Here is a 54,154-nt window from a genome sequence, read left to right on the forward strand (position 1 = left end):
ACTAGGTTCTGTCTCCCAATGAGGTGAATCGATCGGCCCCATGGTTGGGGTCGATCGTGCATCATGTCGTGCGTGGCGACCGCGATCGGTGATCGATACCAGGTTCTGACCGACAAGCAGTTGGAACTGCTGGAGTTGCTGCTACCGAAGTCCGAGGGCCACGTGGGCCGTAACTTCGCCAACAATCGCCTGGTGGGGGGGCACATCAGCAGGCCGCCGGCGCGGCCGCCGACTCGGTGACCGGCTGAACCGGCCAACCATGCCATCGGGCGCTCCCGTGGTGGGCTGAGCACCAAGATCCATCTCGCCGCTGACGGCGCCGGTCGCGGCCTGGCCGTGCTGCTCACGCCCGGTCAAACCACCGCCGCTGCTGCCGCGACTGGCCGGTGGGGCGCCGCGGCGCAATCCGGAGGTGGTGATCGCCGACCGCGCCTACTCGGCGGCGTCGAACCGATCCTTGTTGCGCCGCAGACGCATCCAGATCGTGATTCCCGAACGCCGGGACCAGGTCGCCAACCGCAAACGCAAGGGCCGCGCAGGTGGGCGGGCACCGAGCTTCGATGCCGAGATCTACAAACGCCGCAATGTCATCGAACGTGCCTTCAACAGTGCCAAGCACTGGCGGGCGGTGGCCACTCGCTACGACAAGCTCGCGATCACCTACCGGGCCGGATTCGTCCTGGCCCTCACCGTTGAATGGCTCAAATCAGTGGGAGACACGACCCAGTGCCGCATCAGGTGCCGATCATCGACGCGATCTTCACCGCTCGCCCGCCGACGGTGGTGCGCTCGAGTCATTGTTTGTTCCAACATGATTCGGTAGGCTGTGAAACAAGGGGGGTTCGAATGACGCAACCTCTGTGGAATCCATTGAAGCGAAAGAGGTTTCGTGATGGCAGTACGATTGTTCTCTGGTGCGTTGGTCGGCGTGGCCGCGATCTTTGCCGCGACGATGCTTGCCCCGCAAGCTGAGGCTGCGCCAGCTGAACCTTGCAATGCGTATACCGTTGGCAACGTTCGCTATGAGGGCACGACGAAGTGGATCTGTTACTCGTACGGCGGGGGCTCGTACGGATGGATCGTTGCCGGATAGCGATACCGGCTCCTGTTGTAATCAACGCCGTCGACACTGGCAAGCCGTCGGCGCATGACCTAACGGTCCAACGATCGGCCCCGCCCCACGGTCGGGGCCGATTTCGCCGTTATCGGTGGCTACGGTCCGAACGTGGAGAAGGTTCGCGGCCGGATCGAGATCATTGAGTATTTCGATTCCGCGCACCCCGTGCCGATTTGGGGTTGCTGATGGAACGGGCGAGAAGAGTCGTGGCCGCTGATTTCGCGGTGGTTTCGCGTCCGCGGATACCGCATACGTGAAACGAAGGCCCTGGGTGCTGCCCAGGGCCTCGTATATTCGGCCAGGTAGCTCGTCGGCTATTCGTCGGGCGGGGTCTCGAAGAGCGGAGTCGGCGTGGCCTGCACTCGGCGCGTGTGTTCCGAATCCGATTCCCGGTTCGCTGCCGACATTCCTCCGAGCAGACCGGTGCTTGCCGGAGTGGTTGACGGGGAACTGGACGTGGGCGCGGGAGCAGCGCTCGGACTGCCGGGGCCGGTATCGGTGTAGCTCGCCTGGCGAACGGGCGCCGGTTGCTCCTGCTTGGTTTCCGCGTGTTGCGGCGAATTCGGTTTATCGGTCTTGTTGTTGTCGGTGCCCGCCGGGTTTTCGGTCTTCGAATCGGTGGATTTCACGTTCGGATCGTCGGTTTTCGCATTCGGATCGGTGGCCGCCGGGTCTTGCTTCGGCGTCCCGGTCCCGGCAGGGTCACCCGTGGACTGCGAATCCGCAGGCGTGCCGTCGGTAGGGTGATTCCCGGCGATCGTGTCAGCGGCGTTCGCGAACTTCTCCGCGGTGGTACCGGCGGCCTCGATCAGACCCTTTCCTGCCTCCCCGCCCGCCTTGATGATGTCGGCGAGATTGTCGTCGAGCTTGCTGACGGAATCGATCAGCGTGGGCACATTTCCGGTGATCTGGCCGACTGCGGAGATCAAACTCGTCACGTCCGACGGCTTCCACGAATTCGGGTCGCTGGCCGCACCGGTGGACGCGGGTGTCTGCGCTGGTTGGTCGGTTTTGGAATCGTCTTTACTCTTATTGCTCGCGCCGGTCTTGTCGTCCTGTTTTCCGGACTGATCAGCTCCATCTTGCTTTCCGGACTGATCTTGTTTCCCGGTCTGATCGGCGCCGTCCTGCTTCCCGGCCTGATCGGATTTGTCTTGGTTGGCGGGCTGCTGGTCCGCGATCGCGCTAGCTTGCGGCGTGCCCGCGGGCGCGGTGGCAGCGGGCTCGTCCTTGTTCTGCTCGGATTGGTTCGCACCGGACGGGTTGCTGTACAGCGCGAGGGCCGGGTCGTCCGCGTCGGCGGACTTGCCGCTGTCGAGCGGGTCGCCGTCGCCGAGCTGATCGGATCGAGTACGGACGTCGCCGCTCGCCTGCTCGATCTTCGCCGCGACGTCTGTTTGGGTGCCGAGCAGTTCATTCAAGGCGGTGGTGATGGCGGTCTGGTAGGTGTACTGCGATTCGCCGTCCTCGTCCGAGATGCCCGGCCCAGGAGCGACGTGCCAGTCCTCCGAGACGGTGAATCCGGCCGCGACGGCCTCGTCGACCTTGTCCAGCAATGCTTGGCGGAATCCGGCGAGGCTGGTGCCGCTATCGATCAGGGTCTGCGCGAGCGCATCGGTATCCAATGCCACCTTGTTCGCGGTGTCGCGGTCGCCGGCGATCCGGTCGTACGCGGCGTAATAGGCATCACCGCTCCAATGCGCGCCCGCGGCTCGGATCTGCGTCACCGTCTGATCGATCAGCGCGACGAACTCTCCATTGCGCGTGCGTATTTCCGTGCCGGCTTCGCTCAATTTCCACGGCTGCCATTCCGACCGCATCTGGCTCAGGGTCGGCGTCGTGCTCGTAGTTCTCACAGCTGTGCGCCCATCGCGTCGAGGCCCGCGCGAAACTCTTGATCGGACACCTCGTAATTCGCGGCGCCGCCTTTCGCGATATTCGAGACTCGCTTGCAGCGCATGGCCATTCGCCGCCATGCGTCTTCGATATCGGAACCCGCCGCCGAACACACTTCGCTCAGCGCCGACCCGGGCAGGACGCCACCGAGCGCATCGGTGGTGGCACGCACGGTCAAAGCGCCGATATCGCCGCCGATTCGGTCCATCGACGCGGCCAACGCGCGCAGCTCCGCTGGATCGACGTTCATAACGCCCCCCTCCATACCGGATCCCCTCCGGCGTAACGCTATACCAGAGCACTCCCGCCCCTGCGGCTCAATCTATCATTCGCCGCCTGCGAAACGTCAAGCGCAGCAAGCTCTTCGCTTACCTCTCCGCGTCGGGGTCCGGCGGGAGCACGCCGGTGACCAAGAAGATGACGCGGCGGCCGATCTCCACCGCGTGATCGGCGAAGCGCTCGTAGTAGCGACCGAGCAGCGTGACATCGACGGCAGCCGCGACGCCGTATTTCCACTCCCGGTCCATGAGCAAGGTGAAGAGGTGACGGTGCAGATCGTCCATCGCCTCGTCGTCCTCGTTCAGCTGCGCTGCGCGCTCCGGGTCACGGGTTTCCAGCACCTCACGCGCACCGGCACCCATGTTCACCGCGATGCGGCCCATCTCGGCGAAGTAGCCGTTGACCGCCTCGGGTAGGGCGTGGTTCGGATGACGCCTGCGCGCGACCTTGGCCACGTGCAGCGCGAGCGCCCCCATCCGGTTCACATCGGCGACGATCTGGATCGTGCTCACCACTTGCCGCAAATCACCGGCGACCGGCGCCTGCAGCGCGAGCAGAGCGAAGGCCTTCTCCTCGGCGTCCTGGATCAGTTCGGCGATCCGGTCGGACTCGCTGATCACCTGCTCCGCCAGCGCGAGGTCCGCCTGGAGCAGAGCTTGGGTAGCCCGCTCCATGGCCGAGCCGGCCAACCCGGCCATCTCACCCAGCAGGTGGGCGAGCTCGGCCATTTGCTCGTTGTAGATGACACGCATGGAACCTGACACTAGTTCGCCGCGCTGACCAAGTCACGAACAGGGAGTGAATGACCGGTGTGCATCATTAGCGCGCGGGTTGCCGTTGACCATTCAACGACCGCTGTCCACACCCTCGCCGACCTCGAAACGACGACATCACAACGATTTGTGACCTGCGTCGCACCCGTCCTGCCGAGTGCTACTTGCAGATCTCGTCGGCCGCGTTGACGTGTTCCAGGTCCGACGGCAGGACGGCGGGCGGCGAATCCTTCGCGGTGCTCGTCGCGACGTTGGTGATCTCGTCACCGACCGGTGTCGGCGCCTTCACCGTGACGCCGGTCTTCGAGTCACCTCCGATGACGACCTCGACGATGCCGCCGAGATCGTCGGCGGACTCGATGGTCGCGCCGGGGATGGAGGTCGCTACGGTCGCGGCCTCGGCCTCCAGGCCGGGGGCGTAACGAACCTTCGTCGTGGTGGAGGTGCCGTTGGCGTAGTTTCCGGTGTTGTAGATCGTGAAGCCCTGGTTGCCGAGCTTGGTGGCCGCCGTGCGCGCCAGCCCTTCGACTCCAGAACCGTTGGACACCAGCAGCGAGACGGTGGAGGGATCCACCGCCTTGTACTTGGTGGGGGTCGGCGCGGCCTGGGTAGGAGCGGGTGCGTTCGCCTGAACGGTCGGCTTCTCGCCCGGCAGCGGCTGATCGTCGCGGATCGCCTTGAAAATCGCCTTGATATCGGATTCGCGGGGGATCTCGTTGCCGTAAGAGGTAGTGCCCGAGGTCGGGACGGTGATGAAGGTGACCGCGCCTGCATCGATCTTCTGGAGTGAACGTCCCAGCATCAGTAGGTCGTTGGGTTCGACCTTCTGGACCCAGGTGTGCTGGCTGAACGCGCTGATGAAGCCGTTCAGCTTGCTCGGATTGAACAGCACCTTGCTGGACAGCGTGCCGCGCAGCAGGGAAGCGAGGAAGCGTTGCTGCCGGTTGATGCGGTCGTAGTCGCTGCGCTCCTCGCCGTATACATGCCTGGCGCGTACGTAGTTCAGCGCGGTTTGGCCGTCGATGACCTGCTTGCCAGGATGCTCGAGGATGGTGCCGAGCACCTCGTCGACGAGCGGCTTGCTGGCGCACACCTCGACGCCGTTGATCTGGTTGACCATGCTTTCGAAACCGGCGAAGTCGATGCCGATGAAGTGATTGATCGACGCGCCGGTGAGGCGCTGGATCGTGGCGACGAGACACTGCGGGCCGCCGAGGTTGTAGACGGCGTTGAGCTTGTCGCCTATGGCAGACGGGAACTTCTCGTCGGTGTTTTTGTTCTTCTCGTTGTCCCACCCGTAGCACTGCGGCCTGGTCACGTCCAGGTCGCGAGGGAAGGAGACTACGACGACACGACTGCGGTTCTTCGGAATATGGACGAGCATGGTGGTGTCCGCGCGGGCGCCTTCGGCATCGTCCAAAGTGCCCGCGCCGAGTTGACCGTTGGCCCCTGCACGGGTGTCGGTACCGACCAGCAGGTAGTTCTCGTCGCCGAGCTGGGCGTTGGAATCGACGATGTCCTGTGAATTCTCGTCGAGGGCATTGACCTGGGTGAAGCTGTCCGTGGTCGACCGCATATAGCTCCAGCCGCCGCCGGTGACCAGCAGAGCGAGCACGGCGCACACCGCACCCCCTGCCCTTCCCGCGGTCCGCAGCCGCTTGTTGCGGCGCTCCCGGGACGCCTGTAGGCGGGTCTGGGCGGTGCCGACGGCCTTCGGCTCAGTGCCCTTGCGGTCCTTGGTGGGCCAGCCCATACCCTTGCGTAGGGCGCGCGTCGGCTCGTCGACCGGGGGGATTACGTCGGTGACCTCTTCGGCGTGCTCCGGCTCCGGACGCGGGAGCGGAGCGTCGGGCGCTTCGGGGGTCGAGCGATCGGCAGGGCGGCGGCTCGCTGCGCGGGCGGCCGGTGTGGCGCCCGTGATGTCCTGGACAACCGGTGAGCTGCCGGTCTGGCGTGGGGGTGGCGAGTCGGGGGCACGCCGGGGACCGGCTGCGGCGCCGCGGCCGTTGGCGGCAGCCGGGTCGGCGGGTCGGCGTGGCGCTTCCTGACGCGACTCGGCGCGGTTGATTCGGCCGGATGGCGGGCCTGCCTGCGGTGGTACCGGCTCCGAGCGGCGGCCTCGGTTCGTTGGGGGGCCCGAAACCGGTGGCGGCTCGGCGCGGCCTCGGCTGGGCACGGCGGCCTGCCCCGGGGGGCCGGGTTCCGCACGGCGGCCTCGGCTCGGCGCGGCGGCCGGGTCCGCTGGGGTGGCTTCCGCACGGCGGCCGCGACGGCCGGTGCGTTCGTTGTCGACCCGCTGGACGAGATCCTGGACCGTCAGCGGCGCGGAACTCTGATCCGGAGTGGCGTCGGCATGGCGGGAACGGCGAGACGGATGTGCGGCGTCCCGGTCGGGAGAGTCCGCCGCGGGATACCGCTCCCACGGGGCACGACCTCCGGGCCGTGGCGAACGCCCGTGCCGATCGTCACCCACCAACGAACCTCGCTTTTCGTCCTGCTTTTCCGCTCAGGTCACACTCGACCGGCGGCACCGATTCCGCAATGATAACGATTCCGCCACGGCGGGCCACCCCGGAGCGAAATCGAAGAGGTCACAGTGGTGTTGCTCTTGCGATTCGCTGTGTGGTTGCCCGATCACCCTCCGCTGTGCATCACATCCGCCGCGCGCGGTACCGCGGGATCGTCCGGATCGTCGAGCCAGCCGTGCGGCAGCGCGACCTTGCCCGGCGAACCCTGTCTGCCGCGCGGACCCTCCGCGTCCTTCGGGAAGGGAGCCGTCGGGTCGAGTTGGCCGACGAGGTCCTCCAGCTGTGCGAGGCTGCCCACGGTGGCGAACGAGCGACGCAGGTCGGAGCCGACCGGGAAGCCCATCAGATACCAGGCCATGTGCTTGCGCAGATCACGCATGGCTTTCTCCTCGCCGAGATGCTCGGACAGCAGCGCGCCGTGCCGGTACAGCACCGCGCCGACCCGGCCGAGATCGGGAGCCTCGGGCAGCGGCTCACCGCGCAGCGCCGCTTGCAGCTCGGCGAACAGCCACGGCCTGCCCAGGCAGCCGCGGCCGACGACCACGCCGTCGCACCCGGTCTCGTCCATCATGCGGACGGCGTCGGCGGCGGAGAAGATGTCACCGTTGCCGAGCACCGGGATCGAGGTGACCGCCTCCTTGAGCCGGGCGATCGCGGTCCAATCGGCCTGGCCGGAGTAGCGTTGCGCGGCCGTGCGGGCGTGCAGGGCCACCGCCTGCGCTCCTTCGGCTTCGGCGATCCGGCCCGCGTCCAGATAGGTGAGGTGGTCGTCATCGATGCCGATGCGGAACTTCACCGTGACCGGGACCCCCGCCGGTTCCGCCGCGCTCACCATGGCGCGCACGATGCTCCGGAACAGTGTGCGCTTGTACGGCAGGGCGGCGCCGCCGCCCAGCCGGGTGACCTTGGGCACGGGGCAGCCAAGGTTGAGGTCGATGTGGTCGGCCCAGCCCTCGCCGACGATGATCCGCACCGCTTCGCCGAGTGTGGCCGGGTCGACGCCGTAGAGCTGCATCGAACGGGGATGCTCGTCGGCGTCGAAGGACATCATGTGCAGCGTCTTCTCGTTACGCTCGACCACCGCGCGCGCGGTGATCATCTCGCACACGTAGATCGAGGTCGGGCTGCCGAATTCCCGGCACAGCTTGCGGAACGCCAGATTCGTGATGCCCGCCATCGGCGCGAGCACGACCGGCGGATCGACCGGATACGGCCCGATCCGCAGCTTGGTCATCGCCTCGGTAGTCATCGTCACGCCGACCAGTGTCTCATTTGCCCACGTAAGTCGGCCGGAGCGGGCCGTCTGCGCGGGTGCGCATGTCGTCGCGCGGACACCGGCCGTGCACACCGACGCCGCCCTCGGTCTTCCAGGAGGGCGGCGCCGGTCGTTGTGCGAAGGGTCCTACGCGTTGCTGCCGACCATCGCGCGGTCGCGCTTGGCGGCCTCGCGGGCGAGCATCCGGTCGCGCTGCTCCTCGAACTTGATGACGTCCTTACCCAGCTTCTCCAGGAACAGGCCGAGGCGCTCGCGGACGGCCTCGCCGCGGGCGGTGAAGTCGGTGCGGTCGAAGATGTTCCACTTCTTCAGCACCGGCTGGACCACGTCCTCCAGGTGCTGGCGCAGATCGTAGATGCCGTGCTTGGCCATCAACACGCCGTTGCGGCGGAAGTTGGGCATGCCCGCACCGGGCATCTGGAAGTTCTCCAGGATCAGGGTGATCGCCTCGATGGCCTGGTCGGGGGCCAGATCGAGGGCGGCGCCGCACATGTTGCGGTAGAAGATCATGTGCAGGTTCTCGTCGGCGGCGACCCGCTGCAGCATACGGTCGGCGATCGGGTCGTCACAGACCTTGCCGGTGTTGCGGTGGCTGACCCGGGTGGCCAGCTCTTGGAAGGTGACGTACGCGACGGAATGCAGGAAGCCCGCGTCGGCTTCGGCAGGGGAGGCGAAGCCGTTGGTCATGTGGACCATCCTGGCTTCCTCGAGCGCGACCGGATCGACACCGCGGGTCACGACCAGGTAGTCCCGCATCACGATGCCGTGGCGGTTCTCTTCGGCGGTCCAACGACCGACCCAGGTTCCCCACGCGCCGTCCTGAGAGAAGTTCTCGGCGATCTCGCGGTGGTAGGAGGGCAGGTTGTCCTCGGTGAGCAGGTTCGTGATCATGGCCGCCTTCGCGACCTCATTGAGGCGGGACTGCTCCGGATCCCAGTCCACGCCGCCGAGTGCCGCGAAATTGCGGCCGTCGTCCCACGGGACGTAGTCGTGCGGATGCCATTCCTTTGCCAGGGAGAGGTGCCGGTTGACGTTTTCTTCGGCAACCGGCTCCAACTCCGTCAGCAGCTCGAGTTGAGTCAGATCCCTTGCCATGTATGAACCCTTCAGTGTGTGCTTCCGGTCGTGCAGGTCAATCCCAAGGTAGACCGATACCGATGCGGCCATACCTTACGGCACCGTAGGTGTGATGCGAAACGCATCCGTTAGACGATCGATGCCCTGGTGATCCACTTCATACGACGCCTTCGCCGTCCGGTGATCTACATGAGTGTATGGGCTCGACGCTCCGCAAGGTGTCTATCGACGCGGCGCCGGGAGCGTTATCCGTACGTGGGCGATCGCACAACCGCCCCCACCGGGCCGGTATGGGAATGAAACGGCCTGGTTCTGCGCGTGTCGGCGGCCCGCGGCGAGCCTAGCTGCGATGTTCCTGTGAAATCGGGCCGACGACGCCCTCTGAAATGCACGGTCGGGAGGCCCTGGCCGCGCTAGGGAACAGAAGGTAGCGAGTGGGCGTGGCGGCGGGATCCGGCATGTGTCTCTCTGGCGCCACACGCCCGAGTTCCATCCCGTTCGGGTCATCGATACTGATGAACCGCGGTGGAATGAGCGTCTCCGATCGCCCTCGCTCAGCTGCGCCGGCTGTGCGCACTGTGAGCGGTATGAAAGGCAACCGCGGAATGGGTTCGGCTGCGACACCGCGCTCCGGGAAGCATCGCGGGCGGGCAGTAGAGCCTCGATGTGGCCCACCGGGCCGGTATGGCCGGCGCCGCACGGCGGAGAACTCCGCAAACAGATCGGGCGCCCGGAGCGACCCGGGCGCCCGGTCTCTGTGCCCCCAGTAGGGCTCGAACCTACGACCTGCGGATTAAAAGTCCGTAGCTCTACCAACTGAGCTATAGGGGCGCGGAGCAACAGTGTAGTGCGGTCGGGGGCGGATGCCCCAATCGGGGGAGTTCGTGTCGGCGGGCCGGATGGATGGATGGGGCGGCGTGGCGGATCCGGTGGGTCGGGCGGTGGCGGGAAGATGGGTAACGCGCGGTGTTCGGCGGGCGATGCAGGCGGTAAACAGTTGGCACCCAGCTTTGTTCATCTTAGCCGGATCTGGATATCATTCAATCATGTTGGCTGGCAATGTCTTTGGATTTGCAGGGGGTGAACGGCTGTGGCCGGGGAAGGCGCGTGGGACGGGTTGGCGGGCGAAACGTGGGCGACGGCCGGTCGTCCGGGTTGCCGGTCGGCGCGCGTGAACAATCCTGCGCCGCTGGCGAATTCGCCCACCCTCCAGACGAGCGGTTCTGGTTGCCGAACATTTGCCGTAACAGAAAACGGAATCGGATGGCTACCTGACTCTTCAGTTTGCCGCGTGTCGGATCGGGATTCCGGGTACGGTGACGCCTTGGTGAATTCCGAAAGAATCGCCGACTCGGTCGGCGTCGCGGAATTCGGATTGTCGTTGCTGTGTCCGAAGTTGCCGTGGTCGGTCCGGCCGGCCACGGCTCGACGGAACTCGATGCCGCAGGAGGAGGCACGTTCGAGACGAAGAAATGCCCGGATGCGCACCCCCTGCGGCGCACCCGGGCAGGCAAACTATACCAGCTGGTGTGTTCCAGGTTTTTAAGGAGTTTTCGTACCGAAGGTTTGCAATCGGTCGAAAACCGGGTTCCACGTATTGATAAAACTCATGAATTCGCGCCGAGGGTCCGTTCCTTCGGGGGTGGCTGATTGGCGGCGAGTAAGGCTTCGGAGGCGTTTCGAGCATGGCACGGCAGCAAGAGCGGGCGCGCCGGACACGGGCGGCGATTATCAGGTCCGCCGCCGTTGAGTTCGGGAAGAGCGGCTATGCCGCTGCATCGCTCAACCGCATATTGGAAGGATCGCGTGCCACCAAGGGCGCCATGTACTTCCATTTCGATTCGAAGGAAGATCTGGCACGCGCGGTGCTGGAGACCGCGGTGGAACGCTACCGCGCCTCCGCCGAGCGCTGGCTGGCGCGAACGGATCTCAGTCCGCTGGACATCCTGCACGGGGTGGTCGACGAGATCGCGTTGCGGCTGGAGCACGACATCATCGTGCAGGCCGAGTACCGCCTGATCATCGAACCCGACTTCTACCGTGACGTGCAGGCCGGCGGCGGCCGCATCCTGGGCCGCACCACCCGGGTGCTCACCGTCCGCGCCATCGACCACGGGCAGCTGCGCGCGGACGCCGATCCCGACCGGTTCACCCGCACGCTCGCCGCCGCGCTGGCCGGGCAGCGGTACATGGTGGCCCTGATCGGCGGGCAGGTCGATCTGCGGGCGCGGTTCGAGGAGGCGCTCGAGGTCGTGATGGAGGCCATGGCCACTCCGGAATGGCTGGAGAAGTTCCGCAGCGACGGCTGGCGTGCCCAGGCGCGCTTGGAGGAGCTCGGTTTGAGCCTCTGACCAGCCGGTTTGGGATTCGAGTCCGGTCTGTCATAAGCTATCCCAGCTCCCAACGGACAGCCGTTGAAAGCCGGTCCGGAGAAATCCGGGACGAGCCCCCTTCGTCTAGCGGCCTAGGACGCCGCCCTTTCAAGGCGGTAGCGCGGGTTCGAATCCCGTAGGGGGTACGATCCACGGATCGTTGGTAGCAGAGCATGGCCCTGTGGCGCAGTTGGTTAGCGCGCCGCCCTGTCACGGCGGAGGTCGCGGGTTCGAGTCCCGTCAGGGTCGCAAGCAAGCGCCGGAGATATCCGGCGTTTCGCGTATGGCATTCACTTCGGGTGCCTGCGGCCAGGTAGCTCAGTTGGTACGAGCGTCCGCCTGAAAAGCGGAAGGTCGCCGGTTCGATCCCGGCCCTGGCCACTTCTTCACTCGTAGGCGAGCCCTGTTCACGGAGAACGTGAGCGGGGCTCTTTTCGTCTCTCCGCTACCACTCCGCCTGATGTGGCGAATCGCACAGTGGGGCATGGCGGTTCGGGATCGGGTTGTGGCTCGCATGGCGCGGGTAGGCTGGCGCGGCCATGTGGACCCTTCTCCTCGCGCTCGCGGGGTTCGCCTTCCTCGACTCGCTCGACCTGCTGCTGATCGGCATCACCACGGCGGTGGTCTACGACAGCAGGTTGAGCCGTCGCTCGCCGCTGGTGAGCGGTCTGAGCCTGCTCGCGGGCGTCTTCGCCGTCACCACCGCCTTCGGGATCTGCACGATTCTGGGGATCGGCTTCCTGACCGATTTGTTCGACTTCGAGGTCACGCCGACGGTGCGGTATTGGGGAGAACTCGTCGCGGGCGTGGTGCTGATCGCTCTCGCGAGCATTCGGATGGCCGGCGGTACGGCGGCGCCGGAACGGGCGACCGCGCTGCGACGGCGACCATGGGTGCTCGCAGGCCTCGGCGTGGCGATCGGCATCGCACAGGCGCCGACCGCGGTTCCCTATCTGGCCGGACTCGCGATGATCTCCGCACGGAATCCGCTTCCGGCGTTGTGGCCGCTGATCGTCGTCGCATATTGCGCGCTCGCCCTGCTGCCGCCGCTGGTGATACTCGCCCTCGCGATGCGGCGCACGATCGGAGCGCGGCGGATGTATCGAAGAATCGTTCGCATTATCAGCTCGTACGGGCCTGCTTCGGTGCGCGTGCTCTTCGCGATCTTCGGTGTGGTTCTCCTGTGTGACGCGCTCGTCCATTACCGGAACCTTTGGCCGTGAATTGCGGAGTCCGGGCAGCGGATGGGGCACGGGAAAAGCGATTGAGCGGTGTGGTTCGGTGGGATGCTGGAGGTATGGCTGAGCGCTGGTATTACTGCTTGAAGCACAATCGGGCCGAGCAAGGGCGGCAGTGCTGGTTCCGCGACCGGATGGGGCCGTACCCGGACAAAGCGACGGCCGAGCGCGCGCTCGAGATCGCGCACGCTCGCAACGCGCGGGAAGACGCCAGGGACCGCGCCTGGCGTGAGGGGGACTGAAGCGACCCGGTCTTCCCCCGGCCGGTGAAGTTGATCTTGAGCCGCAGGTCGAAGGCTCGGATGGCGTCACGCCGGGTGCGGCCGCTCAGTTCCCGATCAGGTCTATCGAGTACGGTTCTCCAGAACTCGACGAATGCTCGGAGGTCCTGGCGTGGGCTGCGAGCGGAAACCAGGATCAGCAGGGAGGGCGACCCTTGAGGGTTACCGTTGTTGTGCCGACCTACAACGAGCGGGAGAATCTGCCGGTTGCGGTGGAGCGGCTGACCGCGCTGCCGGTGCCCGACCTGCACGTACTCGTGGTGGACGACAGCTCGCCGGACGGCACCGGCGAGGTGGCCGACAAACTCGCCGCCGAACTGCCGAACGTGGTCGGCGTGCTGCACCGGACCGAGAAGGACGGGCTCGGCCGGGCGTACGTCGCGGGCATCACGCGTGCGCTGGACGAGGGCGCGGACGTGGTGATCCAGATGGACGCCGACCTGTCGCATCCCGCCGAAGTCATCCCGGCCATGCTGGAGAAGCTGTCCGGCACCGACGCGGGCGTCGTGCTCGGTTCGCGTTACGTTCCGGGCGGCTCGACCGCCGCCGAATGGAAGTGGTACCGCAAGGCGCTCTCGGCTTGGGCGAACTTCTACGTGAATCTGATCCTGCGCTTGGGCGTCAAGGACGCCACCGCGGGCTTCAAGGCGTGGAAGGCCGACACCCTGCGCGCCATCGACGTGGGCTCGATCCGTAGCAACGGGTACTCGTTCCAGGTCGAGATGAACTACCGGACCATCAAGAAGGGAATCGCGATCGCCGAGGTGCCGATCCGGTTCGAGGAGCGGACGCTCGGCGCGTCCAAGATGAGCCTGAAGGTGCAGCTCGAGTCGGCGCTCATGCCGTGGAAGCTGCTGTTCGGCCGCGCGGTTTAGCCCCGGGCCCGTTACCAGAGGGAGCGGGGCCGGTGCTCGACGGCCGCCGCCCGCGGCGTCGCACCGACCGCCCGCCCCCTCGCAGCACGTCGGTCTCCAGCTACTCGCACACGTCGGTCTCCAAGTAGGGGCAGCCGGCGCGGCCACACGATCGGCGGCCGTGGTGACGCGCGCCGATCAGTGCGGCCAATTCAGCAGCGTGTCGATGAACAATTGGCGGACCTGCGCCACGTTGTCGTCCAAATCGCCGGGATCCCACGCGCTGACGTCGATCGGGTCGAGTATCGCCACGTCGACCGTTCCCGGCCGGGCGACCATCGCGTTGCGCCAGCAGATCTCGCCCGCGTTCCGGATGACGACCGGGATCACCGGCACCCCCGCCTGTATCGCGATGTGGAATGCGCCCTTCTTGAACGGCCCTACTTCGGGCGTATAGGAGCGAGTGCCTTCCGGAGCCACCGCGACCGACAAGCCGCCGCGCAGGGTCTCCACCACCGGTCGTAGCGCCGCCTTCGCCTGTGCGGTGTTCGCGCGGTCGATGAACGTCACGCCGACGAAGCGCATCAGCGGTCCGAAGACCGGATTCTTGGTGAGCTCCTTCTTGCCGATCGCAGTCACCCCGCCGCCGAGTACTTCGGGCACGATGATGATGTCGAACTGGCTCTGGTGGTTGAACAGGAAGACCGCGGGCCGCGGGGATCTCGCGTGCTCGCCGCCGGTGACTCGGACGCGCACGCCCGCGATGCGCAGAGTGTTGCGCGCGGCGTGCGCCATCAGCGCGTCGGCCATCCGTTGCCGGTCCTGTGTGGGCGCTTGCGACGCGACGCCGAACAGTGCGCCCCCGAGCAGCCCGGCGAATCCCGCGGCCGTGCGTACGTAATCGCTCGCCCGCGGCGCAACGCGTGGCCGGAACGTCAGCTCGGCCCAGTGCCGCCGGTCGGCGACGTCGGTCAGCGCGTCGTCGGCGTTGACCGCCACCGGATGACCCACCAGCGACAGCATGGGCAGGTCGGCGATCGCGTCGGCGTAGGCGTAGCTGCGCTCGAGCTCCACCTGGTGCGTGGCGGCGAACGCCGCGACCGCATCGGCTTTGCCGTTGCGCCACAGCGTCTTGCCGTCGGGATGCCCGGTGAGCACGCCGTCGTCGGCGGCCATGGGCGTGTACAGCACGTGCTCGATCCCCAACTGCGCCGCGGCGGGCAGGACCTGGAATCGGGTCAGTGAGCTGACCAGCACGATGGTGTGCCCGGCCGCCCGGTGGGTGCGGATCAGCTCCCACGCTTCGGGATACAGGTACCCGTAGACGGTGCGCTGGAACAGTCGCCTGCCCACTTCGTCCAGCTCCTGTTCGGAGCGTCCGGCCAGCGCCTCGGACAACTCGCGCAGGAAGCGGCGGTATTCGCCGTCGGTCATGCGGCCGCGGATGCCGCCGAGCAGAACGTCGGCGGGTTTGCGGCGCAGCCGGCGCCGGGGCCTGGGGGCGTCGATGACCGTGCCGCCGAAATCGAAGACCGCGGCGACCGCTCGGCCCTGCGGGCCGGAGCGGATGGCGGCGAGCGCGGCGTCGAGGTCGGCGCGCGCGTCGGTCACCGCGCCTCCCGATTGGACGGGTCCAGCGCGGCGGCCTGCGCGATGCGGGCGCCGATGGTGCGCAGGCGCTCGGCGAAGTCGTTCCTTTGCCTGGTCAACTCGGCGCGGCGCTGCTCGGGCTCGTCATCGGACACCGTCTCGAGCAGGCAGTAGTTGTCGGCGAGCTTGAGCGCGCTGGTGAACAACTCGGTGGAGACCGACTCGGGGCTGTGCAACCGCTTCTGCAGCATCATCTGCTTGCCGACCGCCACGCATTCGGTGATGAACTCTTTGCGGTCGATCTCGTCGCCCGCGTCCCGGGCGGCCAGCCGTTCGGCCACCACCAACTGCGCGTCGACGAACGAGCGCAGCACGCGGTGGGCCATGGTGAAGCCGGAGGCGGTGAGCTTCGCCAGGATGTCCGAGCCGAGGGTGTCGCGACGGGTGTGGTTGTACCAATCCGGATCGACCAGCAGCATCTCCGCGACCATCTGATCGGCGAACTCGCCGCGCTCGGGGAAGAAGAACTCGAACTTCAGCAGGTCGCGCAACCGGAAAGCCTCGTCCCACCCGGTTTTCAGGGCGTCCTCGTCGCCGTTGTCGACCGCGGCCAGGATGGCCAGCTCGAGGATCGCGCGGTTGACGAACCAGTGCACCGCGCTGTTGCGGTAGAAGGCGGCCTCCAGATGCGCGCCGGACTCGATCGAGTACACCGGCTCGACCCCGCCGCGATACACCGTGACCACCTTGGCCAGCGAAAGCTGTTCCAGCACCACGGCCAAGCCCTGCTCGTCGCGCAGCGCGTCGAGTTCGCCGCCCGGCAGCTCGCGCTTGTCGATGTAGCCGAGCACCGGGTTGAGCACGGTGCGCACCTCGCCGAGGGTGAGGGCGCGCCCGTCCACCCCCAGCAGCGCCAGGGTGACCAGCGCGTTGACCGTGATCGGAGTGACCGCGTTGATGCCGACCGCGACTTCGAACGCCAGCCGCTGTACCGCCTTTCGTTCCAGCTCGGCGATCTCCGGTGGTTCGCTGTCGACGACCCCGGCTTCGGTGCGCGGCGCCGGAATCGGCTCCGTATGGTGCAGCGGGATGGTCAGCGGCGGCGTGGTGAGCGGGTCGCCGTGCGCGGCAAGCCGGTCGCGCGCCGACAGCGGCTCACCGAAGCGGACGTACACGTGCCCGGCGGAGTGCTGCTGGCTGCGGATGTAGCGCGCCAGCCAGGTCAGGCCCTCCGGCTTCTTCTTGCCGCCCTCCTGCTCGGTGGCGATGGCGCCGAGTTCGTTGAGTCGCTCGTAGGTGATCGAGACCGGAACGAGCATGACGTCGTCGATGCGGTTGGAGCGGACGGCCGCGGCGAGGTAGTTCAGCAAGCCGTAGCGCGGCGGCCGCAGCTTGCCGGTGCGGGTGCGGCCGCCTTCGAAATACCACTCCAGGTTGAAGCGCTTGGCCAGCAGATAGGCGAAGTACTCCTCGACGACGGCCTTGTAGACCTCGTCGTCGCCGAAGCTGCGCCGGATGAACACCGTGCCGGTGCGCCGGGCGACCGGGCCCATCGGCCAGAAGCTGAGGTTCGCGCCGCCGATCACGTGGTTCGGCGGGAAATCGTTGCGGGCCAATACGTCTCCGAGGACGAAGGCATCGACGTACGAGCGGTGCGAGGGCAGGAACACCAGCGGGAAGCGGCGGTTGAGGTCGCGCAACCCGGCCAGCCCGGAATCGTCGGAGTCCACGCTCCAGGTCGATGCGTGCACCGGCCGCATGGCCTGCGTGAACAGGTCCGAGATCAGCCGGCTCTGGGCGGCGACCAGTTCGTTGAGCGCCTTCTCCGCACGCCGGTACACCTCGTGCGGACTCGCGCCGATCTGGTCGGCGATCAGTTCCAGCCTGCGCAGGAAGTCCGGGGAGTCGAGAATCTCCTCCGCGACCAGCTTGGGCACTTTGTACCGGTCGCCGATGATGGTGCGTTCGGCGCGTTCGAGCGCCACCACCGCCGCGCGCACGATGGCGCGGGCGAACGGCTCGGCGGTGCCCTTGTCGTAGAGCGCCGACGCCTCCGGGTTGTTCGCGCGCAGCTCACTGAGGCGAGCCGGCGCGCCGGTCAGCACGACGTGCCGGTCCGGTGACTTGGACACGAGCTTGCGCTGCGCCAGCCGATTGGGCTTGCGCGGATTGGTCAGCAGGGCGAGATCGGAAAAGGTGACGCGGCGTACGCCGTCGCGTTCCGGCGGCAGCCACAGCACGCGGATCGGCACAACCAGCGGGTCGTCGCGCCTGCCGACCAGCCGTGCGGCGACGGCACCCGCGTCCAGATCCAGCTGGGTGACCGGCGCGTCGGTACCGAACTCGGCGCTGATCCCGCCGTCGGCGAGCCACTTGCCGACGAGTTCGCGTTCCACCCCTGAAGTGGCGTCGATGAGGGCCACCACCGATTGGGGTGTGGTCCGGGGCCGGGCTGTCGCGGGTGAATCGCCGCGGTGATCGATCATCGATGTTCTTCCCTCCGCAGGTGACGCTCTCCACTATTCAATCCCGGCGGGTCTATTCCGCGCAGGCAGTCGGCGCGGCGAGTTCGTGCGACGGCTTGGATGGCGCGCGATCGTCGCCCGAGCGCGAGCGGGCGAAAGTGCTTGCCGGATGCGGCGCGTCCCGGGCGGAGCGATGCCGAACCGTCCGTGTTGTGGTCGCGAGCACACCCGCGAATAAAGGAGGTAATGCTAACCTTACCTGCACAAGTTAGGCCAGGGTAACCTTTGGAGGATCGTTGTCGACCACGGAACGCCTACGGGTTGAGTATGTGACCGATCCGGCGGCAGCGATGTCCCGGCTGGCGAGAGCGGATCGGTTCGGCGAGTACGTGATGTACGAGCGTCCGGGGGAATGGGTGTTCGCCGCCGATCCGATCGGCAGTGTCGAACTGGACGTGCGGGAACTGCGCATCACGCGCGAAGGGGAGACCACGACCAGCCGGTGGGAAGGCAATCCGGCGGCAGTGATCGACCGCGCGCTGAGCGCGCTGCCCCTCGACGGGCGGAATGCCTACGGCTGGATCGGATTCGAGTTCTGCGCGTGGGCGCTCGACGCCACGGAACATCTCGACCCGCGCACCGCGCTGGCGCACCTGATGGTTCCCCGCATCGAGGTCAGGGTGGGCGAATTCGGCGTACGGATATCGGGTGCGACTCCGTCGGAGACCGGGGACATCCACGACCTGATCGCGCAGTCGCAGAACACCGAACTGCCGCAGGCGCATCCGGCCGATATCCGCATCGACCCCACCGGCTACCGGGACCGGGTGGCCGAGGCGGTCGGCGAGATCCGGGCCGGGCGCTACCAGAAGGTCATCCTGTCCAGGAAGGTCGATCTCCCGTTCGCCGTGGATGTTCCGGCGACCTATCGGCTCGGGCGCGCGCACAATACTCCGGCACGGTCGTTCCTGCTGCGGCTCGGTGGCCTGGAGGCGGCGGGCTTCAGTCCGGAGCTGGTCGCCTCCGTGGACGACGATCGGGTCGTGACCACCGAGCCGCTGGCGGGTACCCGCGCGTTCGGCCGGGGCGCCGCGGCCGACCTCGCCGCCAGGACCGATCTGATCACCGACCCGAAGGAGATCGTGGAACACGCCATTTCGGTGCAGACCTCGTTCGCGGAGATCGCGGCCGTCGCCGATCCCGGCACTCCTGCGGTGTCGGACTTCATGGCCGTGCGGGAGCGGGGCAGTGTGCAACATCTGGCGTCCACGGTGCGCGGTCGGCTGGCCGCGGACCGGTCCAGCTGGGACGCGCTGGAGGTGTTGTTCCCGTCGGTGACCGCATCGGGAATTCCCAAGCGGGAAGGCGTCGACTCGGTGTTCCGGCTCGATCACGACCCGCGCGGTCTGTACTCCGGTGCGGTGGTGACCGTTTCGCCGACCGGTGCGCTGGAGGCGACCCTCGTGCTGCGCGCGGTGTACCAGAACGCCGAGGGAGCCTGGTTGCGTGCGGGCGCGGGCATCGTCGGGCAGTCCCGGCCGGAGCGTGAGTTCGAAGAGACCTGCGAGAAGCTGGGCAGCATCGCGCCCTACGTCGTCAAGGCGTAGGGCATACGGGCAGCGCGCCGACGGTGCGCTGCCCCGTGGATCGCCCTAGAGCTCGGCGCGCAGCGCCTTCTTGTCGATCTTGCCGACCGCGGTGATCGGCAGCTTGTCGCTGCGGCGTAGCACGTCCGGGAGTTTGTAGGTGGCCAGCCCGCGTGCGGTGAGGAAGGACTTGATCTCGGCCAGCGTGGGCATCGCACCGTCGACGACCAAGACGGCGCACACCTTTTCGCCCAGCGCCGCATCGGGCAGTCCGACGGCGGCCGCATGCCGGACGGCGGGATGGGCGAGCAGATGTTCCTCGAGTTCGTCGCAGGAGACGTTCTCGCCGCCGCGATTGATCACGTCTTTGATCCGGCCAGACACCACGAGATGCCCGCTGGGCAGGCGGCGGACCAGATCTCCGCTGCGATAGAAGCCGTCCGGGGTGAACGCGCGCGCGTTGTGCTCCGGGGCGCGGTAGTAACCGCGGATCGTGTACGGCCCCCTGGTCAGCAACTCGCCTTCCGCGCCCGGCGACACATCGTTGCCGTCGCCGTCCACCACGCGGATCTCGTCGGCGGGCGAGAGCGGCCGGCCCTGGCTGGTGTGCAGCAACTCGGCCGGATCGTCCAGCCGGGTGTAGTTGATCAGGCCCTCGGCCATGCCGAACACTTGCTGCAGGGTCGCGCCCAGCGCAGGGGTCACTTCTTTGGCGTTGACCTCGGCCAGTCGTGCGCCGCCGACTTGGAGTAGGCGCAGTGAACTCAGGTCGGCCTCTTCCCATTCGGTGGCCGCGCACCAGAGTTGGGCCAGCGGCGGCACGACGGCGGTGACCGTCACCCGGTGCCGCTCGATCGCGGCGAACGCGCTTTCCGGACTCGGGTCACCGACGAAGGCGACCGCGCCTCCGACCCCCACGGTGCCGAAGATGCCGGGGCAGGCCAGCGGAAAGTTGTGGGCGGCGGGCAGCGTCGCGAGATAGACGTCCTGCTCGGTCAACGCGCACACCTCGGCGCTCGCGGTGGCGTTGTAGACGTAGTCGTCGTGCGTGCGCGCGATGAGCTTCGGCAGGCCGGTGGTGCCGCCGGAGACCAGCATCAGGGCTATGTCGCCCGGATCGATCACGGGCAGTTCGCCGCCGTCGCGCGGTACCGAGGCCAGGTCGGTGAACGGCCCTGGATCGCCGAGCACCAGGACGTGGCGCAGCGAGGGCACCGCGGCACGCACGGTCGATGCCAGCTCGCGGTAGTCGAAATCGCCCGCCCGGTCGGCGACGATGTAGCCGACCGCGTCGGAAAGCCGCGCCAGATGCTCGATTTCGGCCCGGCGGTGCGCGGGCAGGCTCAATACGGGGATGATCCCGGCGCGCAGCAGGCCGAACAAGACGGTCAGGAACTCGGGCACATTGGGCAGCTGGACCACCACGCGGTCGCCGGGAGCGATGCCGAGTGCGAGCAGCCCGTGGGCCATCCGGTCCGCGGCGGTGTCGATGTCGGCGTAGCTGCGCGAGCCCTCCGCGGCGAGCAGCGCGGGGCGCTGGGGATGCCGGTGCGCGCTCGCGCGCAGAAGATCCCCGAGCGGGCGTCCGGCCCAGTAGCCCGCCGCTCGGTACTCCGCGGCCGTGTGGGCGGGGAAAGGTACGTAGCCGTCGCGATGCGCGGACTCGGTCGGTGTGGAAGTCACGGTCTGCCTCACAAATCAAGCAAAGGGTCCCTTAGGTTAGGCAACCCTACTTGAATGCTGGGCTCGGGCGTGTTCGAACCTGCCGCCGTGTGCCTCCGCGCACTAGACTTCCCGTCATGACCAGGTGGGACACCTCGAACATCCCCGGCCAGAGTGGCCGGAAGTTCATCGTGACAGGGGCCAACAGCGGCCTGGGGGCCGAGACGGTGCGCGCGCTGGCCGCGGCGGGCGGCGAGGTGGTGCTCGCCTGCCGGAACGTGGCCAAAGGCGAGCGGGTGGCCGCCGAGCTCGGCGACCGGGCGCAGGTGGGCGAATTGGATCTGGCCGATCTCGACTCGGTCCGCGCGTTCGCCCAGAACATCGACGGCGCGGATGTGCTCATCAACAACGCGGGCGTGATGGCTGTGCCCGAAGGCCGCACCGCCGACGGGTTCGAAAAACAGATCGGGACAAACCATCTCGGTCACTTCGCGCTCACCGGCCTGCTGCTGGACAAGATCTCCGATCGGATCGTCACCGTCTCCAGCGGTGCGCACCAGGTCGGCAAGATCGACCTGGACGATCTCAACTGGGAGCGGCGCAAGTACCAGCGGTGGGCCGCGTACGGGCAGGCCAAGCTGGCCAACCTGATGTTCGCTCGCGAACTGCAGCGCAGGTTGACCGCTGCGGGCTCCGCGAAACTGTCGGTCGCCGCGCACCCCGGCTACGCCTCCACCGAGTTGCAATCGCACACCGAGTCTTTCCTCGACCGGGTGATGTGGGTCGGTAACCGGCTGCTCGCGCAGAGCGCCGCGATGGGTGCGCTGCCGACGTTGTACGCCGCGACCGCCGACGTCCAGCCGGGCGGCTACTACGGGCCCACCAGCTTCGGCGGCATGCGCGGGTACCCGGGGCCGTCCGGATCGTCGAAAGCGTCCAGGGATGAGAAGGTCGCCGCCGACCTGTGGGAGCTGTCCGAGAAGCTGACCGGGGTCACCTACGACTTCACGAAATGACCACAGGGTGATGTGACCCACGTCTCATAACCGGTTGTCACACTCCGTCTTCCCGCGTCGTCCTCCTTGTGAACCGCAAGGAACGACAAAGGACGGACATCATGGAACAGCGCTTCGAACTCTTCGCCAACTCGGTCGGCGCCAGCTTCATCAAGCGGCTCACCACGGCCTCCAAGGTGATCAACGATTCCACCTTGGACGCCGCGACCTATGAGTTGGTGAAGATTCGCGCCAGCCAGATCAACGGCTGCGGTTACTGCACCGACATGCACACCAAGGACGCCGCGCACGCGGGCGAGACCTCGGTGCGGCTCAACCTGATCGCCGCCTGGCACGAGGCCACCGTCTTCACCGAGGCCGAGCGCGCCGCGCTGGCGCTCACCGAGGAGGCCACCCGGATCGGCGACGGACGCGTGGTCAGCGACGCGGTCTGGCAGGAGGTGCGCAAGCACTACGACGACGACCAGATCGCCGCCCTCATCGCCGCCATCGCGATGATCAACGCCTGGAACCGGATGAACGTCATCGCCCGCACCCCGGCGGGGAGCTACGTCCCCGGCCAGTGGGGCTGAATCCGGATCACCCGTCATCGCCCGCACTCCGGTGGGTGATGACGTGTCCGGTCGGTGGTGTTTCGATCCACGTATCTCTCTCGAGCGCAACCACACTGGCCCAGCTCCCGCTTCCGAGCGAAGCGAGACCGAGCATGCTCCGTTCGCGGCCCGGCTCGTGTTCGAGTGGCCGCCGCGTCCGCGACGAAGTCGCCAGCGGCGGTCGCTCGAACGCGAGCCACAAAGGGGCCGCGAACACCCAGCGCCGCAGGCGCTGGAAAAACGAACACAGCCGCGAACACGCCGCGCCGAAGGCGTGGCATATCTAACACCGCAGTTCACCGATCGGTTGCGGACTGGTACTGTGCCCGACGTGCAGCGCGTGTATTTCTGGTTTAGCAAGCCGGCCCTGGGTGGGCTGGTCTGCGGCAACCGCGTGCGCTGACGAACTTCCACCCCGAGCCGGACGATGGACCGGCTCGACGGGATTCTCATCCGTGGGTCGGCCCGAGAAAAGGAACCCACGACATGACAACCGCAGCCGACGTCGACGCACGGCATTCCGATCTGGACGACCAACGCACCCTCAACGTGAGCCCGCTGCGCTCGCCCGCGGAGGTGCGCCGGGTGCACCCGATCACCGATGCCCTCGCCGACACCGTCCGTGCGGGACGCAAAGCCACCGTCGACGTGCTGAACGGCGCGGACGATCGCCTGATGGTGATCGTCGGCCCGTGCTCCGTGCACGACCCCTCCGCCGCGCTGGATTACGCGCGCCGTCTGGCGGCGAAGGCCGCTGAGCTCGACGATCGGCTGCACGTGGTGATGCGGGTCTACTTCGAGAAGCCGCGCACCAGCTTGGGCTGGAAGGGCCTGATCAACGATCCGCATCTGGACGGATCGTTCGACGTCAACACCGGATTGGGCTTCGGCCGCAAACTGCTGGTCGACATCACCGCCCTCGGTCTTCCGGTGGCCTGTGAGTTCCTGGACCCGATCACGCCGCAGTACATCGCGGATCTGGTGTCCTACGGCGCGATCGGCGCGCGCACCGCGGCCAGCCAGGTGCACCGTCAGCTCAGCAGCGCGCTGTCGATGCCGGTCGGCATCAAGAACGGCACCGACGGCGACGTCCAGGTGGCGGTGGACGGCGTGCGCGCCGCGGCGGCCAGCCACGTGTTCCCCGGCACCGACCTGGACGGCCGTTCCGCGCTCATCCGCACCACCGGCAACCCGGACTGCCATGTGATCCTGCGTGGCGGCAGCAACGGCCCCAACTACGACGCGGCATCGGTCGCCGAGGCGTGCCTGCGGCTGGAGAAGGCGTCGCTGCCGCAGCGGATCGTGGTGGACGCCAGCCACGGCAACAGCAACAAGGACCACAACAAGCAGGTCGACGTGGTCACCGACATCGCGCGTCGGCTGGCGGCGGGCGAGTCGGGTGTCGTCGGCGTCATGCTGGAGAGCTTCTTGGTCGCGGGTCGCCAGGACCTCACCCTCGGCCACGCCGACGAGCTCACCTACGGCCAGTCCATCACCGACGCCTGCCTGGACTGGGAAACCACTGCGGCACAGCTGGATCGGCTGGCCGACGCGGTGCGGCAGCGCCGCGAGCGCTGATCCCGCCCACCTCCGGTAGCCGAGCGCGCCACCGCCGCGCCGGCCCAAGCCGATCATGCCGACCACCGGCCCGTCGGCGCGCAGCCGCACCGCCCAGGTCGGGCTGCGCGCCGCTCATCCGGTTGATCATCCGGTTTGTCCGGCACCAGCCGCCGATGCCGGGCGCTTGCGCACCGGACCGTAGACTTCCAGTCGATGGTTTCCGCGCTGCTTTCCGACCTGTTCGAGTCACATCGGGCGCATCTGCTCTCAGTCGCCTATCGACTGACGGGCAGCGTCGGCGATGCCGAGGACGCGGTGCAGGAGAGCTGGTTGCGCCTCGCCGGCGCGCACCAGTCCGAGATCGACGATCTACGGGCTTGGCTGACCACCGTGGTGAGCCGGATCTGCCTGGATCGTCTGCGCAGCGCCGCGGCACGGCGAGAGAATTACGTCGGCCAGTGGCTGCCGGAGCCCGTGGTCACCGCCCGCACACCGTCGAGCGCTCCCGACCCGTTGGAAGCCGTGGTGCGCAAGCAGGAGTGCCGGTTCGCGGCGCTGATCGTGCTGGACACCCTGACGCCGCCGCAGCGGGTGGCCTTCGTGCTGCACGAGGGGTTGTCGGTGCCGTTCGACGAGATCGCCGACATCCTCGGTATCTCCGCCGATGCGGCGCGACAGCTGGCCGCGCGCGCCCGCAAGGCGGTGGCGCGGACGCCGCAGCCGGTGCCCGATGCCGAGCACGAGGCCGCGGTGCAGCGCTTTCTCGTCGCGCTGAGCACGGGCGACGTGGCCGCCGTCGCCGCGGCGCTGCATCCGGACGCGGTGATGATCGGCGATGCCAACGGCACCACCGCCACCGCGATCAACGTGCTGCACGGCGCGGATCGGATCGCTCGCTTCTCTTTGGGCCTGGTGCGCAAGTACGGGCTCGAGGACGCATCGCAGGTGTACGCGTTCGTCTCGGTGAACGGGCAATTGGGTCTGCGAGTCGCGGCGCGTCCCGCGGTGGCGGGCCGGGGCGGTTATCCGACCCGGGTCGTCGGCTTCACGGTTCGGGACGGACTGGTCTGGGGCGCCTACGACCTGGCGAATCCCGCCAAGCTGGGTGGCGTCCGGCTGGGTTGAGCCGGGCATAGCTACTCGCTATCGCAGGGCGACGATTTGGACCGCTGGACTAGTCTCCGGGTATGCCCTCGCGACATCCGACCGTTGCCCGTCTGCGCCCCTTCGCGTCCACCATCTTCGCCGAGATGACCGAGCTCGCCGTCCGGCACGACGCGGTCAACCTGGGCCAGGGGTTCCCGGACACCGACGGGCCCGCGAGCATGCTGGAAGTGGCGCGCCGCGCCATCGCCGACGGACTCAACCAGTACCCGCCGGGCCGCGGCATGCCGGTGCTGCGCCGAGCCGTCGCCGACGACCGGGCGCGGCGATACGGGACCGACTACGACCCCGATTCGCAGGTGCTGGTGACGGTGGGCGCGACCGAGGCGATCAGCGCGGCCGTGCTCGGCTTGGTCGAGCCGGGCGAGGAGGTCGTGCTGATCGAGCCGTACTACGACTCGTATGCCGCTGCCGTGGCCTTGGCCGGCGCTCGACGGCGCACCGCGCGTCTGGTGGCCGACGGGGACCGGTTCGTCCTGGACTTGGACAGTCTGCGTGCGGCCGTCACCCCGGCGACCCGGATGCTCATCGTCAACTCGCCGCACAATCCGACCGGCACCGTGCTCGGACGCTCGGACCTGCTGGCGATCGCCGAAATCGCTTGCGAGCACGATCTTCTGGTGCTCACCGACGAGGTCTACGAGCACCTGGTCTACGACGGCACCGAGCACATCAGCCTGGCCACCTTGCCGGGCATGGCCGATCGGACCATCGTGGTGTCCAGCGCGGCCAAGACCTTCAGCGTGACCGGGTGGAAGACCGGGTGGGCGTGCGGGCCCGCCGACCTGATCGACGGCGTGCTCGCGGCCAAACAGTTCCTGACCTTCGTGGCGGGCGGACCGTTCCAGCCCGCCGTCGCGCATGCGATCAATCACGAGCTGGAGTGGGTCGGCAAGCTGCGGGAGGCGTTGTCGGAGAAGCGGCTTCGCCTCTCCGCGGCGCTCGCCGACACCGGCATGCGGGTGTATCAGAGCGCGGGCGGCTATTTCGTCGTCGCCGATATCACCCCGCTCGGCGCCGCCGACGGTCTGACGTTCTGCCGTGAGTTGCCGAAGCGGCTCGGCGTGGCGGCGGTTCCGGTCATCGCGTTCGCCGACGACACGGCTGCCTGGAGTCATCTGGTGCGGTTCACCTTCTGCAAGCGCGAGGAAACGCTGGACGAAGGGGTCCGCCGATTGCGTCGGCTCGATTGAGACAACCCTGACGTGACCTGTCAGGTTTTGCTGGCACCGTGCACGGCATGGCAACCCAGTACTACACGGCAACCAGTCTCGACGGATACCTCGCCGACACGGACAACTCGCTCACCTGGCTTTTCGAGGTGCAGGGCGCGGACGAGGCGCAAGCGGGCATCGCGGGCTTCCTCGCCGGGGTCGGCGCCATGTGCATGGGCGCGACCACCTACGAGTGGGTCGTGGCGAACGAACCACCGGAGAATTGGCGGAAGTACTACGGCGATCTCCCGTGCTGGGTCTTCACCCACCGGGATCTTCCCGCGATAGCGGGCGCGAATCTCCGGTTCGCCTCGGGGCCGGTCGAGTCGGTGCACCGGGAGATGGTCGAGGCGGCCGGTGACCGCAATATCTGGATCGTCGGTGGCGGCGACCTGGCCGGGCAATTCGCCGATGCCGGACTGCTCGACGACGTCATGGTGAGCGTGGCACCGGTGACGCTGGGCGCGGGCGCCCCGCTGCTGCCGCGGCGCCTCCTTTCCAGCCGGATGCGGCTCACGGCCGTCGAGCAGGCCGGTCAATTCGCGGAACTGCACTTCCGCTTGGGGAACCCGGTCGCTTGAAGCCGACTCGGGTCAGGCCGGCATGGGGCGGGCGCGGTCGGTGGCGAGCAGGGCGGCGATGGCGCCCAGCATCGTGCCGGTGATGTACCGCTGGGTGCGCAGCCACAGGGGACGGGCGGCGAGGAACGTCGACAGACCGCCCGCCCCGAGGACGATCAGGCCGTTCACGGTCAGCGCCACCGCGATCTGCACCGCGCCCAGGCACAGGCTCTGCAACCACACCTTTCCGTGCTCCGGCGTGACGAACTGGGGGATCAGCGCCATGTACATGATCGCGATCTTCGGATTGAGCAGGTTGGTGACCAGGCCCATCGCGAACAATCGCCGAGTGGGGTCGGCGGACAGGGCCGTGGGCGCGAAGACCGAGACGCCGCCCGGCCGCAGCGCCTGCCAGGCCAGCCACCCCAGATACGCGGCTCCCGCCAGCTTCACCGCCAGATACAGACCGGGCACCACCGCGAACACCGCCGTGATCCCGGCCGTCGCCGCCGCCAGATACACCCCGAACCCTGCCGCGACCCCCGCCAACGACACCAACCCGGCCCGCCGCCCCTGCGACACCGTCCGCGACACCAGATACATCATGTTGGGCCCCGGCGTGAGCACCATCCCCAACGCCGCCACCGCAACTCCCACCACCGCCGCCATCTCGATCATGCCCCGATCCTCACCCGCCCCACCGCCCCCTGTCGCGGTCCACTCGACAACCGCTGGACGGCTGGGCATGCATACCGTGCGGCTACCGGGCCTCCGATCAACGCTGCGTCAATTCCGGATACGACTTCTGCAAATGGGGCAAATGGGCCGGTCGCCCATAGCGCTTCCGCTGCTGACCGGACTCGAAAAAGCTTTGCACCACAGCGAATTCGGGATTGCGCTGACGCGACGTGCGGTGCGTTCCAGCGAATGGACGCCGTCCACGTATACCGCGGTGGAGGTGGGTAGGGCGGCGAGTCGGCGAGACTTGCCCTGAGGTAGCTATGACAATGCTGCGCATGGCGGCCACGGTCAGCGGGTTGGGAAATCGGCGGGCGGAGCTATTCGACGGAGTGTCGCCGAGAGCGGCGTTTCGGCGTGACATCGAGGGAATGCGGGCGGTTGCCGTCCTGGCCGTCGTGCTGTTCCATGCGAATGTGCCGGGAATCAGCGGCGGATTCGTCGGTGTGGACATCTTTTTCGTCATTTCCGGTTTTCTCATCACGGGAATGCTGCACCGGGAAGCGGCGGCCACCGGCGCCGTCGAGCTGGTGCGGTTCTACGGCGCGCGAGCTCGCCGCCTGCTGCCTGCCGCAGGCGTCGTCCTGGTCGCCACGGCGATCGCCGCGGTCGTGCTGCTGCCGCCGCTTCAAGCCCGCAGAGCGCTCGGCGACGGGATCGCGAGCGCGCTCTACGCGGGGAACTATCGGTTCGCCGTGCAGGGCGCCGATTACCTCGCCGCGGATGCGTCGCCCTCACCGTTTCAGCACTTCTGGTCGCTCGGGGTGGAGGAGCAGTTCTATCTGATCTGGCCCGCGCTCGTCATCACGACGACTTGGCTCGTGCGACGGCGGCGCAACGCCTCGATCACGGCGCTGCCGTACCTGATCGTGCTCGCTGTCGTGGCCGCGCTCTCCTTCGGCGTCGCGATGACCTGGACCTGGAGCCTGCCGCCGTGGGCGTTCTTCGCGCTGCCCGCACGGGCCTGGGAGCTGGCGGCGGGCGGCATGGTGGCGCTGTCGGCCGTCTTCTGGTCCCGATTGCCGGGATGGGTTTCCGCCAGCGCGGGCTGGGCGGGGGCCGTATTGATCGTCGTCGCCTGCGTGCGGCTCGACGAGAAGATCCCGTATCCCGGTATCGCGGCGCTGCTGCCCGTGCTCGGCGCGGTCCTGGTCATCGCCGGCGGCTGCGCCGCGCCGCGATTCGGGGTCGGTCGCGTGCTGGCAGTGCCCGAGATGCAGGCCATCGGCAGACTGTCCTACTGCTGGTATCTCTGGCACTGGCCGGTGCTGGTGCTGGCCCCGCACGCGCTCGGCCGCCCCCTCGGGCTGGTCGGTGCGCTGGGCGCGGTCGCCATGGCCGGTGGGCTGGCCGTGCTCACCCAGCGGCTGATCGAGAATCCGGTCCGCTTCGCCGCCCGCCTGCGCGGCTCGGGCAGGCTCAGCCTGGCCTGCGGTGGTGCGAGCACCGCGCTCGCCATCGGTGTGGCGCTCGCGCTGCTCGTGGTCGTGCCCGCGCCGGTCGGGCGCGGCACGGCGGCCCGGAGCCTCACACTGACGACACCGGCCGCACCGGCCACTCCCACCGCCGACCCCTACGACGCGGCGATCGACCAGTTGACGGCGCAGACCCAAGGGGCGGTCGCCGCCTCCGCCGAACTTCGTGACGTCCCGTCGAACCTCACACCCTCGCTGTCGAACGCGCGCGGCGACCGAGCGGAGGTGTTCGACAATGGTTGCTTCCGTTCCTGGCCCGACGTGGGCCAGGCCGAGTGCGCTTCCGGTGATCCCGATTCGGCCACCACGGTGGCGTTGGTCGGCGATTCCCACGCGGCGATGTGGCAACCGGCCTTCGAGAACATGTCCGTAGCGCGCCATTGGCGGCTGGAGACCATGGCGAAGGTCACCTGCCCGCTGCTCGATCTGCCCATCACGAGTCCTTATCTGGGGCGGACGTACACCGAATGCGAGCAGTGGCGCGAGCAGATCATGACCCGCCTGCGGCGCGAGCGACCCCGGCTGATCGTGGTGGGCATGTCCCGCCGCTACGGCGGCGACTTCGGCTTCGTGACCTACGACCCGGCGTGGATCGACAGCCTGCGTCGCCTGGTCGCCCAGCTGCGCGAGATGGGTGCGGCGGTCCTCGTGCTCGGCGGTGTCCCCGACCCCCATGCCACCGTGCCCGCGTGTGTGGCGGAGCACATCGACGACGCCTCGGCATGCGCCCCCGCCCGTGCGGTCGCCGTGGACGACGCGGGCATCGCCGCCGAGCGTGCTGCGGCGACGGCGGGCGGCGGGCAATACGCCGACCTGACCTCGCTGTTCTGTACCACCGCCCGCTGTCCGGTCATCGTCGGGAACACCCTCGTCTACCGCGACGACAACCACCTCACGAGCGGCTACGCCACGACGCTGGCGCCGGTCATCGGCGCGCTCGCCGAACGCGCGCTGGCGCGCGGCTGAGCCGTCCCGTGGGAAGACATCGCGCCCGTCCTGCGTTACATCCGGTCACTGCCGCACCCGCGCCCTGCGGGAAGGGCCGGTAACCTGCGGGGTTGTCGGTGGGGTCGGGGAGAATGGCGGGGATTCCAACTGAGGAGGGACTGTGAACGACGGTCCGCTGATCGTGCAGAGTGACAAAACGCTGCTGCTGGAGGTCGACCACGAGCTGGCCGATGCCGCGCGGCAGGCGATCGCGCCGTTCGCCGAGCTGGAGCGAGCGCCCGAGCACGTGCACACGTATCGGGTGACGCCGCTGGCGCTGTGGAACGCGCGCGCGGCCGGGCACGATGCCGAGCAGGTGGTGGACGCGCTGGTCAGCTTCTCCCGGTACGCGGTGCCGCAGCCGTTGCTGGTCGATGTGGTGGACACGATGGCCCGCTACGGCAGATTGCAGCTGGTGAAGCATCCCGCGCACGGGTTGACGCTGGTCAGCCTGGATCGCGCGGTGCTGGAGGAAGTGCTGCGGCACAAGAAGATCGCGCCCATGCTGGGCGCGCGCATCGATGACGACACGGTGGTGGTGCACCCGTCCGAGCGCGGCCGGATCAAGCAGATGCTGCTGAAGATCGGCTGGCCCGCCGAAGACCTCGCGGGTTACGTCGACGGCGAGGCGCACCCGATCGAACTCGATTACGCGACCGACGGCTGGCACCTGCGCGACTACCAGCAGATGGCCGCCGACTCGTTCTGGGCGGGCGGCTCCGGTGTGGTGGTGCTGCCCTGCGGCGCGGGCAAGACGATGGTCGGCGCCGCGGCGATGGCCAAGGCGAAGGCCACCACGCTGATCCTGGTCACCAACACGGTGGCGGGCAGGCAGTGGCGGCGGGAACTGCTCGCGCGCACCTCGCTCACCGAGGACGAGATCGGCGAGTACTCCGGCGAGCGCAAGGAGATCCGCCCGGTCACCATCGCCACCTACCAGGTGATCACCCGGCGCACCAAAGGCGAGTACAAGCACCTGGAACTGTTCGACAGCCGCGACTGGGGGCTGGTCATCTACGACGAGGTGCACCTGCTGCCCGCCCCGGTCTTCCGGATGACCGCCGATCTCCAGTCCCGCCGCAGGCTCGGCCTGACCGCCACGCTGGTGCGCGAGGACGGACGCGAGGGCGACGTGTTCTCGCTGATCGGCCCGAAGCGCTACGACGCGCCGTGGAAGGACATCGAGGCCCAGGGCTGGATCGCCCCCGCCGACTGCATCGAGGTCCGGGTCACGCTGACCGACGCCGAGCGGATGGCGTACGCGACCGCCGAGCCGGAGGAGCGCTACAAGCTGTGCTCCACCGCGCACACCAAGATCGCCGTGGTCGAGTCGATCCTGGCCCAGCACCAGGACGCGCCGAGCCTGGTCATCGGTGCGTATCTGGACCAGCTGGACGAACTCGGCGTCGCGCTCGACGCACCCGTGATCCAGGGGTCGACGAAGACCAAGGAGCGCGAGGAACTGTTCGACGCGTTCCGGCGCGGCGAGATCCCGGTGCTCGTGGTGAGCAAGGTGGCGAACTTCTCCATCGATTTGCCGGAAGCGTCCGTCGCCGTCCAGGTTTCGGGTACCTTCGGCTCGCGACAGGAGGAGGCGCAGCGTCTCGGGCGGCTTCTGCGTCCGAAACACGACGGCGGACAGGCGCATTTCTACTCGGTCGTCGCGCGCGACACCTTGGACGCCGAATACGCCGCGCATCGACAGCGTTTCCTCGCCGAACAGGGGTATGCCTACCGCATCACGGATGCCGACGACTTGCTCGGCCCCGCCATCGGATAAGCGGAGGCATTTCCTCCGCAAACTGTGCTAGGAATGAGGGCGTGCGACACTTCGAATTCGCGGTGGACCGCAAGCACGCCCACGCGGTGAACGAAGTCTTCGCCGACCTTCGCCGCCTGCGCCTGCTGGCGATCGCCGCCGCGGTGGTCGCCGGGGCGGGCACCGCCTTCTTGATCTGGCTGAACCACCCCTGGGCCTACCTGCTCGCGGTCGCCTTCGCGCTCGGCGCGGTGACGGCGCTGTGGGTGGCTCTGTGGACGCCGTGGCATTCCAGCATCGACAAGCTCTACGCGGACGGTGAACTGGTTCCCGCGGTGGTCTCGGAGACACGCCCGTCGGGTGTGGTGCTGCTCGCGTTGGTCGACGTGTCCACGCCCGACACGCGCGATCCGCGCTATGCCTTGGTGACCAGGAAGGTCCGTGACTTGCCTGGTCACCAGGCCAGGGCAGGGGAGCGCGTGCCCTCGGTCGCGGTGCGCACCGACCGTGCCCCGCGCCAGGTGGGCCAGCGCTGGCAATCGGTGAGCGCCATGCCGATCGCTTGGGGCACCACCGACGACTCGGTCATCGCCCGCGCCCGCGCCGCGATCAGCGAGGCCGAGTGGCGGCTGCTCACCGACAATCTCGAACTCGCCGAGAAGGTGCGGCGCACCACCACCAAACGCCTGCTGCTCGATCCGCACCAGCTGCCGGGTGAACTCGGTTCGTGAATCCGGCTGCGGCCGCACGGTTATCGGTTGCGCTGTCGCCTAGACTCGAAGGATGGTTCCAGCGTCCAACCTGCTGGCATTCGTCGCCGCCGCGGTCGTCATCATCGTTGTGCCCGGTCCCGGCGTGCTGTTCACCGTCGGTCGCGCGCTCACGCTCGGCAGGCGCGCGGCCCTGCTCTCGGTGCTCGGGCACGCCATGGGCGTCTACGCCGCCCTGGTCCTGGTCGCGGTCGGTCTGGGCGCCTTGCTCACCGCGTCGGCGCTGGCACTCACCGTGATCAAGTTCGCGGGCGCGCTGTATCTGATGTATTTGGGAATCCAAGCGATCCGTCAGCGTTCGGCATTGCGCGAGGCGCTGAACGTCCGGATCGAACCGGCGCCCAACGCGCGCGTGCTGCGCCAGAGCGCCGTCGTGGGACTCACCAATCCCAAGGCGATCGTTTTCTTCTCCGCGGTGCTGCCGCACTTCGCCGATCCGGCCTCGGGCTCGCTGTCGTGGCAGTTCCTGCTGCTCGGCACGGTCTTCCTGGCCATCGCGCTGGTCTCCGACAGTGCCTGGGCACTGCTGGCCGCCTCGGCGAGGTCCTGGTTCGCCAGGTCGCCGCGCAGGCTGGAGGCGGTCGGCGGCGCGGGCGGGGCGATGATCTTCGGTGTCGGCGCGTCGGTGGCGCTGACCGGAAGCGGCGACTGAAGCCGCTACCATCCAGCGAAGTCGGTGCGCCGGTACCGGCAAGGCGGGGTGGAGAGGGGTGGTTGTTCGTATGTGGTTGTCCGGCCGGGTGTGCGCCGCGGTCGCGTGTGCATGCGCTGCGGTGTCCTGGGTTCCCGCGCATGCGGATCCGCCCCCGGGCCCGCTGGTCGGCGCGCCGGGCCTGGGCGATCCCTACTATCCCCTCGACGGCAACGGCGGCTACGACGTCCAGCACTACGACGTCGGCATCGACTACGACCCGCCCAGCCGGGTACTGGCGGGCACCACCACCATCACCGCGCACGCCACCCAGGCTCTGCGCGTGTTCAACCTCGATTTCGCGGGGCCGGAAGTGCGCGAGGTGTCGGTGAACGGGCTGTCCGCCGGTTTCGACCGCAACGGCGAGCACGAGTTGACCGTGACGCCGGCGCTGCCGCTGCTGCCCGGCCTGCCGTTCATCGTCACCGTCGACTACGCGGGCCCCGCGGTGAACACCGACGGCGAGGGGTGGACCTTCGCTCCCAGCGGCGGCGCGTTCGTCGCCGGTGAGCCGCACTCGGCGACGACGTGGTACCCGCTCAACGACACCCCGCTGGACAAGGCCACGTTCAGCCTGAACGCCACCGTTCCCGCGGAGTGGGAGGTGGTCTCCAACGGCGTGCGCATCGAGGACGTGGTGCGCGGCGACAAGCGGACGGTCCGCTGGGCCAACGCCAAGCCGGTGGTCGGTTACCTGACCACGGTCGCGATCGACAAGTTCGAGTTTCTCGAGCAGCGCAGAGCCAACGGCACTCCGTTGATCAGCGCGTTCGCCCCGAACGCGGAGCAAAGTCAGCGCGAGCTGGAGCAGCGCGTGCCGGAGATCCTCGACTTCGCCGAAAGGCTCTACGGCCCCTACCCCTTCGAGGCCGCGGGGGGCATTCACTTGGACGCGGGCATCTCGTTCTCGCTGGAAACCCAGACGCGCCCGCTCTACGCACCGGAGATCGATCTGCAGACCGTCGTGCACGAGCTCGCGCACCAGTGGTGGGGCGACTGGGTGTCGGTACGCCAGTGGTCGGACATCTGCCTGAACGAATGCTTCGCCAGTTATACCGCCGACTACTTGTGGCCGGAGCGGATGGACGGCAAGAACGTCGACGACCAATATCGCCAGACCATCCGCAAGTACCGCGACAGCGAGAAGTACTGGAACATCCCGTTGGAGAATCCCGGCGCGGGGAAAGAGTTCACCTCCGTCTACTACCGCGGCCCGCTGTTCCTGCACGCGCTGCGCAGGCAGATCGGCGACGAGGTGTTCTTCGCGGCCGTCCGGGACTTCCTCGCCGCGCACGCCTACGGCAACGCCTCGATGCCGGAGCTCCGTGCCTTCGTGCAGTCCAGGTCGCCCATGGACCTGACCGGTTTCTTCCACGCGTGGCTGAACACCACCGCGCCGCCGCCGGAGCAGTACCTGTTCCCCGGCGCGCTGCGCAGCTGACCCGTCAATCGTTCCCGGCGCGCTGCCGAGCCTTCGTCAGTCTGCGCTCGGCTCGCTCCACCTGACGGCGCGCCGCGTGCAGTTCGTCCTTCGCCGATCGCTCGGCCGATTTGCGGAACTGCCGCTGCTGTTCGGCGTGCGCGAGTTCATCGCGCAGCGCGGCGACGCGTTCCTCGGCCGAGGCCAATTCTCCGGTCGCTTCCGCGAGCGCGGCCTGTGCCGAATCCTCCTCGGCGCGAGCGGTTTCGAGCGCCTCCTCGGCCTCCGCCAGTTCTCGGCGCGCACTGTCGTCCGGCTGCTGCCTGTCCTCCGGCGGCCGACTCGCGGCCGCGCGGCCGGACCGCGCGGCCGGTTCGGGCACCGCGAGCAGACCCGGTCCACTCGGTCCGAAGCCTTCATAGCTCGCCGCCGTGGCGAGCGTTCCGGCGCGCAGCCGATCGGCCACCTCCGAGTCGGCGAGCGCCGCCGTCAAGGTCTGGGCGATCTCCCGGACGACGTTCTCGCCGACCGGATGCCCGTGTTCGGCGGCGAGCGCGCCCGCCTTCTCGGCGAGGGCGTTGACCAGTTGCCTGCGCTGCGCGGTCAGGTCGCGCAGCTGTTCGGCCGAGAGTTTCCGCTGCGCGGCGGCCAGCGCCGTGGCGAGCCGCAGCAGGGCGGCCACGTCTTCGGGCGCCGCCCTGGCCAGCAGGTTCGCCGCCCACGCGGTAAGGGTGGGTTTGCGCAGCTTGCCGATGGCGGCCGCCAGCTGCTTGTCACCCGACTGCTTCGCGGCGGCCGCCCGGTCGGCGCGCGCCGCGACGAATTCCGCGGGCGCCAGCCCGTACAGGTCGCGCGCGACGTCATCGACCGTCATACTGCCCAAGCGTAACGACCCGGTCTCGGGCGACGACACACTCCGCATACCGGACAAGAGTCCAGTTGTATGGAATACGCGAAAGGCGTTGCTAGTGAATTACTCTGCGTTCTTCTTGCTCGGCCGTCTGCTCCCCAGCATCCTCGGATATGCGCTCATGGGGCTGTACGGCACGCACAGTATCTAGCGCGCCACTGTTCGAGTCGCCCCGGCGGCTGATGCGGCCGCTCGAGTCGTGCGGGTATCCTCACCGCGTTCACGAGCCCGTGAACGTGTTCGGTGAGAGAGGTTTTCAGGTGAAGTTTCCAGGAACGAGGCTGCTGGCACGGATCGTGCTCGCCCTCGTCGCGGTGGCCGCGGTGGTGGTCACGGTGGCCGGCTGTTCGTTGATCGAGGACGCGGGCAAGTCGGACACCGCCAAGGCCAAGGTCGGCGACTGCATCAACGTCATCGAGGGCTCGGCGGTCGATTCCAAGACCGAACCGGTCGACTGCTCGTCGGACAAGGCCGTGTACAAGGTCGCGCAGTCCTACGACAAGAAGACCGACTGCGCCGCCGACTACACCTCCTACGAAGAGACCCTGGCTGGTGGGACCACCGCCTTCCTGTGCCTGGCGCCGAACTTCAAGGAAGGCAGCTGCTACAACGAGAGCAGCACGACCGGATACAAGCACGTCGACTGCACTGCCTCGGACGCCACCTTCAAGGTGCTGAAGCGGATCGACGGCAAGGCCGACGAATTGCTGTGCGATCAGGACGCCGACGGCTTCCGTCTCATCGAATCGGACCCCAAGGTCACCTTCTGCACGGCCAAGCCCAAGGGCTGATCATTCCAGCAGGGCAACCGACGCGATCCGGTGCAGCGTGAAGTGCCGGACCGCGCCGGTGACCGGGTCCAGCGCGTCCAGCTGCCCGTTGCCCACCTTCAACGGCTCGACCACCCGCTGGGTGGCCACCCCTTGGGCGTCGACGTAGCCGATGTTCACCGACCGCCGCACCCGCGCCGCGAGCTGTAGCAGGGCGAGGGTGGCGGCGGTATTGGTCCGGGTGCCGTCCGTGCGCACCGCTCGACCGGACCGCACACTGGCGGCGCGTTCGCCCGCGCGCAGTTCGGTGACGAGCAGTTCGAGCTGCTCGGTGCTGGGCGGGGTCGGCCGATACGGCTGTCGCGCGGCGGGCCGCACCGAGATCCGCGCGCCCCGCGGCCGCAGATCGACGATCGCACCGGTGGAGTCCTCGCCCGCGGGCGCGAAGCCGGCCGCTCGCAGTTGTTCGAGCAGCTCGCCCAGCGGCGCTTGGGCGATGGCGACGGTCGGCGCGATGGATCGCAGCGCCAGCGCGCCCGCCACCGGCGCCGACAGCACTTGGGCCAGTAACGCCGGGTCGTCACTGCGGATGAACGACTGCGCCATTCCCGCGCGCAACTGGCCGTGGCGGCGGGCCACGTCATCGATCAGATAGGTCAGCGCCTGCGGGATCGGTGTCCGGGAATGCGCGGCGAACAGCGCGTGCAGCTCGGCCGCGGTCAGTCCGGCGTCCAAGGCGCGCCGCACCGAGGACTCCCCGATCCGGTACACCGTTGCGGCGCCCGCGGACTCGACATCGGCGACGAGGGCGACGCGACGCTGGAGGTCAGCGGTCAACGGGCCGGGTGCGATCACCGTCAGATCCGCTTGCACCAGCACGTGGTCCACCGGCTCCGGCAGCGCCGCCTCCATCTCGGCCTCGGCGTCGGCCACACTGGTCGGCGCCGCGTGCAGCAGCGCCCGCGCCGCCGAGCCGAGCGCGCCGCGGCCGATCAACCCGAGCGCCGCCGCCTCGGCCAGCGTCTGTTCGACCACCTCCGGACGGAAGTTCCTGCGCCTGCGTGGCTGCCGCCAGGCCAGCACGCGGCCGATATCGGCCGGGGCCAGCGCCGTGCCGGAGGGGTATTCCGCGAGCAGGCCGAGGATCGCGTGCCGGTCGCGCGGCGCGGTCGGCGTGCGCAGTTCCAGCGACAGCGCGGCCAGCGGTTTGTCGTTGGCGTCGCGCATGCCGATCATCCACGGCATTCGATCCAATTCGAGCCAGGTGAGTCCGAGGGTGGCCCAGCGCCGTGCGGGCGGCGCTTCCAGCCAGGCGTCCACCAGCGGTGTCGGCGCCCAGAAGTCGTCGGTCGTCTCGAAGTCGGGCGGCGGGTCCGGCAAACCCTTCTCGATCAATTTCGCAGCCGCCAGCAGCTCGACCAGCAAACCCGCCCGTGGCTCGTCGACACCGGTCTGCTTGGCGATGCGGCGCAACTCGCGCACGCCCAGGCCGCCCGCGCGCAAGGCGGGAGCCGGGGCTTGTCCGAGCACCTCGAGCACGGCCGCGCAGTGCCGCAGCAGCTCGCCGACCTCGCCCGCGGCGACCGCGTTCACGTCGGCGGGCGTGTGTTTCGTGGTCTCCGGTTGCGGCGGCGTCAGAGCGTGCGGGTGGGTGACGGGTTCCCGCCGCAACACCTGACCGACGGTGACCGGCAGCTCGACGGTCTCGTCATCGATCCAGTGCAGCAGCCTGCGCGCCAGCAGCCGCTGGATCGGCCGGTCGGGCGCCGTGCCCGGTGCGGCGTCCTTGGTGCGGCCACGTGGCCCCGTCGCGGCCAGCTTGTCCAGCAGAGACCTTTCCGCGGGCGACAACTCGGGAAGCGCCGCGACCACCTCGGGTTCGGTGAGTGCGTCGGGGATCTCGGTCGCGGTGCCGATCGGCCACGGCAACGCTTCGGCGGCCGCCGGAATCAGGTGCAGTCCCTGCTCGGCATCGATCCAGACCAGCGCGCGAGCGGTCAGCCGCTCCAGCGCCTCGTCGATCGCGGCGGCGGGCACCCGTTCGCTCAATTGCACATGCAACTCGGCGCGGCGCAGCGGGCCGCCGTCGGTGTGCGTCACCCCGTGCATCGCAAGGGTTTCCACGATGGCGAATTCGAGGGTGTTCAGGTCCTCCGTGGCGCGCAGCACCGACGCGCGCTGTTCGGCGCGGGCGGCGAGCACGGCCATGGCGGAGGGCAGCGGTACGGCCAGGTCGGGCCGAAGCTGCAGCAGCGTCACGAGCTGGGCATCACTGCGGGCACCGAGCCATCCGGCAAGGGAGTCGGTCGCGGTCATCCGATCCAGCCTACGATGCTGGGCGATCGCCCGCCGATGTCCGGAGGTACGGGCTGCGGCGCATCCGGGGCGAGCGGCCGGGCTAGCATGGGGCCGTGGTGAACAAATCGAAGAAATCCTATGTCGACAACGGCTGGCCGAAGGTCGCCGACGGTGACCACGCGGTCACCGAGCTCTCTTCGGCCCGCTCCGGTGGTCTCTCGCCTTATGGCGAGGACACCGAGTTCCCGGTCCCGGCTGAGCAGTTGCCCTACATGCACCCGAACACGGTGATCAACCGCTGAGCGCGCGACCGGAACGTTCTCGGCTACGAAGAAGGGCCCCGCATCCATATTGATGCGGGGCCCTTCTTGCGGAAGCGTTCGGGTCAGGAGGGGAGCAGACCCTTGTTCGCCTCGTAGAAGTTCACGATCGCGGGGTCGAGGGTGACTCCGCTGGACTTGGCGGCGTTGAAGAAGTCGAGAGCTTCCTTGGGCACCTGGACGCCCTGGCTCTGCACGACCTCGAGGGCGCGGTCGACGGCCGAGAAGATCTGCTGCGTGTCCGCGGGCGCGGCGGGCGCGGCCTGAGCGGGCTGCGGCGCGGGGTTCCAGCGCGGGGTTTCGGCGGGCGCGGAGCGCGGGGTGGGTGCGCTGCTCAGGCCCAGCCGCGAGGAGCAGGAGGGCCAAGCGCCCCAACCCTGCGAGGCGAGCACCTTCTCGGCGACCGCGATCTGCTGTTCGCGGGTGGCCTGGTTGGCGCTGGCGGCGTATTCCTGACCGCCGTGGGCGCGCCAGGTGCTGGGCGAGAACTGCAGCCCGCCCTGGAAACCGTTGCCGGTGTTGATGCCCCAGTTGCCGCCGGCCTCGCACTGAGCGAGTCGATCCCAGTCGGAGTCGGGTGCCGCGCTGGCGTTGCCTGCGAAGGCCACACCGGCGGTGCCGATGATGGCCCCGGTCACGGCAACCTTCGCTACCGTGCGTCCGGTCGAGCTTGGCTTGCGATGGCGTCCACTCATATCGGGTTCGTCTTCCTCTCGACGCACCTGCGACGTCTTCGGTTCTGGTTCGGACTGAGAGGTCGTCCGTTCCGCCCTCGCCCCTACGTTTCCGTCGGGGGACCGGTACCCGCGGGGCGAGGCTCGGTGCGGCGGGCCGGTGGTCGCCGGGGGTGCCCCGGCTGGTTAAGACCGTACGACGAACCGCGGGAAAAATCACTATTTGGTAACCGGTGTGTACCAGCGGGTCTCGGCGCGGTATCGGCGTGCAGGGGAAGCCTTCGCGCAGCTAGAGGAGTTGCGGTCGGGACGGTCGCCGGTCGTCACCACTCCGTGATGTAGTCGTAATGTGACGAGGATCACACAATGGAGTGGGTAACGATCGCGGGGGGTAACCGGTGTCGGGCTGGATCGGAGGCGTGCTCTCCGGTTCAGCGGGACCGGCGGCCCGAGCGCAACGCGAACACCAGTGCGAGCACGAACCCGAGTGGGGCGAGCATCGCTCCGAAATAGAGCCAAAGCCCCGGCTCGCTGTCGGTCAGCAAAGGGATCACGAAGATGGCGACGATGGCCAGCAATCCCAGTGCGAACACGGAGAGCGCGAGCTGCAGCAACCAGTCGCCGCGCCGCCGGGGGGCGCCGCCGGATGGGGTCGGAGCGGAAGGGTTCGTCACGGCTCGACGGTAAAACTGATGTGCTTGCGTTATTCGCACCGGGGTAGACTCGATGGCAATCGCGTCCTGCAATCCTGCTGGGCGCGTTCTTTTCGCACAGGAAAAGAGCCGGTTCGCGACCGGCTCGGTAGACGGATGTGCTCGGGCCGTAGGGGTCCGAGTTTTCGATGATGAACGGGTGAGCGCAGTGCCGACCGGCAGGGTGAAGTGGTACGACGTCGAAAAGGGCTTCGGCTTCCTTTCCCAGGACGAGGGTGAGGACGTCTACGTACGCTCGTCCGCGCTGCCCCAGGGCGTCGAGGGCCTCAAGCCCGGCCAGCGCGTCGAATTCGGCATGGCCGCAGGCCGTCGCGGCCCCCAGGCGCTGAGCCTCAAGCTGCTCGAGGCGCCGCCGTCGGTCCGGCAGGGCCAGGAACGCAACGCGCGCAAGGAACCTGCCGCGCGCAGGCACACGCCGGACGAGTTGCACGGCATGGTCGAGGACATGATCACCTTGCTCGAGGCGAAGGTGCAGCCGGACCTGCGCAAGGGCAAGTATCCCGATCGCAAGACGGCGCAACGCATCTCGGAGGTCGTCCGCGCGGTGGCGCGCGAACTGGACCATTGATTCCGCTCGTTCCCGCATCCTCTGCGGCGGCCGTCGGGCCGATGCGGTCGGTCGGGACGGTTTTCGGGGTCTGAAGGCGTTCGGGTTCATCCATGGCCACAGCAGGTTTCGGATGTGGCGGCTCGCCTCAACTGAGGTGAGCGCCGCCACCGAGCCTGCGCCGCGTGCTCCCACGCACACGGCACCCGCGGAGTCCGCGAAAGACGTTGCGCCCGAGGCTCCTAAGCCGTGCTGATCGACCAGGTGGCGTGCGGCACGTAGAACTCACGTCCCGTTTCGTCGCGGGCCAGGATCGGCAGCTGGAACTCGACGCCGATCAGGCGCAGGTCCGGCTCCGGTTTCGAATCGATGGTGAGAGCGAAGGCCCGGTCCGGGTAGTCGTTGCGGCTGATCACCTGGTCGACCTTCTCGCCGTTCGGCAAGAGGTAGACAAGCTGTGCGAGCCAAGGCGCGTCGGCGACCTTCTTCGGAAGCGACAGTTGCAGTGGGTAACCGGCGGGCACTTCCAATTCGACGGTGCGGCCACGGTGGCAGTCCGGCGTGTCCTGACCACAGTTCAGCGTCGTGAACACCGTGCCGGGAACGTTGTCCTCGGGCAGGATGCTGCAGTCCTGCATGGTCACCGAGCAGTAGCTGAACGGCTGCACGGTGACCGTCTTGCCGTGTGCGTAGGCGGTGAGGGTGACGTCGGGCTTCTCGGCGTCGCGGACCAGCACCGCCAGCACGCCGACGAAGGCGACGGTGAGCACGAGCAGGGCGGCCGCGACCAGCGCGGCGATCGTGCGTGCGTTGAGCTTGCTCACCAGATCGGGTCTCCTTGCCCTTGTTGAAAACGTTTGGTGTCGCCGCCGCGGGGCGTCGGATCCTGTGGTGCGCTCGCCGGATATCCGTGCGGCCGTGTCGTCGGCACCTCTTGCTCCGCGTGCTGGGGACGGTTGCCGCCGAGGCCGGGCAGCAGCGAGTGGCCTCGGAAGCTCAGGAAAGTCTGCACCAAGCCGAGCACGAGGATCACGGTGACCACCGCGAAGCCCTTCCAGTAGTCGGTCGGCAGCAGCACACCGGCCGCGCCGCCGACGACCCAGCTCAGCTGCAGGACGGTCTCCGACCGCCCGAAGCCGGAGGCGATCGATTCCGGCGGCAGGTCGTCCTGGATCGAGGCGTCCAGCGACACCTTGGCCAGCGCGCTCGTCGCCGACGCGACCAGGGCGGCGGCCGCCGCGCCGAGCAGGTTGTCCGCGAACGTCGCGAACAGCGCCACCAGCGCGCACGCCGCGGTGCAGCCGAGTACGACCAGCGAGGGTTTGCCGAGCTTCAGCCGCGCGCCCGTCGCATTGCCCGCGAAATTGCCGATCGCCGCGGCCGCGCCCACCGTGCCGAGCATGAGGGCCTGCTGCACCGGGCGGTGCTCGGTCGCCTTGGCGACGAACGCGACGTAGAAGGTGAGGAACCCGGTCAGCACGCGAATGGCGCTGTTGCCCCAGAGCCCGGTCACCACGGCGCGGCCGAGCGGTTGCCTGCGCTTGCGCGGCGGGACCGGCGATTCCGCGCCGGAGGCCAGCACTTCGGTGCGCGCGTCGGCGCCGTGATAGCTCAACGTCGCGGGCACCTCGCCCTCGGTCACCTCCACCCAGGAGGGGATGCGCAGGCTCAGATACGTCCCCCCGCAGGCGATCAGCGCCGCGAAGACCAGGGCGCCGTTCGAGCCTGCGATCGCCGCGGCCAGCCCGGCCAGTGCTCCGGCGCCCATGGTGCCGCCGACCAGACCGAACACCGTGAGGCGGGAGTTGGTGCGGACCAGGTCTATATCCGGGGGCAGCACTCGGGGCGTGACCGCGCTCTTGAGCACGGAGAACGATTTACTGCCGATCATCATGCACAGCGCGAGCGGATACAGCGCCCAGCTGTCGAATTGGAAGATCAGCACTACCGCGACCACCGCGCGCACGGCGAACGATGTCGCCAGCGCCAGGCGGCGACCGCGTTGCAGACGATCGAGCAGCGGCCCGATCAGCGGGGCGATCACCGCGAACGGCGCGATCGTGATCAGCAGGTAGAGCGCGACTTTCGTCTTGCTCTCGGCGGTGGCGCTGGCGAAGAACAAGGTGTTGGCCAGTGCCACCGCGATGGCGGCGTCCAGCGCGAAGTTCGCCATGGTGGCGTAGGTGAGCGCCGTGAGGCCGGACTTGTCCGCGCCGTCGGCCTTGGCGGCGCGCTGGAAGGTCGCGATGCCTTTCTCGGTGAGCTCCCTGCCGCGCATGGCGGCCACGCGGGTGACCGTGAGTTTGCGCGGCATCCGCCGCGCGCCGTCGTCCGCTGGGTCCTCGGGCGGCTGGATCCGATCCTGGGCGGTCGTCTCGGGATAGTCGCGTTCGGCGCGGTCCGGTGTTTCGCCGTACCGGGGCGGCTCCGGACGGTGCGGGAAGACGTGCCGAGCCGGGCGATCGGAACTCTGCGGTTGCTCGGCGTCGGGGCCGACCGGGAAAGGCTTGGTCGGCGGAGGCTGCGCGGGCCGTGGCGCGTCGCGGCGCGGGCTCGGCGGCGGTCCCGGCTGGTCGAGACGCTCGGGGGCGCGTCCGGATCCCGGTCCGAGCGGTGGCAGCGGCCTGCGGCGCCGCGGCGCGTTGGGTGGCGGGTATCGGTCGAAACCGGGATGCCGATCGAACGGCGGGACCTCCTCGCCTTCCCGCCGATCACGGCCGGGACCGGAAGGTTCGCGGGGAGTAGTCACGACGTCAATTCTGGCGCACTCTCGTGTCGGGCGTTCACGCGCGCTCCGGGGTGGCGGCGGAAAGTGATCGTCGTCGCGACCCGCGATCGTGCTCAGGCGGGTGCGAAGCGGACCTCGAACAAGGTCGGCCAGTTCTTGCCCGTGATCAGGAACCGATCGGTGCCGGGCAGTTGGGCGATGCCGTTGAGGGCGTCGGCGCCCGCCCGCGCGGTCGCCGGGAGCAGACCGGCGGCGTCGGCAGTCGCCAGCACCGCTCCGGAGTCCGGGTCGATACGCAGGATCGTGTCGGTGGGCCAGTCGTTGGCGTAGACCGACCCGTCCGCCGCGCACTCGAGTTCGTTCAGGCGCGCGCCGTTGTGGCTGGTCAGTTCGACCGAACCGGTGGGGGCGAAGGTGACCGGATCACGAAAGGTGAGGCGGTCGGTGCCGTCGCTCATGACCAGTCGTCCGTTTCTGGTGCACAGACCCCAGCCTTCGCCGTCGTAGCTCACTCGGCCGCGTTCGGCCAGTGTCGCCGGGTCACGGGCGATGGCCACGCCGTCGTGCCAGGTCAGCTGCCAGAGCGTGGCGCCGGCGACGGTGATGCCCTCGCCGAAGTACGGGGCGGGCAACTCGGTCCTGGCCAATTCCTCCCCGGTCGTCAGCCGGGACGCGCGCACACCGGACGCGCCGGTCAGGCCGGTGCCCTCGTAGAGAACGTCGCCGTCGACCTCCAAACCCTGGGTGAACGCCTTCGTATCGTGCGGGCGGGTGGCGATCACCTCGATATTCATCCTGGGTGTCGGGTCCGCTGTGCCGCCGCATCCGCCCAGGACGAGCAGACCGACCAGCACACTGATGGCCAACGCACGCCGATTGCGCTCCATACGGCAAAATGTAGGCCGTGAGCGCAGTTTCTGTTTCGGAGTCCGGCGTGCGGCCGATCCTGGCTGATGCCGTCGATTTGGCCCGCCGTGCGCTCCTGGAGTTGGAACCGTCGGCTGTCGGTGCGCACCTCGGCGTGATCGCCGAGGACGAGAGCGCGGCGACCCACCGATTCGAGGCCACGCTGCCCGGCTACCGCGGGTGGCAGTGGGCGGTCGTGGTGGCCGCCCCGCCCGGCGCCGACCACGCGACGGTCAGCGAGTCCGCGTTGCTGCCGGGGCCCGATGCCTTGGTCGCACCCGAGTTCGTACCCTGGGAGCAGCGTGTCCGCCCCGGGGACCTCGCCCCCGGCGACCTGCTCGCCCCGCCCGCCGACGACCCGCGCCTGGTGCCCGGCTACGTCGCGACCGGTGATCCGGTGGTCGACGAAGTGGCCTTCGAGGTCGGTCTCGGCCGCACCAAGGTGATGAGCAGGGAAGGCCGCGAAGAGGCCGCCGAGCGGTGGTACACCGAACACGGGCCCGATTCGGAGATGGCCAAGGCCGCGCCGGCCACCTGCGGAAGCTGCGGCTTCTACCTGCCGCTCGCCGGGTCGCTGAGCGCCGCGTTCGGTGTCTGCGGCAACGCCATGGGTGCCGACGGGCGCGTCGTTCACGTCGCCTACGGCTGCGGCGCGCACTCGGATACCGAGGTTCCCACCGGCAACGGGTCGCCGCTGTACGAGGCGTACGACGACGCGGCCATCGACGTGATCTCGCTCGAAACGGACGAGCCGCGCCGCGCCGCGCGGGATGCGAACGAAGCGCGGGCGACCGAGAAGGACGATCGGCCCGGTGCGGCCGATGCGGTCCGCCAGGATGCCGCACAGGATGAGAGCGCTGCTGTGCTCGACAGAGCCGCAGGTGCCGAGGCGCCCGCGGTTTCTGCGGGCGCTGCGGGGAACGAGCACGCAACCGCCGCGGAGGCACGCGCCACCGTCGAGGACTCGAGTGCGGCCGCCCAGCCCGGCGGCAGCACGGCGGTTACCGACATGGATATGACCGAGGCCGTTGTGATCAGCGCCGCCGAGGTCGGTGAGATCGATGCCGCCGCCGCGTTCACCGAAGCGAGCGTTCCGCCGGCCGTGCGCGCGATGTCGAGCGCGGACGATATCGCCGATGCCGTTTCGACGGCCACCGCCGCAGACGAGCCGAGCGTGGCGAGGGGCGACGCGGATGCCCGGACGGTGGAGGCGGAGGAAGTCGCCGGTTCGGATGCCGCGGGGTCCGAACCGGTCGATGCGCCGAGCGCCGATGTCGCCGCGGATACGGCGGTGGAGTCCGATCTCGATGCCGCGGCGGAATCCGAATCGAATGCGAGTTCGTCGGCGTTCCGGCCCGCCGAGCCCACGGCCGCCTCGAGCGCGACCGCAGCGAGTGTGGACGAGGCATCGGGCGCGGTTGCTCCGGTGAGCGGTGCAGGCGTGGAGTCCGCGACGTCCGGATCGACGGAAGTGGGCACGACAGGATCGAGTTCGCCCGAGCCGTCGAGCAGCGCCACGGCATCGGACACTCCGTCGAGCGCGTCGGAGTCCGGGGAAGCAACCGATTCGAGCGGTGACGCATCTGAGCCTGCCGAGCACACCGAAGGCGCCGATGCGCGATCCGGGTCGGGCACCGCTGACGGGCCGGATTCCGAGGCACGGCCGGAGTTCCAGTCATCGCCGCGCAGCTGAGCGAGGCCGCCGACCCGTTCGGCACTTCGGCGCTGCGCGCGGCGGTGCTGGCCGCATGGCGTGATTCGCCGACGCGGTTGCGGGAGGACGCCGCCACCGAGAACGACTTGGTGCGCGCGGGCTACCGGGACCGCTTGCTGACCGAGTTGGCGCAGAACGCCGCCGACGCCGCGCGCAAGGCGGGCGTGGACGGTGCCGTCGTGGTCTGGCTGGACGGTCGTGACCTGCACGTCGCAAACACCGGTGCGCCGCTGGACGTCTCCGGCGTGCACGCGCTCACCGCCTTGCGTGCGTCGGGGAAGTCCGACGGCGAAACCGTCGGCCGATTCGGTGTCGGTTTCACCGCGGTGCTCGCGGTGAGCGACGACATCGAGCTGCGGTCGGCCTCCGGATCGCTGCGGTTCTCTCGTACCGAGACCCGAGAAGCTCTGCGCCACCACGAGGTGCGGTCACCCGCCGTCGACGCGGGCGAGTTCATCCCACCGGTGCTGCGGTTGGCGTGGCCGATCGATGCGCGACCGGCGGATGGTCTCGACACCGAGGTGGTGCTGCGGCTGCGCGCGGACGTGGACGCCGACGCGGTGCTGGCCGCGATGCGCGCCGAAGCCGTCGATCTGCTGCTGGAACTGCCTGCTCTGCACCGCATCCGGATCGGCACGGCCGAATTCGTCAGCAGTGCCGAGGACATGGGTGACGGCATGCACGAGGTCTACGTCGACGGTCCCGGCAGCGAACAGCGCACCTGGTGGCAGTACCGCGCGCCGCGCGCCCGCTGGCTGCTGCCGGTGCGCGACGGCAGGCCGGTGGCCGCCGCGCCCGATGTGCTGCGGGCGCCGACCAGGTCGGACGAGGAACTGTCCCTGCCCGCCTTGCTCATCGCCGACATCCCGATGCAGCCGGATCGTCGCAGGTTGCTGCCCGGCGCGCGGCTCGGCGAACTGGCGGACGGCTACGCGGATTTCGCTCGTGCTCTTCCGCCACGCGACCGGCTCGTGCTCGTTCCCGCGCCCGGTTTCGCCCGCAGCGAGGCCGATGGCCTGCTGCGTGAAGCGTTGCTACGCGAATTGCAGACCCGACCTTGGCTGCCCGTGGTCGCCACGCACCGGCACGGCACCGAATCAGCCGACGGCGCATCGCTCCCCGACGAACCGGATGTGTTCGCTACCGCCGGGGCACTGCCAGCCGGACCGACGCACCACCAGAACGTCGCCATCCCGACCCGCGCCTACGTCTTCGCCGGTCTGACCGCCGAGCTGGCCGACCTGCTCGACGAAGTGGTCGGTCCTCTCGTGACCCCGGACCTCTCCGGGCGCGCGCACACCGAGGCCATGGGCGTGCTCGACGTGCACCGGCTCGGATTGGCGCGGCTGGCGGAATTGTCCGGGGGCTTGGAGCGGCCGCCGAGTTGGTGGCGGTCGTTCTACGCCGCGCTCGAACCGTTCGTGGTGGATCCGCTCGCGGCGGAAGAGTTGGGCGCGCTGGCGGTGCCGCTGGCCGACGGCAGGCTCGTCACCGGCCCGCGCACCGTGGTGCTGGACGATCAGCTCGAGGTCGCGATCCCGCTGCACTGGGCCAGGCTGGCGCACCCTGAGGCCGCGCATCCCCTGCTGGCCAGGCTCGGCGCGCGGTCGGCCACCGCCGAGGATCTTCTGACCGACCCCGGCTTGCGCGCCGATCTGGAGGACCATCCGGGCGATCCCGACACCGCCGATGCCATCCTGCGGCTGGCCGCCCACGCCGACCGGGAAGCCCTGCCTTCCTGGTTGTGTCTGCTCGAATTGCCCGATACCGAGGGCGAATCGCGGCCTGCCGACGAACTGCTGTTGCCCGGCGCGCCGCTGCGCGAGCTGCTCGTGCCCGACGCGCCGTTCGGCACCGTCGACCCGGAACTGGTCGAGCGCTACGGCGCGGACGCGCTGCGCGCGGTCGGCGTCGGCTGGGATTTCGGTGTGATCGTGGAAGCCGATCCGACCGGTCCGGACCATGATCTGGACGACGAGGAACACTGGTGGTCCACGCTGGCGGACGATCCGCCGGAGCTGGTCGCCGTCCGTGACCTCGATCTGATCGATGACGCCGCCTGGCCGGAAGCGTTGCGGCAGTTGGCCGCGACGCCGCGCACCCGCCGCCTGCTCACCGACGCCGACGGTTACACCGCGTGGTGGCTGCGCCGATACGCGCGGGTCGACGGCACTCCGCTGGGACTGCTGCGTCATCCCGCCGACGCCGACTTCGACGGGCTGTTACCTGCGTTCGCCCTCGCCGGCGTCGACCCGGACGCTTGTCGCGCGGTTCTCGCCGACCCCGAGACGATCACCGAAGAGTTGGCCGTCGCTTTGCTGGAGGCGCTCGCCGACGCCTCGCGAACACCCTTGCCGGAAGTCGTTTCCCGCACCCATGCTCGCTTGGCCGCCGCCGTCGCCGCCGGCCTGCTCGACCTCGCCGAACTGCAACCGCCCGATCGCGTGCGCGCGCTCACCGGGGCCGTGGCCGATCCGGAAGACGCGTTCGTCCTCGATCGACCGTGGTTCGGCTTGGCGGTGCCGCCGGACCGATTGGTGGCAGGCGACACCGAAACGGCCTCGTCCCTGGCGGCGCTGCTCGATCTGCCGCTGGTGTCCGAGGCCGTCACCGCCGAGGTGGTGAGCACCGGCCGCCGCACGACCTGGGCGGCGGAGCCGCTGGGAGTCGTGCTGCGCCAGCTGTTCGACCTGCCATCGCAAGGCGGCGAACTGGTCGTGCACCACGATCTGACGGTCCGGCTCAGCGGCGCGATCGAGGCCACGGTCGCGGTGCCCTGGTGGCAGGACGGCTCGGCCGTGCACGTCCGCGCGCCGCAGCCGCGTTGCTGAACTCGGCTACTGCGCCGCGTAGCCCGTGAGCATCTCGCTCAGCAGATCCAACTGCCCGCGCACGCTCTCGCTGTCGTTGTCCACCAGCCAGCGCAGCACCACACCGTCGATGACGTTGAGCGTGAACCGGCTCAGCGTCTGCACCGGAACCGACCACGTGTTGCCGGTGGCGTCGCGTGCGTGCTCCAGGATGTCGGCGACCGTGGAGTCGTTGAAGTTGTACTGCTCGCGCGCGATCGCGAGTTTCGCCGGGGTTTGTTCGCCCTCGCGCAACGCGTAAGTGGTTGTTTCGTATGTGAGCAGCTGTCGTTCCGGAGTGGCTTCAATGTTCAGCCACATGAGTTCCAGACCCGCGCGGATCAAATTTTGAAGGGCTTCTTTTCCACTTCCGACGTCCTGCCATACCGTTTCGTTGGCGTCGACGGAATCGCGTAATTCCATCGACAACGCTTTGACCAGCTCGGTCATCAGCGCGTCCTTGTTTTCGAAACAGTAATGCACCACACCGAGCGAGACGCCGGCCGCCTGAGCGACATCGCGCGTGGTCACGCCCGCAACACCCTTTTTCTCGGCAAGGCCGATCGCGGCCTCGATAAGGTGGGCCCGTCGTTCTTCGACGCTCAATCGGGAGGACACCCAAGGGAGTTAAGCGCCCGCGGCCCGTGCAGTCAATTCATGCACCGGAAAAATCTGGACTGGACGAGTGACCAGTTGTGTGGTTCGCTGCATCGGAACCGAAGGGAGACGGGTATGCCGGTGTCACGCCGAACTGTTCTGACTCGGACCGCGATCGGGACCGCCGCGCTCGCGGCCGCGACGGCGCCCGGGATGAGCGACGCACTCGGCGTTCCGGCGGCCGCCGCGCCGGATTCCGGCGGCTACGAGATCGGCGTCGGAATCTCCGACATCACCGGTCCGGCCGCCGAATGCGGGATGATGGGCTACTCCCAGCTGGAACAGCAGACCGCGGGCATCCATCTGCGCCCGCGGGCGCGGGCGTACATCATCGGCAGCGCGGGGCGGCGGATCGTCTTCGTGGTCGCCGAGAACGGAATGATCTTCCAATCCGTGCACCGCGGCGTGCTGACCGAACTGGCCAGGCGCTTCGGCGATCTGTACACCGAGCAGAACGTCCTGCTCACCTCGACCCACTCGCACGCGACCTGCGGCGGCTCCAGCAACGACTACGCCTACAACCTGTCCATCCTCGGTTTCCAGCAGCAGGTATACGACGCCGAGGTGAACGGGATCGTCGAGGCGATCGCCGCCGCGCACGCCGACCTCGGCCCCGGCTCGCTCGCCCTCGGCCGCGCCGAGCTGCACAACGCGAGCGTGAACCGGTCGCGCGTGGCCTGGGAACTGAATCCACCTGCGGACAAGGAACATTTCCCGGACGCGATCGACCCGGCGGTGACCACTCTCGTGCTGCGCAAGGGCGGGCGGACGGCCGGAACCATCACCTGGTTCGCCACGCACAACACGTCCATGACCAACGCGAACCGGTTGATCAGCTCGGACAACAAGGGCTACGCGTCGTTCTCCTCCGAGCACATCGAGCACGGCGTGCGCTACCTGGACGGCAAGCCGGCATTCGTCGCGGCCTTCGCGCAGACCAACGCCGGTGACATGTCCCCGAATCTGAACTTGCGCCAAGGCTCCGGTCCCACCGAGGACGAGTTCGAGAACACCCGCATCCTCGGCGAGCGGCAGTACGCGGCATCGAAAGAAGCGATGGCTCAGGCCCGATCGATCTCCGGCCCGGTCGATGGGATGCTCTGCTACGTCGACCTGGCGGACATCGCCGTGGACGGCCGTTTCACGCCGGACGGCCTGCCGCGGCGCACCGCACCGGCCGCGGCGGGTGTCTCGCTGATCGCGGGCAGCGTCGAGGACGGTCCTGGCCTGCCCGGCGGTCCGATCCCGGAGGGCGTGCGCAACCCGTTCCTCGCCGCGCTCGGCGACCCCGCCCAGCCCGTGCCGGCCTGGCTGGCGGACGCCCAGGCGCCGAAAGCGATCGCGGTGCCGCTCGGCCTGCTGCCTCCGGTGCCCTGGGTGCCGAATGTGCTGCCGATTCAGCTCGTTCGCATCGGCGAGCTCTATCTGGCCGCGGCGGGCGGCGAGTTCACCATCACGTCGGGCCTGCGCATTCGCCGGGCGGTCGCCACGGCGCTGAACATCCCGCTGGAGCAAGTGCTCATGCAGGGATACGCGAACGCCTACCACGAATACGTCACCACGCCGGAGGAATACGACTCCCAGCAGTACGAGGGCGCTTCGACGCTGTTCGGCCGCTACACCCTGTGCGCCTATCAGCAGGAGTTCACCCGTCTGGCCACGGCGTTCGCCGCCCGCAGGCCGGTGCCGCGCGGCCCGGCCCCACGCGATGTGTCGCAGTTGCAGCCGAATTTCCAAGTGGGCGCCGGGCCGGACGCAGCCGTACCCGGCCATGACTTCGGTGACGTACTCGTGCAACCGCACCCGTCGTACGGCCCCGGCGATCAAGTGCGGGCCGAATTCGTCTCGGCCCACCCGAAACACGACAACCGACGGAACGGGACGTTCCTGGAAGTGCAGCGCAGGAATGCGTCCGGCGAATGGGTGCGGGTGGCCAACGAGGGCGAGTGGGCGGTGAAATACCACTGGAGCAAGCGCGGGCTCGCCGAGTCGGTGGCCCGGTTCACCTGGGACATCCCCCTCGACACCGAGCCGGGACGCTATCGCTTCCAGCACTACGCGACCCGTCTGGCCCCCGACGGCGCGCTCTATCCGGTCATCGGCACGACCGACGAATTCGAGCTGGTCCGAACGTAACCCGGTGGGTTACAGGCCGGTCTGCGCTCCCTTGTCCCCGCGCCGTGCGCCGCGGCGCTGTACCAGATAGATGACCAGTCCGATCAGCCCGACCACCAACCCCATCAGGCAGACCGGACGGGCCGACGCCCACCGGTCGCCGCCTGCCCACACCACCACCGTGGCGACCAGCCACAAAGCGCTGCCGACCGCGAGCACGGGGCGCGGGTCGGTCAGGCGCGGCGGAAGCTGCGGGACTTTCTGTGTCACGGGTTCAGCCTAATCGGCCCTGCCGAGTGGAGTCCGCCCGCTGCGCGCAGAAGAGGTGGTCGCCCCATGGCGGGAAGCCGCGACCGGCCGCCCTCGGTCCCGTATCGTTTGGCACTGTGACAACGCCATCGGATGTCAGAGCCCTTGCTGGTGAGCTCTCGCTGGCGGTCGTTCGACTGACGCGACACCTGCGCGGCCGTCGTGCCGACTCGCAGATTTCGCTGACCCAACTTTCCGCGCTCGCCACGCTGGCCCGTGAGGGCGCGATGACTCCGGGGGCGCTCGCCGCGAAGGAGCGCGTCCAACCCCCGTCGATGACCCGCGTCATCGCCTCGCTCACCGACCTCGATCTGGTCGAGCGCAATCCGCATCCGACCGATGGCCGTCAGATCATCGTCTCGCTGTCCCCGGCGGGCCGCGCGCTCATAGCCGACGAAGCCAGCGCCCGCGAGGCGTGGATGACCGAGCGGTTGTCGACGCTCACCGAGGAGCAGCTCGTCGTGCTGACCCGTGCCGTGGCGATCATGAAGCAGATCGTCACGGAATCCGAGTAGGGCTGCGGCCGCAACGAGTTTCGTCGCCGGCGGCGTGGGTCAGCGGTTGCTCCGGATGATCCCGGCGCCCCACCACAGCAGGCCGCCCGCGATGGTCAGGCAGAGGACGAAGACCGGATAGACCAGGACTCCGTAGTCGTCGGCCCATCGGGGCAGGCGCGTGAGCTGCGTGGCCGCGCCGATGAGCAGCAGCACTCCCAGGGTCACCGCGATCGGCGCGAGTGGCGCGGTGTCCGAGTCGGCCCGGCGGGCGGTTCGGTCGGTCATGGTGGAGCCCTCCTGCGCGGTCGGCTCGGCGCCCGCTCGGGACGCTGTGGGCACTGGAAATAAATCAGTTACCTTCTAGCTAACCTTCGCACGGAGGTGTGATTTCGTTAACACACTGTGACGCGGATCACATGCCGGTCGCAAGTCGGTGCAGCTCGGAGCCTGTGGAGGCTACTGCGCGCCGAACGGCCGGTCGCTGTCCACGATCTCCCGTCCCAGCGGGAAGAGTGAAATCGGTATGAATTTCAAGTTCGCCCAGCCGAACGGGATGCCGATGATCGAGACGAACAGCGGGATGCTGGTGAGCAGGTGTCCCAGCGCGAGCCACCAGCCCGCGACGATGAACCAGATGATGTTGCCGATCAGCGAGCCGGCGCCAGCGCCCGGCTTGTCCACGGTGGTCCGGCCGAACGGCCACAACACGTAGGCGGCGATCCGGAACGACGCGATGCCGAAGGGGATCGTGATGATCAGGATGAAGCAGATGATCCCCGCCAGGATGTAGCCCAGCGCCATCCAGAACCCCGCGAAGACCAGCCACAGGATGTTGAGAATCAACTGAATCGGCTTCATGAGACCAGCATGCCAGGCGGCGCGGCGCGGTGCGCGTGGTCAGAAGAACCAGCCGAGCATCGCGTCCCGCTCCGCGCGGAAGGCGTCCTCGAAAGCGCGCAGCTGCCCGGCCTCTTTCGCCCGTAACCTGTTCGCCGCGGCGAACACCCGTGCGGGATACGCGCCGAGATACATGCTTGCGAGCACGTCGATGCCGAGTTCGATATCGGCCGCCCGATCGGTCGGCTCGCATTCGGCCTGTCCGTTCCGAATCCGCAGCGCGAACGTGCCGCCCGCGTGCCGGAAGGGATCGGTCACCTCGAGCGTCACCTCCAGGTCACTCGCGTAAGAACGCGCCGTCAGCGCCGC

The 54,154-nt window shown here is 68.5% G+C and carries 46 protein-coding genes and 4 tRNA genes; 28 read left to right on the forward strand and 22 right to left on the reverse strand.

Translation table 11 applies throughout. The features are described from left to right. The first annotated feature begins 72 nt into the window (after window positions 1-72). Both ON21_RS39565 and ON21_RS39570 read left to right on the forward strand, forming a co-directional pair. Window positions 73-240: a hypothetical protein gene (locus ON21_RS39565; RefSeq protein ID WP_218004031.1), complete on the forward strand. Its 168-nt coding sequence runs from the start codon at window positions 73-75 to the stop codon at window positions 238-240. Window positions 241-379: 139 nt separating this feature from the next. Further along, on the forward strand, window positions 380-823 hold the full coding sequence (locus tag ON21_RS39570) for a transposase (protein WP_281032635.1): 444 nt from the start codon (window positions 380-382) through the stop codon (window positions 821-823). 608 nt (window positions 824-1,431) lie between these two features. On the opposite strand, the gene ON21_RS03040 is transcribed toward ON21_RS39570, so the two are convergent. From ON21_RS03040 to ON21_RS03070, 6 genes are all read right to left on the reverse strand, one after another. Further along, window positions 1,432-3,315, reverse strand: coding sequence for a membrane-attack complex/perforin family protein (locus ON21_RS03040; protein ID WP_157170692.1), 1,884 nt, complete (start codon window positions 3,313-3,315; stop codon window positions 1,432-1,434). 66 nt (window positions 3,316-3,381) lie between these two features. Next, window positions 3,382-4,044, reverse strand: coding sequence for a phosphate signaling complex protein PhoU (gene phoU / locus ON21_RS03050; RefSeq protein ID WP_039795041.1), 663 nt, complete (start codon window positions 4,042-4,044; stop codon window positions 3,382-3,384). Window positions 4,045-4,225: 181 nt separating this feature from the next. Further along, window positions 4,226-5,818: an LCP family protein gene (locus ON21_RS03055; protein WP_245562442.1), complete on the reverse strand. Its 1,593-nt coding sequence runs from the start codon at window positions 5,816-5,818 to the stop codon at window positions 4,226-4,228. An 881-nt stretch (window positions 5,819-6,699) separates the two neighbouring features. Next, window positions 6,700-7,827: a tRNA dihydrouridine synthase DusB gene (gene dusB, locus ON21_RS03060; protein WP_218004032.1), complete on the reverse strand. Its 1,128-nt coding sequence runs from the start codon at window positions 7,825-7,827 to the stop codon at window positions 6,700-6,702. 168 nt (window positions 7,828-7,995) lie between these two features. Then, window positions 7,996-8,964: an acyl-ACP desaturase gene (locus ON21_RS03065; RefSeq protein ID WP_039795118.1), complete on the reverse strand. Its 969-nt coding sequence runs from the start codon at window positions 8,962-8,964 to the stop codon at window positions 7,996-7,998. A gap of 740 nt (window positions 8,965-9,704) precedes the next feature. After that, a tRNA-Lys gene (locus ON21_RS03070) sits at window positions 9,705-9,777 on the reverse strand. 854 nt (window positions 9,778-10,631) lie between these two features. On the opposite strand from ON21_RS03070, the gene ON21_RS03075 reads away from it, so the two are divergent. The 7 genes from ON21_RS03075 (at window position 10,632) to ON21_RS03105 (ending at window position 13,712) form a co-directional block, all read left to right on the forward strand. Then, window positions 10,632-11,297, forward strand: coding sequence for a TetR family transcriptional regulator (locus ON21_RS03075; RefSeq protein ID WP_039795046.1), 666 nt, complete (start codon window positions 10,632-10,634; stop codon window positions 11,295-11,297). A 94-nt stretch (window positions 11,298-11,391) separates the two neighbouring features. Beyond that, a tRNA-Glu gene (locus ON21_RS03080) sits at window positions 11,392-11,464 on the forward strand. Window positions 11,465-11,493: 29 nt separating this feature from the next. After that, window positions 11,494-11,567, forward strand: a tRNA-Asp gene (locus tag ON21_RS03085). A 58-nt stretch (window positions 11,568-11,625) separates the two neighbouring features. Beyond that, a tRNA-Phe gene (locus ON21_RS03090) sits at window positions 11,626-11,699 on the forward strand. A gap of 158 nt (window positions 11,700-11,857) precedes the next feature. Beyond that, window positions 11,858-12,541, forward strand: coding sequence for a GAP family protein (locus ON21_RS03095; protein ID WP_039795048.1), 684 nt, complete (start codon window positions 11,858-11,860; stop codon window positions 12,539-12,541). 74 nt (window positions 12,542-12,615) lie between these two features. After that, window positions 12,616-12,798: a hypothetical protein gene (locus tag ON21_RS03100; protein WP_039795050.1), complete on the forward strand. Its 183-nt coding sequence runs from the start codon at window positions 12,616-12,618 to the stop codon at window positions 12,796-12,798. Window positions 12,799-12,992: 194 nt separating this feature from the next. Beyond that, window positions 12,993-13,712 (forward strand): polyprenol monophosphomannose synthase, encoded by a 720-nt coding sequence (locus ON21_RS03105; protein WP_281032634.1) that lies wholly within the window; start codon window positions 12,993-12,995, stop codon window positions 13,710-13,712. A 177-nt stretch (window positions 13,713-13,889) separates the two neighbouring features. Here the strand turns inward: ON21_RS03105 and ON21_RS03110 are convergent, their stop codons facing one another. Beyond that, a complete protein-coding gene (locus ON21_RS03110; RefSeq protein WP_039795055.1) occupies window positions 13,890-15,302 on the reverse strand; it encodes an HAD-IB family hydrolase in 1,413 nt (470 codons plus the stop codon). Beyond that, window positions 15,299-17,767: a glycerol-3-phosphate 1-O-acyltransferase gene (locus tag ON21_RS03115; RefSeq protein ID WP_039795056.1), complete on the reverse strand. Its 2,469-nt coding sequence runs from the start codon at window positions 17,765-17,767 to the stop codon at window positions 15,299-15,301. The genes ON21_RS03110 and ON21_RS03115 overlap by 4 nt, the downstream gene beginning before the upstream one ends. 275 nt (window positions 17,768-18,042) lie before the next feature. Between ON21_RS03115 and nbtS the strand changes: the two genes are divergently transcribed. Further along, entirely contained in the window at window positions 18,043-19,353 is a 1,311-nt protein-coding gene (gene nbtS / locus ON21_RS03120; protein ID WP_039795058.1) for a nocobactin biosynthesis salicylate synthase NbtS, read from the forward strand. A gap of 45 nt (window positions 19,354-19,398) precedes the next feature. On the opposite strand, the gene ON21_RS03125 is transcribed toward nbtS, so the two are convergent. Then, on the reverse strand, window positions 19,399-21,015 hold the full coding sequence (locus ON21_RS03125; RefSeq protein WP_039795120.1) for a (2,3-dihydroxybenzoyl)adenylate synthase: 1,617 nt from the start codon (window positions 21,013-21,015) through the stop codon (window positions 19,399-19,401). 116 nt (window positions 21,016-21,131) lie between these two features. Between ON21_RS03125 and ON21_RS03130 the strand changes: the two genes are divergently transcribed. The 6 genes from ON21_RS03130 (at window position 21,132) to ON21_RS03155 (ending at window position 27,122) form a co-directional block, all read left to right on the forward strand. Continuing rightward, window positions 21,132-22,010: an oxidoreductase gene (locus tag ON21_RS03130; RefSeq protein ID WP_039795060.1), complete on the forward strand. Its 879-nt coding sequence runs from the start codon at window positions 21,132-21,134 to the stop codon at window positions 22,008-22,010. Between the two features lie 101 nt (window positions 22,011-22,111). Beyond that, the gene (locus tag ON21_RS03135) at window positions 22,112-22,582 is read left to right on the forward strand and encodes a carboxymuconolactone decarboxylase family protein (protein WP_039795062.1); all 471 of its coding nucleotides are present in this window, start codon (window positions 22,112-22,114) and stop codon (window positions 22,580-22,582) included. Window positions 22,583-23,089: 507 nt separating this feature from the next. Beyond that, complete coding sequence (locus tag ON21_RS03140; RefSeq protein ID WP_039795063.1) at window positions 23,090-24,181, forward strand: 3-deoxy-7-phosphoheptulonate synthase; 1,092 nt, start codon at window positions 23,090-23,092, stop codon at window positions 24,179-24,181. A 195-nt stretch (window positions 24,182-24,376) separates the two neighbouring features. Continuing rightward, on the forward strand, window positions 24,377-25,288 hold the full coding sequence (gene sigJ / locus ON21_RS03145) for an RNA polymerase sigma factor SigJ (RefSeq protein WP_039795065.1): 912 nt from the start codon (window positions 24,377-24,379) through the stop codon (window positions 25,286-25,288). A 62-nt stretch (window positions 25,289-25,350) separates the two neighbouring features. Then, complete coding sequence (locus tag ON21_RS03150) at window positions 25,351-26,520, forward strand: pyridoxal phosphate-dependent aminotransferase (protein ID WP_039795067.1); 1,170 nt, start codon at window positions 25,351-25,353, stop codon at window positions 26,518-26,520. A 47-nt stretch (window positions 26,521-26,567) separates the two neighbouring features. Next, a complete protein-coding gene (locus tag ON21_RS03155; protein WP_039795068.1) occupies window positions 26,568-27,122 on the forward strand; it encodes a dihydrofolate reductase family protein in 555 nt (184 codons plus the stop codon). Between the two features lie 12 nt (window positions 27,123-27,134). On the opposite strand, the gene ON21_RS03160 is transcribed toward ON21_RS03155, so the two are convergent. Continuing rightward, window positions 27,135-27,779: a LysE family translocator gene (locus ON21_RS03160; protein ID WP_039795070.1), complete on the reverse strand. Its 645-nt coding sequence runs from the start codon at window positions 27,777-27,779 to the stop codon at window positions 27,135-27,137. Between the two features lie 431 nt (window positions 27,780-28,210). Between ON21_RS03160 and ON21_RS03165 the strand changes: the two genes are divergently transcribed. The 5 genes from ON21_RS03165 to ON21_RS03185 all read left to right on the forward strand — a co-directional run bounded on the left by ON21_RS03165 (window position 28,211) and on the right by ON21_RS03185 (window position 34,962). Then, window positions 28,211-30,280, forward strand: a complete 2,070-nt coding sequence (locus tag ON21_RS03165) for an acyltransferase family protein (protein WP_245562443.1) — start codon at window positions 28,211-28,213, stop codon at window positions 30,278-30,280. A gap of 142 nt (window positions 30,281-30,422) precedes the next feature. Continuing rightward, window positions 30,423-32,081 (forward strand): DNA repair helicase XPB, encoded by a 1,659-nt coding sequence (locus ON21_RS03170; protein ID WP_039795076.1) that lies wholly within the window; start codon window positions 30,423-30,425, stop codon window positions 32,079-32,081. A gap of 41 nt (window positions 32,082-32,122) precedes the next feature. Continuing rightward, a complete protein-coding gene (locus ON21_RS03175; protein WP_083880369.1) occupies window positions 32,123-32,791 on the forward strand; it encodes a DUF3239 domain-containing protein in 669 nt (222 codons plus the stop codon). 52 nt (window positions 32,792-32,843) lie between these two features. After that, complete coding sequence (locus ON21_RS03180) at window positions 32,844-33,482, forward strand: LysE family translocator (protein WP_039795078.1); 639 nt, start codon at window positions 32,844-32,846, stop codon at window positions 33,480-33,482. Window positions 33,483-33,603: 121 nt separating this feature from the next. Continuing rightward, window positions 33,604-34,962, forward strand: coding sequence for a M1 family metallopeptidase (locus tag ON21_RS03185; protein ID WP_306307681.1), 1,359 nt, complete (start codon window positions 33,604-33,606; stop codon window positions 34,960-34,962). A 4-nt stretch (window positions 34,963-34,966) separates the two neighbouring features. Here ON21_RS03185 and ON21_RS03190 read toward each other — a convergent pair whose 3' ends face one another. After that, window positions 34,967-35,815, reverse strand: coding sequence for an efflux RND transporter periplasmic adaptor subunit (locus tag ON21_RS03190; protein ID WP_039795082.1), 849 nt, complete (start codon window positions 35,813-35,815; stop codon window positions 34,967-34,969). Window positions 35,816-36,111: 296 nt separating this feature from the next. On the opposite strand from ON21_RS03190, the gene ON21_RS03195 reads away from it, so the two are divergent. Continuing rightward, the gene (locus tag ON21_RS03195; RefSeq protein WP_039795126.1) at window positions 36,112-36,642 is read left to right on the forward strand and encodes an LppU/SCO3897 family protein; all 531 of its coding nucleotides are present in this window, start codon (window positions 36,112-36,114) and stop codon (window positions 36,640-36,642) included. On the opposite strand, the gene ON21_RS03200 is transcribed toward ON21_RS03195, so the two are convergent. Next, a complete protein-coding gene (locus ON21_RS03200) occupies window positions 36,643-38,937 on the reverse strand; it encodes a helicase-associated domain-containing protein (protein ID WP_039795084.1) in 2,295 nt (764 codons plus the stop codon). 95 nt (window positions 38,938-39,032) lie between these two features. Here ON21_RS03200 and ON21_RS03205 point away from each other — a divergent pair, with 95 nt between their 5' ends. Further along, window positions 39,033-39,221, forward strand: a complete 189-nt coding sequence (locus tag ON21_RS03205) for a hypothetical protein (RefSeq protein ID WP_039795086.1) — start codon at window positions 39,033-39,035, stop codon at window positions 39,219-39,221. 83 nt (window positions 39,222-39,304) lie between these two features. Here ON21_RS03205 and ON21_RS03210 read toward each other — a convergent pair whose 3' ends face one another. Together ON21_RS03210 and ON21_RS03215 are read right to left on the reverse strand one after the other, a co-directional pair. Then, on the reverse strand, window positions 39,305-39,934 hold the full coding sequence (locus ON21_RS03210) for a resuscitation-promoting factor Rpf1 domain-containing protein (RefSeq protein WP_039795088.1): 630 nt from the start codon (window positions 39,932-39,934) through the stop codon (window positions 39,305-39,307). Window positions 39,935-40,344: 410 nt separating this feature from the next. Continuing rightward, window positions 40,345-40,587 (reverse strand): hypothetical protein, encoded by a 243-nt coding sequence (locus tag ON21_RS03215; protein ID WP_051020261.1) that lies wholly within the window; start codon window positions 40,585-40,587, stop codon window positions 40,345-40,347. Window positions 40,588-40,774: 187 nt separating this feature from the next. Here ON21_RS03215 and ON21_RS03220 point away from each other — a divergent pair, with 187 nt between their 5' ends. Beyond that, window positions 40,775-41,194 carry a cold-shock protein gene (locus ON21_RS03220; protein ID WP_039795090.1) on the forward strand — a complete coding sequence of 140 codons (420 nt, stop codon included), beginning with the start codon at window positions 40,775-40,777 and terminating at the stop codon, window positions 41,192-41,194. 221 nt (window positions 41,195-41,415) lie between these two features. Here the strand turns inward: ON21_RS03220 and ON21_RS03225 are convergent, their stop codons facing one another. The 3 genes from ON21_RS03225 to ON21_RS03235 all read right to left on the reverse strand — a co-directional run bounded on the left by ON21_RS03225 (window position 41,416) and on the right by ON21_RS03235 (window position 44,788). Next, a complete protein-coding gene (locus ON21_RS03225; protein WP_039795092.1) occupies window positions 41,416-41,997 on the reverse strand; it encodes a DUF2771 domain-containing protein in 582 nt (193 codons plus the stop codon). Further along, a complete protein-coding gene (locus tag ON21_RS03230; protein WP_039795094.1) occupies window positions 41,994-43,922 on the reverse strand; it encodes an MFS transporter in 1,929 nt (642 codons plus the stop codon). Before ON21_RS03230 ends, ON21_RS03225 begins: the two co-directional genes overlap by 4 nt. A 92-nt stretch (window positions 43,923-44,014) precedes the next feature. Next, window positions 44,015-44,788, reverse strand: a complete 774-nt coding sequence (locus tag ON21_RS03235; RefSeq protein ID WP_039795096.1) for a glutaminyl-peptide cyclotransferase — start codon at window positions 44,786-44,788, stop codon at window positions 44,015-44,017. A 17-nt stretch (window positions 44,789-44,805) separates the two neighbouring features. Here ON21_RS03235 and ON21_RS40910 point away from each other — a divergent pair, with 17 nt between their 5' ends. Together ON21_RS40910 and ON21_RS03245 are read left to right on the forward strand one after the other, a co-directional pair. Continuing rightward, on the forward strand, window positions 44,806-46,500 hold the full coding sequence (locus ON21_RS40910; protein ID WP_039795099.1) for a DUF3027 domain-containing protein: 1,695 nt from the start codon (window positions 44,806-44,808) through the stop codon (window positions 46,498-46,500). 44 nt (window positions 46,501-46,544) lie between these two features. After that, on the forward strand, window positions 46,545-49,352 hold the full coding sequence (locus ON21_RS03245; RefSeq protein WP_083880371.1) for a sacsin N-terminal ATP-binding-like domain-containing protein: 2,808 nt from the start codon (window positions 46,545-46,547) through the stop codon (window positions 49,350-49,352). A 6-nt stretch (window positions 49,353-49,358) separates the two neighbouring features. On the opposite strand, the gene ON21_RS03250 is transcribed toward ON21_RS03245, so the two are convergent. Then, window positions 49,359-49,976 (reverse strand): TetR/AcrR family transcriptional regulator, encoded by a 618-nt coding sequence (locus ON21_RS03250; protein WP_245562444.1) that lies wholly within the window; start codon window positions 49,974-49,976, stop codon window positions 49,359-49,361. 126 nt (window positions 49,977-50,102) lie between these two features. On the opposite strand from ON21_RS03250, the gene ON21_RS03255 reads away from it, so the two are divergent. Continuing rightward, complete coding sequence (locus ON21_RS03255) at window positions 50,103-52,163, forward strand: neutral/alkaline ceramidase (protein WP_039795104.1); 2,061 nt, start codon at window positions 50,103-50,105, stop codon at window positions 52,161-52,163. A 9-nt stretch (window positions 52,164-52,172) separates the two neighbouring features. Here the strand turns inward: ON21_RS03255 and ON21_RS03260 are convergent, their stop codons facing one another. Continuing rightward, entirely contained in the window at window positions 52,173-52,412 is a 240-nt protein-coding gene (locus ON21_RS03260; RefSeq protein ID WP_039795106.1) for a DUF2530 domain-containing protein, read from the reverse strand. A 116-nt stretch (window positions 52,413-52,528) separates the two neighbouring features. Here ON21_RS03260 and ON21_RS03265 point away from each other — a divergent pair, with 116 nt between their 5' ends. After that, window positions 52,529-52,966, forward strand: coding sequence for a MarR family winged helix-turn-helix transcriptional regulator (locus tag ON21_RS03265; protein ID WP_039795108.1), 438 nt, complete (start codon window positions 52,529-52,531; stop codon window positions 52,964-52,966). A gap of 39 nt (window positions 52,967-53,005) precedes the next feature. Here ON21_RS03265 and ON21_RS03270 read toward each other — a convergent pair whose 3' ends face one another. The 3 genes from ON21_RS03270 to ON21_RS03280 all read right to left on the reverse strand — a co-directional run. Then, window positions 53,006-53,233, reverse strand: a complete 228-nt coding sequence (locus ON21_RS03270) for a hypothetical protein (protein ID WP_157170693.1) — start codon at window positions 53,231-53,233, stop codon at window positions 53,006-53,008. Window positions 53,234-53,404: 171 nt separating this feature from the next. Continuing rightward, the gene (locus ON21_RS03275) at window positions 53,405-53,806 is read right to left on the reverse strand and encodes a YccF domain-containing protein (protein ID WP_039795112.1); all 402 of its coding nucleotides are present in this window, start codon (window positions 53,804-53,806) and stop codon (window positions 53,405-53,407) included. Between the two features lie 39 nt (window positions 53,807-53,845). Next, window positions 53,846-54,154, reverse strand: a 309-nt coding sequence (locus ON21_RS03280) for a sterol carrier protein domain-containing protein (protein ID WP_174372116.1), incomplete at its 5' end; no start/stop codon positions are given.

Origin of the sequence: Nocardia araoensis NBRC 100135 (assembly GCF_000308435.1) — a bacterium.
Lineage (GTDB): Bacteria > Actinomycetota > Actinomycetes > Mycobacteriales > Mycobacteriaceae > Nocardia > Nocardia araoensis.

What these genes read in the sequence shown, in the direction of transcription:
- phoU (WP_039795041.1), bottom strand. Translation starts at nt 4,044, where the DNA reads ATGCGTGTCATCTACAACGAGCAAATGGCCGAGCTCGCCCACCTGCTG.
- ON21_RS03055 (WP_245562442.1), bottom strand. Translation starts at nt 5,818, where the DNA reads ATGGGCTGGCCCACCAAGGACCGCAAGGGCACTGAGCCGAAGGCCGTC.
- dusB (WP_218004032.1), bottom strand. Translation starts at nt 7,827, where the DNA reads ATGACCAAGCTGCGGATCGGGCCGTATCCGGTCGATCCGCCGGTCGTG.
- ON21_RS03065 (WP_039795118.1), bottom strand. Translation starts at nt 8,964, where the DNA reads ATGGCAAGGGATCTGACTCAACTCGAGCTGCTGACGGAGTTGGAGCCG.
- ON21_RS03075 (WP_039795046.1), top strand. Translation starts at nt 10,632, where the DNA reads ATGGCACGGCAGCAAGAGCGGGCGCGCCGGACACGGGCGGCGATTATC.
- ON21_RS03095 (WP_039795048.1), top strand. Translation starts at nt 11,858, where the DNA reads ATGTGGACCCTTCTCCTCGCGCTCGCGGGGTTCGCCTTCCTCGACTCG.
- ON21_RS03100 (WP_039795050.1), top strand. Translation starts at nt 12,616, where the DNA reads ATGGCTGAGCGCTGGTATTACTGCTTGAAGCACAATCGGGCCGAGCAA.
- ON21_RS03115 (WP_039795056.1), bottom strand. Translation starts at nt 17,767, where the DNA reads ATGATCGATCACCGCGGCGATTCACCCGCGACAGCCCGGCCCCGGACC.
- ON21_RS03130 (WP_039795060.1), top strand. Translation starts at nt 21,132, where the DNA reads ATGACCAGGTGGGACACCTCGAACATCCCCGGCCAGAGTGGCCGGAAG.
- ON21_RS03135 (WP_039795062.1), top strand. Translation starts at nt 22,112, where the DNA reads ATGGAACAGCGCTTCGAACTCTTCGCCAACTCGGTCGGCGCCAGCTTC.
- ON21_RS03140 (WP_039795063.1), top strand. Translation starts at nt 23,090, where the DNA reads ATGACAACCGCAGCCGACGTCGACGCACGGCATTCCGATCTGGACGAC.
- sigJ (WP_039795065.1), top strand. Translation starts at nt 24,377, where the DNA reads ATGGTTTCCGCGCTGCTTTCCGACCTGTTCGAGTCACATCGGGCGCAT.
- ON21_RS03150 (WP_039795067.1), top strand. Translation starts at nt 25,351, where the DNA reads ATGCCCTCGCGACATCCGACCGTTGCCCGTCTGCGCCCCTTCGCGTCC.
- ON21_RS03155 (WP_039795068.1), top strand. Translation starts at nt 26,568, where the DNA reads ATGGCAACCCAGTACTACACGGCAACCAGTCTCGACGGATACCTCGCC.
- ON21_RS03160 (WP_039795070.1), bottom strand. Translation starts at nt 27,779, where the DNA reads ATGATCGAGATGGCGGCGGTGGTGGGAGTTGCGGTGGCGGCGTTGGGG.
- ON21_RS03165 (WP_245562443.1), top strand. Translation starts at nt 28,211, where the DNA reads ATGCGGGCGGTTGCCGTCCTGGCCGTCGTGCTGTTCCATGCGAATGTG.
- ON21_RS03180 (WP_039795078.1), top strand. Translation starts at nt 32,844, where the DNA reads ATGGTTCCAGCGTCCAACCTGCTGGCATTCGTCGCCGCCGCGGTCGTC.
- ON21_RS03190 (WP_039795082.1), bottom strand. Translation starts at nt 35,815, where the DNA reads ATGACGGTCGATGACGTCGCGCGCGACCTGTACGGGCTGGCGCCCGCG.
- ON21_RS03200 (WP_039795084.1), bottom strand. Translation starts at nt 38,937, where the DNA reads ATGACCGCGACCGACTCCCTTGCCGGATGGCTCGGTGCCCGCAGTGAT.
- ON21_RS03210 (WP_039795088.1), bottom strand. Translation starts at nt 39,934, where the DNA reads ATGAGTGGACGCCATCGCAAGCCAAGCTCGACCGGACGCACGGTAGCG.
- ON21_RS03235 (WP_039795096.1), bottom strand. Translation starts at nt 44,788, where the DNA reads ATGGAGCGCAATCGGCGTGCGTTGGCCATCAGTGTGCTGGTCGGTCTG.
- ON21_RS03255 (WP_039795104.1), top strand. Translation starts at nt 50,103, where the DNA reads ATGCCGGTGTCACGCCGAACTGTTCTGACTCGGACCGCGATCGGGACC.
- ON21_RS03270 (WP_157170693.1), bottom strand. Translation starts at nt 53,233, where the DNA reads ATGACCGACCGAACCGCCCGCCGGGCCGACTCGGACACCGCGCCACTC.
- ON21_RS03275 (WP_039795112.1), bottom strand. Translation starts at nt 53,806, where the DNA reads ATGAAGCCGATTCAGTTGATTCTCAACATCCTGTGGCTGGTCTTCGCG.